At 59.0% G+C, this 55,370-nt stretch carries 57 protein-coding genes (1 of these 57 running past the window's edge); 17 read left to right on the top strand and 40 right to left on the bottom strand.

Annotated elements, in window-relative coordinates:
• From ACJ8PE_RS13120 to purM, 17 genes are all read right to left on the bottom strand, one after another.
• Positions 1-278, bottom strand: the 5' portion of a protein-coding gene (locus ACJ8PE_RS13120) for a non-ribosomal peptide synthetase (RefSeq protein WP_197793411.1). The gene continues 3,724 nt to the left of window position 1, outside the view; only the first 278 of its 4,002 coding nucleotides appear in the window; it begins with the start codon at positions 276-278; its stop codon lies off the left edge, out of view.
• A gap of 354 nt (positions 279-632) precedes the next feature.
• Positions 633-1,802: an ABC transporter permease gene (locus tag ACJ8PE_RS13115; RefSeq protein ID WP_197793412.1), complete on the bottom strand. Its 1,170-nt coding sequence runs from the start codon at positions 1,800-1,802 to the stop codon at positions 633-635.
• A complete protein-coding gene (locus ACJ8PE_RS13110; RefSeq protein WP_197793413.1) occupies positions 1,799-2,893 on the bottom strand; it encodes an ABC transporter permease in 1,095 nt (364 codons plus the stop codon). The genes ACJ8PE_RS13115 and ACJ8PE_RS13110 overlap by 4 nt, the downstream gene beginning before the upstream one ends.
• Positions 2,894-2,952: 59 nt before the next feature.
• Entirely contained in the window at positions 2,953-3,663 is a 711-nt protein-coding gene (locus ACJ8PE_RS13105) for an ABC transporter ATP-binding protein (protein ID WP_273873521.1), read from the bottom strand.
• On the bottom strand, positions 3,656-4,690 hold the full coding sequence (locus tag ACJ8PE_RS13100) for an efflux RND transporter periplasmic adaptor subunit (protein ID WP_197760219.1): 1,035 nt from the start codon (positions 4,688-4,690) through the stop codon (positions 3,656-3,658). Before ACJ8PE_RS13100 ends, ACJ8PE_RS13105 begins: the two co-directional genes overlap by 8 nt.
• A 6-nt stretch (positions 4,691-4,696) precedes the next feature.
• Positions 4,697-4,912, bottom strand: a complete 216-nt coding sequence (locus ACJ8PE_RS13095; RefSeq protein WP_033644030.1) for a hypothetical protein — start codon at positions 4,910-4,912, stop codon at positions 4,697-4,699.
• The gene (locus tag ACJ8PE_RS13090) at positions 4,905-7,442 is read right to left on the bottom strand and encodes a lantibiotic dehydratase (protein ID WP_069101082.1); all 2,538 of its coding nucleotides are present in this window, start codon (positions 7,440-7,442) and stop codon (positions 4,905-4,907) included. The genes ACJ8PE_RS13095 and ACJ8PE_RS13090 overlap by 8 nt, the downstream gene beginning before the upstream one ends.
• On the bottom strand, positions 7,439-8,470 hold the full coding sequence (locus ACJ8PE_RS13085; RefSeq protein WP_193160457.1) for a PqqD family peptide modification chaperone: 1,032 nt from the start codon (positions 8,468-8,470) through the stop codon (positions 7,439-7,441). Before ACJ8PE_RS13085 ends, ACJ8PE_RS13090 begins: the two co-directional genes overlap by 4 nt.
• A 1-nt stretch (position 8,471) precedes the next feature.
• Positions 8,472-10,874 (bottom strand): nitroreductase family protein, encoded by a 2,403-nt coding sequence (locus tag ACJ8PE_RS13080; RefSeq protein WP_197793415.1) that lies wholly within the window; start codon positions 10,872-10,874, stop codon positions 8,472-8,474.
• Entirely contained in the window at positions 10,874-11,491 is a 618-nt protein-coding gene (locus ACJ8PE_RS13075) for a hypothetical protein (RefSeq protein ID WP_021504405.1), read from the bottom strand. The genes ACJ8PE_RS13080 and ACJ8PE_RS13075 overlap by 1 nt, the downstream gene beginning before the upstream one ends.
• 12 nt (positions 11,492-11,503) lie before the next feature.
• On the bottom strand, positions 11,504-12,850 hold the full coding sequence (locus ACJ8PE_RS13070) for a YcaO-like family protein (protein WP_050594440.1): 1,347 nt from the start codon (positions 12,848-12,850) through the stop codon (positions 11,504-11,506).
• Complete coding sequence (locus ACJ8PE_RS13065; RefSeq protein WP_197793416.1) at positions 12,837-13,745, bottom strand: thiopeptide-type bacteriocin biosynthesis protein; 909 nt, start codon at positions 13,743-13,745, stop codon at positions 12,837-12,839. The genes ACJ8PE_RS13070 and ACJ8PE_RS13065 overlap by 14 nt, the downstream gene beginning before the upstream one ends.
• A gap of 19 nt (positions 13,746-13,764) precedes the next feature.
• Positions 13,765-14,820, bottom strand: coding sequence for an ABC transporter permease (locus ACJ8PE_RS13060; protein ID WP_099782439.1), 1,056 nt, complete (start codon positions 14,818-14,820; stop codon positions 13,765-13,767).
• 1 nt (position 14,821) lies between these two features.
• Positions 14,822-15,832, bottom strand: coding sequence for an ABC transporter ATP-binding protein (locus tag ACJ8PE_RS13055; protein WP_050594439.1), 1,011 nt, complete (start codon positions 15,830-15,832; stop codon positions 14,822-14,824).
• 72 nt (positions 15,833-15,904) lie between these two features.
• Positions 15,905-16,147, bottom strand: coding sequence for a hypothetical protein (locus tag ACJ8PE_RS13050; protein WP_127897176.1), 243 nt, complete (start codon positions 16,145-16,147; stop codon positions 15,905-15,907).
• 728 nt (positions 16,148-16,875) lie between these two features.
• Positions 16,876-17,514: a phosphoribosylglycinamide formyltransferase gene (purN, locus tag ACJ8PE_RS13045; RefSeq protein WP_197793417.1), complete on the bottom strand. Its 639-nt coding sequence runs from the start codon at positions 17,512-17,514 to the stop codon at positions 16,876-16,878.
• Positions 17,514-18,551 (bottom strand): phosphoribosylformylglycinamidine cyclo-ligase, encoded by a 1,038-nt coding sequence (gene purM, locus ACJ8PE_RS13040; protein ID WP_197793418.1) that lies wholly within the window; start codon positions 18,549-18,551, stop codon positions 17,514-17,516. The genes purN and purM overlap by 1 nt, the downstream gene beginning before the upstream one ends.
• Before the next feature lie 255 nt (positions 18,552-18,806).
• Here purM and upp point away from each other — a divergent pair, with 255 nt between their 5' ends.
• Together upp and uraA are read left to right on the top strand one after the other, a co-directional pair.
• Positions 18,807-19,433 carry a uracil phosphoribosyltransferase gene (gene upp / locus ACJ8PE_RS13035; protein WP_004941642.1) on the top strand — a complete coding sequence of 209 codons (627 nt, stop codon included), beginning with the start codon at positions 18,807-18,809 and terminating at the stop codon, positions 19,431-19,433.
• 76 nt (positions 19,434-19,509) lie between these two features.
• Entirely contained in the window at positions 19,510-20,799 is a 1,290-nt protein-coding gene (uraA, locus tag ACJ8PE_RS13030) for a uracil permease (RefSeq protein WP_033651534.1), read from the top strand.
• Between the two features lie 47 nt (positions 20,800-20,846).
• Here the strand turns inward: uraA and ACJ8PE_RS13025 are convergent, their stop codons facing one another.
• Positions 20,847-21,095 (bottom strand): GlsB/YeaQ/YmgE family stress response membrane protein, encoded by a 249-nt coding sequence (locus ACJ8PE_RS13025; RefSeq protein ID WP_016926728.1) that lies wholly within the window; start codon positions 21,093-21,095, stop codon positions 20,847-20,849.
• A gap of 33 nt (positions 21,096-21,128) precedes the next feature.
• Complete coding sequence (locus ACJ8PE_RS13020) at positions 21,129-21,644, bottom strand: hypothetical protein (RefSeq protein WP_016926729.1); 516 nt, start codon at positions 21,642-21,644, stop codon at positions 21,129-21,131.
• A gap of 272 nt (positions 21,645-21,916) precedes the next feature.
• Here ACJ8PE_RS13020 and hda point away from each other — a divergent pair, with 272 nt between their 5' ends.
• Positions 21,917-22,618, top strand: a complete 702-nt coding sequence (hda, locus tag ACJ8PE_RS13015) for a DnaA inactivator Hda (RefSeq protein ID WP_025159568.1) — start codon at positions 21,917-21,919, stop codon at positions 22,616-22,618.
• A 13-nt stretch (positions 22,619-22,631) separates the two neighbouring features.
• On the opposite strand, the gene ACJ8PE_RS13010 is transcribed toward hda, so the two are convergent.
• The 4 genes from ACJ8PE_RS13010 to ACJ8PE_RS12995 all read right to left on the bottom strand — a co-directional run bounded on the left by ACJ8PE_RS13010 (position 22,632) and on the right by ACJ8PE_RS12995 (position 25,459).
• Positions 22,632-23,171: a helix-turn-helix transcriptional regulator gene (locus tag ACJ8PE_RS13010; protein WP_033644020.1), complete on the bottom strand. Its 540-nt coding sequence runs from the start codon at positions 23,169-23,171 to the stop codon at positions 22,632-22,634.
• A gap of 13 nt (positions 23,172-23,184) precedes the next feature.
• Positions 23,185-23,415, bottom strand: coding sequence for a hypothetical protein (locus tag ACJ8PE_RS13005; protein ID WP_197793419.1), 231 nt, complete (start codon positions 23,413-23,415; stop codon positions 23,185-23,187).
• 200 nt (positions 23,416-23,615) lie between these two features.
• Positions 23,616-23,969, bottom strand: a complete 354-nt coding sequence (gene arsC / locus ACJ8PE_RS13000; protein ID WP_047025632.1) for an arsenate reductase (glutaredoxin) — start codon at positions 23,967-23,969, stop codon at positions 23,616-23,618.
• Positions 23,970-23,989: 20 nt separating this feature from the next.
• Positions 23,990-25,459 carry a beta-barrel assembly-enhancing protease gene (locus tag ACJ8PE_RS12995; protein WP_033651532.1) on the bottom strand — a complete coding sequence of 490 codons (1,470 nt, stop codon included), beginning with the start codon at positions 25,457-25,459 and terminating at the stop codon, positions 23,990-23,992.
• Positions 25,460-25,799: 340 nt separating this feature from the next.
• On the opposite strand from ACJ8PE_RS12995, the gene ACJ8PE_RS12990 reads away from it, so the two are divergent.
• Both ACJ8PE_RS12990 and ACJ8PE_RS12985 read left to right on the top strand, forming a co-directional pair.
• Positions 25,800-26,339 (top strand): RrF2 family transcriptional regulator, encoded by a 540-nt coding sequence (locus tag ACJ8PE_RS12990; RefSeq protein WP_033644016.1) that lies wholly within the window; start codon positions 25,800-25,802, stop codon positions 26,337-26,339.
• Positions 26,340-26,498: 159 nt separating this feature from the next.
• Positions 26,499-27,707, top strand: coding sequence for an NAD(P)/FAD-dependent oxidoreductase (locus ACJ8PE_RS12985; protein ID WP_404769108.1), 1,209 nt, complete (start codon positions 26,499-26,501; stop codon positions 27,705-27,707).
• A gap of 34 nt (positions 27,708-27,741) precedes the next feature.
• On the opposite strand, the gene ACJ8PE_RS12980 is transcribed toward ACJ8PE_RS12985, so the two are convergent.
• On the bottom strand, positions 27,742-28,203 hold the full coding sequence (locus ACJ8PE_RS12980) for an Lrp/AsnC family transcriptional regulator (protein ID WP_021504394.1): 462 nt from the start codon (positions 28,201-28,203) through the stop codon (positions 27,742-27,744).
• A 192-nt stretch (positions 28,204-28,395) separates the two neighbouring features.
• Here ACJ8PE_RS12980 and ACJ8PE_RS12975 point away from each other — a divergent pair, with 192 nt between their 5' ends.
• Positions 28,396-29,013: a LysE family translocator gene (locus ACJ8PE_RS12975; protein WP_197760278.1), complete on the top strand. Its 618-nt coding sequence runs from the start codon at positions 28,396-28,398 to the stop codon at positions 29,011-29,013.
• Between the two features lie 2 nt (positions 29,014-29,015).
• On the opposite strand, the gene ACJ8PE_RS12970 is transcribed toward ACJ8PE_RS12975, so the two are convergent.
• On the bottom strand, positions 29,016-29,468 hold the full coding sequence (locus ACJ8PE_RS12970; protein WP_089192118.1) for a GNAT family N-acetyltransferase: 453 nt from the start codon (positions 29,466-29,468) through the stop codon (positions 29,016-29,018).
• Positions 29,469-29,511: 43 nt separating this feature from the next.
• Positions 29,512-30,114, bottom strand: coding sequence for an XRE family transcriptional regulator (locus ACJ8PE_RS12965; RefSeq protein WP_046687611.1), 603 nt, complete (start codon positions 30,112-30,114; stop codon positions 29,512-29,514).
• 43 nt (positions 30,115-30,157) lie between these two features.
• Here ACJ8PE_RS12965 and ACJ8PE_RS12960 point away from each other — a divergent pair, with 43 nt between their 5' ends.
• On the top strand, positions 30,158-30,850 hold the full coding sequence (locus tag ACJ8PE_RS12960; RefSeq protein WP_046687610.1) for a B3/B4 domain-containing protein: 693 nt from the start codon (positions 30,158-30,160) through the stop codon (positions 30,848-30,850).
• A gap of 6 nt (positions 30,851-30,856) precedes the next feature.
• On the opposite strand, the gene ACJ8PE_RS12955 is transcribed toward ACJ8PE_RS12960, so the two are convergent.
• A complete protein-coding gene (locus tag ACJ8PE_RS12955) occupies positions 30,857-31,168 on the bottom strand; it encodes a hypothetical protein (protein ID WP_232098651.1) in 312 nt (103 codons plus the stop codon).
• Positions 31,169-31,932: 764 nt separating this feature from the next.
• Between ACJ8PE_RS12955 and ACJ8PE_RS12950 the strand changes: the two genes are divergently transcribed.
• Positions 31,933-33,009, top strand: coding sequence for an AI-2E family transporter (locus tag ACJ8PE_RS12950; protein WP_033644006.1), 1,077 nt, complete (start codon positions 31,933-31,935; stop codon positions 33,007-33,009).
• Positions 33,010-33,052: 43 nt separating this feature from the next.
• Here the strand turns inward: ACJ8PE_RS12950 and bcp are convergent, their stop codons facing one another.
• Positions 33,053-33,517, bottom strand: coding sequence for a thioredoxin-dependent thiol peroxidase (gene bcp / locus ACJ8PE_RS12945; RefSeq protein ID WP_197793422.1), 465 nt, complete (start codon positions 33,515-33,517; stop codon positions 33,053-33,055).
• A 2-nt stretch (positions 33,518-33,519) separates the two neighbouring features.
• Positions 33,520-34,125: a glycine cleavage system transcriptional repressor gene (locus ACJ8PE_RS12940; RefSeq protein WP_369795937.1), complete on the bottom strand. Its 606-nt coding sequence runs from the start codon at positions 34,123-34,125 to the stop codon at positions 33,520-33,522.
• A gap of 110 nt (positions 34,126-34,235) precedes the next feature.
• Here ACJ8PE_RS12940 and dapA point away from each other — a divergent pair, with 110 nt between their 5' ends.
• The 6 genes from dapA to ypfH all read left to right on the top strand — a co-directional run bounded on the left by dapA (position 34,236) and on the right by ypfH (position 41,028).
• On the top strand, positions 34,236-35,117 hold the full coding sequence (gene dapA, locus ACJ8PE_RS12935) for a 4-hydroxy-tetrahydrodipicolinate synthase (RefSeq protein ID WP_442536765.1): 882 nt from the start codon (positions 34,236-34,238) through the stop codon (positions 35,115-35,117).
• Positions 35,118-35,133: 16 nt separating this feature from the next.
• Positions 35,134-36,186 (top strand): outer membrane protein assembly factor BamC, encoded by a 1,053-nt coding sequence (bamC, locus tag ACJ8PE_RS12930; protein ID WP_033644004.1) that lies wholly within the window; start codon positions 35,134-35,136, stop codon positions 36,184-36,186.
• 170 nt (positions 36,187-36,356) lie between these two features.
• Positions 36,357-37,070 carry a phosphoribosylaminoimidazolesuccinocarboxamide synthase gene (gene purC / locus ACJ8PE_RS12925; protein WP_033644003.1) on the top strand — a complete coding sequence of 238 codons (714 nt, stop codon included), beginning with the start codon at positions 36,357-36,359 and terminating at the stop codon, positions 37,068-37,070.
• A gap of 209 nt (positions 37,071-37,279) precedes the next feature.
• On the top strand, positions 37,280-38,149 hold the full coding sequence (ypfJ, locus tag ACJ8PE_RS12920; RefSeq protein ID WP_033644002.1) for a KPN_02809 family neutral zinc metallopeptidase: 870 nt from the start codon (positions 37,280-37,282) through the stop codon (positions 38,147-38,149).
• A gap of 56 nt (positions 38,150-38,205) precedes the next feature.
• Positions 38,206-40,218, top strand: coding sequence for a tRNA(Met) cytidine acetyltransferase TmcA (locus ACJ8PE_RS12915; RefSeq protein ID WP_197760209.1), 2,013 nt, complete (start codon positions 38,206-38,208; stop codon positions 40,216-40,218).
• Positions 40,219-40,338: 120 nt separating this feature from the next.
• Positions 40,339-41,028, top strand: coding sequence for an esterase (gene ypfH / locus ACJ8PE_RS12910; RefSeq protein WP_099785460.1), 690 nt, complete (start codon positions 40,339-40,341; stop codon positions 41,026-41,028).
• A 30-nt stretch (positions 41,029-41,058) separates the two neighbouring features.
• Here the strand turns inward: ypfH and ACJ8PE_RS12905 are convergent, their stop codons facing one another.
• The 7 genes from ACJ8PE_RS12905 to ACJ8PE_RS12875 form a co-directional block, all read right to left on the bottom strand.
• Complete coding sequence (locus tag ACJ8PE_RS12905) at positions 41,059-41,244, bottom strand: YpfN family protein (protein WP_004941720.1); 186 nt, start codon at positions 41,242-41,244, stop codon at positions 41,059-41,061.
• A gap of 2 nt (positions 41,245-41,246) precedes the next feature.
• Complete coding sequence (locus tag ACJ8PE_RS12900; protein WP_042785171.1) at positions 41,247-41,921, bottom strand: M15 family metallopeptidase; 675 nt, start codon at positions 41,919-41,921, stop codon at positions 41,247-41,249.
• Positions 41,918-43,045 (bottom strand): succinyl-diaminopimelate desuccinylase, encoded by a 1,128-nt coding sequence (dapE, locus tag ACJ8PE_RS12895; RefSeq protein WP_033651525.1) that lies wholly within the window; start codon positions 43,043-43,045, stop codon positions 41,918-41,920. Before dapE ends, ACJ8PE_RS12900 begins: the two co-directional genes overlap by 4 nt.
• Positions 43,042-43,428, bottom strand: coding sequence for an ArsC family reductase (locus ACJ8PE_RS12890; RefSeq protein WP_197793424.1), 387 nt, complete (start codon positions 43,426-43,428; stop codon positions 43,042-43,044). Before ACJ8PE_RS12890 ends, dapE begins: the two co-directional genes overlap by 4 nt.
• 256 nt (positions 43,429-43,684) lie before the next feature.
• Complete coding sequence (locus ACJ8PE_RS12885; RefSeq protein WP_123061883.1) at positions 43,685-44,236, bottom strand: LuxR C-terminal-related transcriptional regulator; 552 nt, start codon at positions 44,234-44,236, stop codon at positions 43,685-43,687.
• Between the two features lie 729 nt (positions 44,237-44,965).
• A complete protein-coding gene (locus ACJ8PE_RS12880) occupies positions 44,966-45,397 on the bottom strand; it encodes a GNAT family N-acetyltransferase (protein ID WP_197760206.1) in 432 nt (143 codons plus the stop codon).
• Positions 45,398-45,406: 9 nt separating this feature from the next.
• Positions 45,407-45,886 carry a tetratricopeptide repeat protein gene (locus ACJ8PE_RS12875; protein ID WP_164120431.1) on the bottom strand — a complete coding sequence of 160 codons (480 nt, stop codon included), beginning with the start codon at positions 45,884-45,886 and terminating at the stop codon, positions 45,407-45,409.
• A 216-nt stretch (positions 45,887-46,102) separates the two neighbouring features.
• Here ACJ8PE_RS12875 and ypfM point away from each other — a divergent pair, with 216 nt between their 5' ends.
• Positions 46,103-46,162: a protein YpfM gene (ypfM, locus tag ACJ8PE_RS12870; protein WP_100396732.1), complete on the top strand. Its 60-nt coding sequence runs from the start codon at positions 46,103-46,105 to the stop codon at positions 46,160-46,162.
• A 124-nt stretch (positions 46,163-46,286) separates the two neighbouring features.
• On the opposite strand, the gene acrD is transcribed toward ypfM, so the two are convergent.
• A complete protein-coding gene (acrD, locus tag ACJ8PE_RS12865) occupies positions 46,287-49,421 on the bottom strand; it encodes a multidrug efflux RND transporter permease AcrD (RefSeq protein ID WP_042785168.1) in 3,135 nt (1,044 codons plus the stop codon).
• Positions 49,422-49,713: 292 nt separating this feature from the next.
• Here acrD and ACJ8PE_RS12860 point away from each other — a divergent pair, with 292 nt between their 5' ends.
• A complete protein-coding gene (locus ACJ8PE_RS12860) occupies positions 49,714-49,992 on the top strand; it encodes a winged helix-turn-helix domain-containing protein (RefSeq protein ID WP_004941750.1) in 279 nt (92 codons plus the stop codon).
• Positions 49,993-50,023: 31 nt separating this feature from the next.
• Here the strand turns inward: ACJ8PE_RS12860 and ACJ8PE_RS12855 are convergent, their stop codons facing one another.
• Positions 50,024-50,656, bottom strand: a complete 633-nt coding sequence (locus ACJ8PE_RS12855; protein ID WP_033643992.1) for a response regulator — start codon at positions 50,654-50,656, stop codon at positions 50,024-50,026.
• Between the two features lie 161 nt (positions 50,657-50,817).
• Positions 50,818-52,494, bottom strand: a complete 1,677-nt coding sequence (gene narQ / locus ACJ8PE_RS12850) for a nitrate/nitrite two-component system sensor histidine kinase NarQ (RefSeq protein ID WP_149542739.1) — start codon at positions 52,492-52,494, stop codon at positions 50,818-50,820.
• 387 nt (positions 52,495-52,881) lie between these two features.
• Here narQ and nudK point away from each other — a divergent pair, with 387 nt between their 5' ends.
• Positions 52,882-53,457, top strand: coding sequence for a GDP-mannose pyrophosphatase NudK (nudK, locus tag ACJ8PE_RS12845; protein ID WP_033643990.1), 576 nt, complete (start codon positions 52,882-52,884; stop codon positions 53,455-53,457).
• 749 nt (positions 53,458-54,206) lie between these two features.
• Here the strand turns inward: nudK and ACJ8PE_RS12840 are convergent.
• Positions 54,207-55,370 (bottom strand): transketolase-like TK C-terminal-containing protein (locus ACJ8PE_RS12840; RefSeq protein ID WP_275430070.1); only part of this gene is annotated, 1,164 nt, incomplete at its 5' end.

The raw sequence follows: 55,370 nt of genomic DNA, 5'->3' as shown, positions 1-55,370 counted from the left end.
GCGTGATGGCTGAGATCGCAGACGGTCACGCGGCCAGCAGGCTGGCGGATGCCGAAAGACGGGGTGCCACCGATATCGAGGAAACAGTGGTTGAGCACCTCAATATCCTGCAGAGCCAGTTCGATGGCGTTGAGCAATAATGTCCGATTAATTTCACCGTGCAGGCGCAGGGCTTGCGCCGTCGCATAGAGTTTGGAAGAGTGGCTCGCTTGCGATGCATACCATACGCCCTGCTGGGTGTCCGCCAGGGGGGTATTATTAAGGGATGAATCATTCATTTTTTCTCTGGCTCCTGTTCTGGAGTGGTACTCAAGTGCCTTGTTACCAGGCTTTCCATTTTTCTTTTGGCCTGCAAAATCAAATCAATATCTCTGTGTAATTGATATTCAGTGCTTTGGGTTTTTCACCTTGCGCGATTTCATTCAATGAATGCCCTGCGCTCTTCGTTGGCGACAATGACCGGCGGGGAAATTGCCTTGCCCTTATCGCCAAGGTCATCGCAAAATCTTCTGCCGCGTTTCGCCGGGCATACCGCAATAAATTAAGTAGCTATCATTTTTTAATCGCTATTGGGCCGCCCCCCGGCGGCGACGCGCGGCTTGCTTTTCGCCGGCTCTCTGTTGCGCCCGGCATTATTTTCCCTTTGTCGCTGCGCGAATGGCCGGCAGCACAAACAGTGAGGCGATAAAGCTGATGAATACGCCATAAGCGATACTGATCATCTGCATTTTTCCGCTGACCATCATGGGGAACACCAGCTCATGCGCGTGGCCAAACGTGGTGAACGTGATGCCGTTGAACAGCAACATGCTCAACAAGGCGCCAATGGAAGAGCCTGCCAGGCCCAGCAAGAGGGTTTGGCAGAGATAAGACACATCAATAACCCTGCCGAATCCCAGCAACAGCGTTATTGCCAGCTGGTCTTGTTGGTTGGCGATGAGCGATTCACACAGCGCGATGATGCCCGCAGTCACCGACACCCCCGCCAGCAATGAAAATAACAGGCCGAACCACAGCAGCACCTGGCCCAACCCTTCGCTGCTGCCGGCATAGTAGGTTCGGCTGTCGCTAATGGCGACTCGGTCATTGAGCGTCCCCTGGATGGCTTGTTGCAGTTGCTCGACAGAGGTGACATTACTGGTCAATGCCACCAGGTTGTAATCCAGCCCCGCGCCCCAGCTGGTGCGGATATGTTCCAGATCGGCCATGAACTCGGACTGCCGCGGCGAACCGCCGGTGGTAAATTCACCGACGATTTTCCAATCGCGGTCGTGCAGGCGTATGGTCTCGCCCACGTGGAACGCCGGATAATGCCGCGCCAATGACGCGCCGACGACGAGCTCATTTTGCCCCGGCTGAAATGCTCTGCCGCGGGTGAGGGTGACCAGCGGTTGCCCGTTGTTCGCGTTCATCAGCGTGAATGCCGCCGGCGTTACGCCGCGCACCAGATACTCTTTCTCCACGTTGCCTGGGCGGAGCCGCACCAGGACAACCCACTCCGGCGAAGCCGCAACAAGGCCGGGCAAGCGCGAAAGTTGCGCCGCCTGCGTTCGCGTTATCGTGCTGGTCAGTTCGGAAGAGGAGTCTTTGCTTTGCGCAAAATACAGGCCGGGTTCCGCACTCGACTCCAGCGCGCCGATCAGCCCTGCGCGCAGTGAAAATAACGATGTCACAATGACCGCGAGAAAAATGAAGCTGGATAGAATCGCGGTGAAATAAAGCGGCCGCCGCCACAGGTTGCGTAATCCAATGCCCAGCAATATCCCGAGCTGGTGGATTTTCGAGGATGAACGCGGGTTCATTTTCTCTCCTCCTGCAGGCGAGCGATTTGCAAGAGGGAGGGCAATGCGCAGACCAGGGATAAAATAAAGACCAGCAGGAGGCCGATGGCATAATCCTGGAAATGCGGCTCAACGGCGTTTAATACGGCGGGGAACAGCGTCGGCAACAGCAGAATAAAAATAACCGACAACACTATGCCCACGATGGCACCCGCCAAGGTGATGGCGCCGAGTTGCACGGCAACCGCTTTAATCAACTGTGATTTGCGAAAACCCAGATAATTAAGGGTGCGGTAGTCGCTCAAGGCTTTATGCGTCATGACATAGAAGTTGGTGCTGAGCAGCAGCGCCAATAACAGGCACAGCGCCAGATTGACCCAAAAAATCACGCGATGGAAATCGAACAATTTACTCATAAACAATTTTATATGCATGCGTACGGGGGCTGTCTGCGTGGTGCCGCGCAACCGCTCCGCGCCAAACAGGGCATCAATCTGCCGGGAGAGGTTCTCGGCAGACATGCCGGGTTTAGGGGTCGCCATGAAAAAACTCACCAGCCGCTTGCCATTTTGTCTCACGCTGTCGAGGTAGTCATAATGCATCCAGACCGCGGGAGGGGTATCGGTTTGGGTTTCTTCAACGATGCCAGTAATGTAAAGATCGAGAATGGGGTTAGGCGCGAGCTTCCAAATCGCGGATGAAAGCGGCAGCCGATCGCCCGCTTTTAAGCGGTATTGCGCCGCAAAACGGCTGTCGACCAGCACGCCTTGCCGGTCATTCTGCCAACGCTCCAGTAAGCCCGGCGCTATTTTTAAAGAGGGGATCATGGCGAAGTAGTGTTGGTCTTCTACCGCGATAGCGGGCACGAACCATCCGGGGTGGCGATAGTAAGCACCGACCCAAACTCCCCAGCTCAGCCGATCCAACGCCGGCAGTTGACTCATTTTCTGATGATAAAACTGCGGCAGCAGCATCTGGGAACTGAGGGCATTCAGCACCAGTAGCCGGTTGTCTGCGCCGGGCGGATCGTTTGCCTTTAAGCTGAAGGCGCGATCAAAGGTCAGCATGAGCAGCAGCAACATGACGCCGCTGGCGATAAACAGCAAGATCATGATAAATCTTCTCGACTGCTCAGTGGCGGAGCGCCACAACCAGAGGTAAAACACGGCTCTCATGGCATATCCCTACGGATCAGCTTGCCGTCCCTGAGTTGGAATTGGCGCTGTGCCCGCGCGGCGACCTGAATATCATGCGTCACGACGATGATAGCCTTGCCCTGCTCCCGGCTCAGTAGCGTCATAATATCCATAATTTCCTCCCCCGCCTCCTGGCTGAGATCGCCGGTAGGCTCATCGCACAGCAGCAGATCCGGATTAGTGGCTATCGCACGCGCAATGGCCACGCGTTGGCGCTCTCCTCCGGAGAGTTCATCCGGCAAGTGGCGGCGCCGGTGTTCCATCTGAACCAGCTCCAGCGCGGCGTCGACGCGTTGCCGGCGCTGTTTGGCGTCCATATGCCAAAGGTGCAGGGGGAGGGCGACATTCTCCTCGGCGCTGAGCACGGGCAACAGGTTATAAAACTGAAAGACGAAGCCAATATGGCGGGCTCGCAGCGAGGTGCGTTCTTCAGGTCGCAGCCGATGCAGCGAATGCCCTTGCAAAAATACCTCGCCCCGATCGCAGACATTAACGCCGGAGACCAGATTGAGCAGCGTCGATTTCCCTGAGCCGGATGGCCCCATGATGCTGACCATCTCGCCGCCGTGCAGGCTAAAATCAAGATCGTGCAATACCGTGATGTGCTCGCGCCCTTTTTTATAGTCTTTGCCGGCCTGTTGCAGTTGCACGACCGGATCGCTCGGCGCGGTTGCCGTTTTATTCATAAAAATCTACCTGAATTGACATATTATGTTTCAGCCAGGGCTGTTGCTGAGCGAGCTTGATAATGACTAAAACCGCCGCGCGTTGCTCATCCACCACCGAAGAGATAAGGCTGACGGTGCCTGAGATCTGTCGATCGGGGAGGCCATCCGGCTTGATTGTCACTCGTTGTTGGGGCGCGACTTTCGCCAGCTGGCTTTCGGGCAGCCAAACTTCGGCATCAAAATCATCCAAACCGACAATGGTGGCGATCCCCGTGCGGGTGAAACCGCCGCCGGCGGAAATGGGCGAGACCGTTTCCCCCGGGGAGGCGTCTAACGACACCACCTGGCCGTCGAAGGGCGCGCGGATAATCGTACGCAACAGGTCGATTTCACTGGCTTTTATCTGCCAGCCCACTTGTTGTAATTCTGCCTGATATTGGCGGCGCTGCGCCTCGAACGAATCCAACTCCGCTTTGGCGCTGTCGACATCATCCTGGCTCACATAGTTGAGCGGCAACAAACGGTTCAATCGCTGCAGCTGATTGCGCGCGCGCGGCAGGCGGGACTCTGTCTGCGCGAGTTTGCCCGCCGCGATTTGCTGGCTGGCCTGGAGCGACGCAAGCTGCGCTTTTAGCGAGCGCCCGTCGAGTGATGCCAATCGCTCGCCTTTTTTTACCTTGTCCCCGCGTTGCACATAAATCTCTTGCACCGTTCCCGTAATCTCTGCCGAAACGGTGGAGAGGCGCGAGGCCTTGATGAATCCTGCGGCCGTGACTGCAGATGCGGCCGCCGCAGGGGGCGCTGGCTCGACAGGTGCTGCGGTGTTGGCCTGAGGCTCGGCGGCGCTGGCGCGCTCGGCCGCTGCTGGCTGGGTAAACCATGCCCTGCCGGCAACGAGACCTAAGGCTAACGCCAGCGCAATCGCTCCGACGAGCGCCGCTTTGCGCCATGGCTGCCCGCGCGGCGGAGTATGAGGCGAGTTCAGCAGGTGCAACGCCTGCTGGCGGGCGGCGTTGCGCGGTGCCTCTGAAGATGGGGAACGCATAGGTGCTTAACGATCCCCTACTGTCAGACGCAAGATCACACCAATGAAGAGCAGAGCGGCTCCCGAAGCGTAAAGTGGGAACCAGCGCGCCCACCAGTTGGTGGAGAACAATGACGCACCGTTGGCGTTGCTCGCCGTGTAGCTACTGTAGATATTGAGGGCCAGGGCGACAGCGAACATGACGAGGCCGATAATAAGCAGCAAGCCTGATACTTTATGCATGGGATTTCTCCTTCAGAGGGGACATAAGAGAGGCGTCGAGGTAATCGCCAGGGATGACCATCTCAGTGTGAATTTCAGTGAGATAGGTTTCATTCTTCACTTCCATCCAACTGTTTTCCGGTGACGGGAGAGCTTCTCGGAAGACTAACCAGTCAACTTTTCGCGCCAGTAGCAGCAATTGGTCAAGGCAATGTGAATTGCCCAGCCTGCACCACATCGGCTTGCGAATCTTGTCGTTGTTAAATGACTGCCAGCTAAGATGATCGTTGAATTGCCCGTTCACATAGCTGTCTGTCGGAATGCCGTTCTTCAGTAACAATGCCAACAGGCGCGCCGGATGCTCCGCCGCCTGATGCCCGGACAGCTCATGGAAAATGCGGGAAGAGCGGACCCACCAGGTTTCACGGATCAGGACACAGTCTTCCTCCTCCATGCGCGGGGCATGGCGGAAGTCATGATCCAGCTCATTGGCCATCAATCGCTTGTAGGCGGGGCGGCCAATCTGCACCGGTTCGGCCAGTACGGTAAGCAGGTATTTGGTTCCCCAGGCCACCATCGGCGTCGCCGCGCCGAGGTAACATAATTGGAACGCTTGTCCCTGGTTGTCCGTCAGCTTCAGCAGGCCGCTCTGCGTATCATGATGCAGTTGGAGCCGGTCGAGCGTCAGGTCGCCGGCAACCTGAGGCGGCTCATCCAGGCACAGATGATGAGCCGCCAGGCGGGCCTGAGCCTGGAGATTGCTGGACTCGCCGCTGACGCTGAAGGTTAATGGCAGCGCCGGCGCGGCGAACTGGCGCAGCCAGTTTTGCAGCTGATGGCGCCTGTCGTCGGCCTGGCTGTCGTTGGTCAATGTGGTGCGTGCCAACTGCCAGCCGATACGCGAATACGCATTGTTGATGACCACTTTGCCCCGGGGATGCGCTAGCTGCCCCACATGACGGGCATCCAATTGCAGGAAGAGCGTTACCGGCAGCTTCAGGGCGGCGGGGTTGATATTGTGCTGCCGCCAGCGGGCCGTTGTGGCGGCGGACTGCGAGATACGTTGTTGGGTGAATTGAATAAATCCCTGCCAGCTCTGCTGCAAAAACAATGAGACATCGGTGCAGTGGCCACCTGCGCCGTATTTGTCGATAAAGTTCTGCAGCAACCAGAGGTACTCCTGCGACAACGTGGCGCGTTTGGCCACCGCTTTCGCTACGCGGGCAAGTACATTGGGAATGAAAGCGTCAGGCAATGTCATCCTGATCCCTTCCCGCCAGGCGTCTTCATATAAAATATTGCGAATTTCGGGCATCTGATGGCGGGTCAGCCGCTCCCAGCTCTGTTGAATCGTCTGTTGAGCCTGCTCAAGCAGCGCAACGCGCTCCGCGTTTTCTGCCGCACCAAAGCGTTCGGGCAGTTCGGGCAGGTTGCGCAGAGCGTCGCTGGAGAGCTCCGCCGGCATCAGCGCCAAAACATCGGCCAGAGGGGCAGGATGATGCGTTCCCCACTGTAATGTTGGGCGCAAGACGTCCTTGCGCACCAGCTTTCTCAGCAGTCTTTCCGCTTCGGGCGGGGCCATCCCGGCCAGTTCGAAATGCGCTCGCCACTCGCTCCAGCTTTGCTGGTGGCTGGCGCTCAGAACGGCGTCGATTTCCGCTGCCTCCAGGCCCAGGACAAATTGCTGCTCTTCGTTCCATAACAAACCGTGGCGTTTCTCATAGCGATAGAAATGGCCGCGCATCTGGCTGGCGGAAATGCGTTGCAAGGAGGGGTTACGGCACAGCGGCAGATCATGTTTCGCCAACCAGAGCTGCGTATACAGCGCGTCACGCAAGGCTAATGCGATGGAGCGGTTGAGGTGTACGGTCGAGGTCACCTTGCCTTCACCGGTTTGCAGAGTGGCTTCGCCGGCCGAGCTTTCAAACGGGACCAGGCTAAAAGAGGAAAAGGTGCTGAATGGGCTGACTTTGCCCGCCGCTCGAATCATGTAGGCAAACAAGGAGCGCTCTACGCGCCGGCGCCGTTTGGCCGGCCAACTCTGCCAATTTTGTTCCAGATCGCAAAGCAACTGCGGGGAGGCAAGGCAGAGCGCCCGGCGCAGAGCCGGTTCGTTGGCGGCTTTGAGCAACAAGGCCTGCGTCTGTTCGTTGACACGCTGCCAGCGTTGGTTAAAGGTTGCCGCCAACTGCCGGCGCTCATTCGCTATCGCCAACCATTCGGTCAGTTGCTCCAGAGCGGCTGAGTCGTAATGCGCCAACCAGGCGCGCACTTCGGCAGACAGGTTGAAATAGCGATCGTTGAAGATATGGCGGCGACAGCGAATCATATCCTGGCGAACGCTGTCCGCCGAGGGTAATGCGATATTCGCATGCAGCCTGGCGATAAGCGCCTGCCCGAGTTGCCGCCAGGCCGGCTCCTGCAAGTGGTGTTGCCGGATAATCGCGGATAAATCATCCGGAAGTTGGCTGACATAGTGCGCCGGCAGGCCTGCGGTGCGCAGCATGATAAAAGGGGCGACGAGCAACAAAGGCTGCGCGGGTAACGTCATGATAATACTCCAGATGCCAACCAGTTATTCACCTTCTGCCAACTCACGAAGCTTAACCAACCCATCGCCACCGCCATGCAGAGGCTGTAAAGCAGGCAATAACTGCGGAATAGGCGGCGGCCTCGGGCAGACCACTCGCGGGTTTTCTTATTGGCGCCGGGTTGGGCAAAGGCGCGAAATGCCCGCGTGGCATCCGAAAGCCGAAAAGGGGTGAGATTGAAAAGCAGGCCGAACAGTATCAACAGCAGTAACGGCCGTATCGCGGTGGCGGCGGCGCTTTCACTCAGCGCCGCGAGCGCTCCCAGACACAAGAGATCCATCAATGGCCCTGCCATCGCCACCCAGGCCTTCATGCCGCGCAGTGGGAATAGCGCGATGGCGCTGGTGTTGACAAACACGGAGGGCAGCCACCAGCCGCGAAATTGCAGACCTGCCCCCAGAACCGGGCAGCCGTAAAGACGGCAAACGACGGCATGCGCCATTTCATGCAAAAACAGCCATAACGGTATGCCGACAAGCATCACCATCAGTTGGACGCTGGCCCATTCGCCCTGCAGCAGCCAGGCGTTTAGCCCTGGCAAACATGCGATGAAACGCCACAAGGCAGCGGCAATCGCGAGGCTCAGCAGGCCGTAACCTAACCCGCGCGGGACAACCCGCAGCACGGTGGCGATTTTATGTGCGGCGCGATCGGGGTTAGGCAGCTGATATCGCCCGGCCACTTTCGCCGCCGCAGGTGGCTTTTGCGCGCCATCAACGATCATATTCGCCTGTTTCAACCGCAGCAGAAACGCGGACAGCGCCTGTTGGCACTGTTCGGGCGTTGCGTTAGGGTGGTGTTCTGCCAGCTCCGCCAGGAGGGCCGCCATGGAGCTGCCCCCTTGCAACTGTTGGGCAAGCCGGGCAGAAAACCCACTCAGCTTTAACGGCGCATTACTGTTTTCTTGCAGCAACAGCGCCACATTCGCCTGCGGAGAGATCAGTTTCACATCCTCGTTTAAACGCAACAGGGGGGATGCAGGCGGCATGTTAAACACCCTCTGCCGGCGGAGGGGACGCCAGCACTAGACAGAACAGCGGCGCCTCGCGATAGCCGTCGGCGCCCGCGTGGCGAATGAGCCCTTCTTCGATCACGCCTCCCGCCAGCGTTCCGGTCAAGCCGCAGTCCAGCGCCGCCAACCAGCACTGCATCGCGCTTGCCGCGGCGTTTTGCAGCTGCATGCGGTATCCCGCCGCGCCATGGTCATGCAGGGTCTTTTCAAGATCGGCAACCCACATCAGCAACGCGCCGGCTTTATGGAACGCTAATTGATTGATGCAATCAGCCAAATGTGCGCGGCCAAACCCGCTATCCCGTTTCCGCCAGTAACGGCGATCTGCCTGACTGCACTGATAAATGCCCGCGGCAAGTTCGCCGCTGGCTTCCGGCAGCAATATCCAGGGTTCCATTGGCAACGCCGGCATCCCGCGCAGGCGGCTTTGTTCAAGGCCGGCATGCGCGACGGCGATCAGGGTATTCAGCCAGGTTTCCGGGAACGGGCTATCGGCATAGTCATACGTCGCCCTGCGGCGCTCCAGCAACGCGGAGAGCGGCTCATCGCGGTGCACAGTCGCCAGTGATGAAAGAGCAGCGGGCGTGGGCGACGCTGGCGCGGCGGCCGGCCGTGGGCGGTGGCTAACGGCGACCAGGCTGCTCGCCGTTTCATAAAGTGGAGCAGGGCACGGCTCACCCTGTGACGGGGGCGCTTGCACATGCAAGACCTGGCAGAGGATATGGGGGTTATCCTGTTGCGTGAAGAAGATCAATGACGCCAACCATTGCAGGTCGACGCCATGATCTTCTCTCAGCGTCCAGCCCGCCGCGCGCGCGGAAAGCGCGCAATATTGATTAACCACTCCAGCGTCAAGGTTAACGATGTTATAGCTGAAGTCGTTATATTTGCCGCGCACGCGGTTCAGGTTGCCGCTGGTAATGAGTGAAATCGGCTCTTCGGGATGCTGGAGCAAGTGTTCCAATTGCTGGCAGTCAATGCCGTCAATCCTGACGAGCTGGTGCTTTTCACCGAGATAGAACCAGGCCCCGCAAGGTATCTCCGGCAGCGGCCGGCGGACGACCACAAACATATCGCACGAGAGCAGTTGCCCACCGCTGGGCGCGATGCGGCGTAATGTGCCGTCTTCACCTTTTTGATAACCCGTGGCGTGGCGCAGCAACCAGCCCAGATTGGCCAGCGTCAACGGTTGTGACGGCATTGCCGACATTCGCCAGGGCGGCGGACAGCGCTCCGCCAATGCGCTGTCGGGCAGGTTGATATGCTGCTGCCCATGCAGCCTGACCGGCCTTGAGGCGTGGCGGTTGAGGTTATCCAGCGTGAAGTGCATCTGATGCGAACGCGGTGGCAACAAGCCCTGCGGCGGCAAGCGTGTGCCGATATGGTGCTGCCAGGCAGTAAATGCCTCTTCCCCCGGCGGCAGATAGGCGGCATGGCCTAAACCGCTTAGCGCGGTACCGGGAATGCGGGCGACCTTATAGGCTAAGGTGTACTCCCCCTCGCCCCGATGGCTATGGGAAACGACCTTGTTGAGGTAGCTTTCAGAGGACAGCCCGAGCAGAATTTGCCCCAGCTCATGGGCGGCATAGACGGCGCGGAACGCCACCTCTTGCCGATCGTTGGCGGGCGATGGCTGCTCACATTGCGTGCGTGCGCATTGATAACTGGCGCTGATGTTCGGGAGGGTATAAGGGCCCACCAGCGTGCGATCCGCGCCAATGATGCAGCTCAGATAACGCACGCCGGCCTGGTGCAACCCATCGGCGCATGCCTGGCGGAAAACGTCGGACTCGCTGCCGTCAAAAATGATCAGTGCATCATCCCAGGGGAGGGCGCTGGACGTTGGGCGCTCGGTCAGAACGTCAATGCTGGCGGCCATAGGCGCCAACGCGTGTTGCAGTAGCGATGACACATCTTCCGGGCAAACCAGGGCGAGCCTGCGGCGGCGGGCGGACTGCAGCGCCGCAGTGCGGTTGGCGTGCAGGCGGGTATTGTCGACAAAGCGGCCGCAATAGCTTGCCAAATGGCTTGGGGCGCCGTCATCCAGGCCTTCACCTTCTTCAAGGAAGCCATAGCGAAACAGTAAGGACAGCATGCCCAGGGCATTCTCGCGGCTCATGGTCGCGTCGTCGGTCAGCACGCTTTCCAGCACGTTGACGCCATCGAGGCGCTCGAGGAAGGCCGCCAGCGTGTTTATCCCCTGAACGCAGGTCAGGATGCGCGGCTGATAGGCGCCATACACGGCTACGCGGGTATCGCTTTCAGGAATGAAAATCAGTTCCGGAATTAATTTGGGGCGCTTGGGCAGCAAAGCGTAAAGATCGTTATGGTGGCTAAACTGTGCGCCCGACAAGACGGTCGACATATGAGTGGCTTTCATTAGCGTAAGGCTCCTTCCAGGTGTTCGGCCAACAAGGCCGTGCCCTGAGCCTGCGAAATATGCCGGTTTTCACGGCAGCTGCAGCCGTGTAACGCCACCACGGAACTGCTCGCGGTGCGATTGCTGCCAAAGCTCACGGCGGTCAGTTTGCCGAATTGGTCTTCGGGGAGCTGCGCATACTGCTTTAACCGTAATCCAGCCATCAGCACCAGCGCCGGCGTATATCCGCGCAATGCGTTCTGCGGCTGCTGTTCATGATATCGCTGCAGGTTCAAATCCATCATTGCCGTACGCGGCGTTTCGGCGAGGCTGAGCAGGCGCTTCGCCGCACAGGCATAACAGGCGGTTCGGCCTGGGATGACTAGGGGGCCGCAAAACAGCATATGGTCGTTCAACACGGTGCAAGCGTGAGGGATCCCGGCGCGAAACAGCTGCGTGGTGAGCTGTTCAAGCTTAAGCGGCGCGCCGCCGGATAGTGCGATCCCGACGAACGAAGCCTTGCTGTCGGCCCAGGAATAGTTCAGTGCGGTTGCCAATGTCAGTTGAGAGATCCCTTCCTGGCAGTGCATATAATCGGCCACGTCATTGCCGAACGCGGTGTCACTGACGATAATCATTACCACTCTCCTTCAGGCAAAAGGTTGCGGCCACGGATTTATCGTGGCGGCTTTGCCTAATTGTTCACTCAACCGTTGCTGCTGTTCCCGTAGGCGCGGATGCCCGAGATAGCGGGCGCGATAGCATGCCGTCATGGGCAAAAGGGCGGGGATGACAGCGCGCACCACATGTAAACCGGCATCGCGCAGTTCATCCGTCGTCATGTCCGCTATCACGACGTCCATCTTGAGTTGACGAAAACGCGCCACCAATTTTTTCAGCTGTGCTGCCGGCGTTTGCGGTTGCCCGGCCTGCAGGCGGCTAATCGGCATCTGCCGCTCGCTGGCGGTGAGAAAATCGAATGCGGAACGCTGTTCGGCTCGCCCCATGAAGATGGCGCCATGTTCGAGAGCGATAAAATCGCGTATATCGTCCGGCACCGGCAGTTGATGTTCGAGTACCGAACGCCCCATGGCGCTTTCTCGGATAATCTTGCCGCAGCTGCCCCAGGGATCGAACCCCGTAGAGCAGTTGACGAACTGGGCCGAGGTCGGATGCCCGTCGCGCAGCTGCAATCCGTAGATTGTCGGGCAGCCGATGTCGGTAGTGGCATCGAAGAACAGCTGTTCCAGCCCACTGGCCGCCAGGCGTGAAAACTTGTCTTGTAATCTATCCGGTACCGGTTCATCGAAGCGGATGCGCGCTAAAGGCATTTGCAATAGCCAGGTAAGGGCAATCGCATCGCGTTCGATGACTTCATTGATCGCGGTTACCGTGGCGGTGGTGAGGTCGGTGTGCGCCGCGACGCCTGTCGATATCGGCAACCAGAAACGCTCGCTTTCCCAGGGCCGCACATACAGATGCGACATGATCAACGGGATCTTGCGCGGGCGGGAGTCCGTCAACGAGTAACCTTCCACCCAGCGCAACGGCTGGGCGTCATCAATGGGTTTGACCGGGCAGAGCGGATCGGCGAGCTCCTCCTCGCTGCAACGGGGCAGGCTGTCGGCCGCCAAACCGTCAGCCCCGAGTTCGCGGAAGCTGGCGACCGAAACATCGCGAGGATGGTAGACGCAGGTGGCGTATCGCTCTGCCGCTTCGGCGACAGCGCGGACGATCGCCATATCGACGTGTTCATCGGCGCCGCAGCCGGCAAGCGCGATTTTTTGCAGGTCGTTGCCTTTATTGTCAATGATATGGGGATATGGCATTGACAGATTGCCCAGGCTGGCCAGAACCGACGAAAAGCGGGGGATATGCATCTCCTGCGGTTCCAACGGGTAGACGCTGCCGACAACGCCCGTCAGCGGCGAGAGCAGCGACATGAACGGATATTTCTGGCGCATGGACGCGGAAACGGCAAAGTTATGATGATGCATGAATAACTCCGCTTTCCAGGCTTTTGCTCAGCAACACGGCCAGCCAGGCTTCATCCAGCGTGCTTAAGCCAAGGCGATTGTTCATTAGGTGCATGAATTGGAATGCCAGATTTTTCGCGAGGCCGTCACTGTATCGTTCGCAATGGCGTTCATAGTTACGCCGGGTCTGGTCTAGCGCAGACTGCCAGCGATCCACCAGTTCGGCGCTTTGCGCGTCTTGCCGTATCTGCGGCGACAGAAGAACCGAGTTTTCATCAATCAGTTCCCATGCGCGATCGGTAAAGCTGTTTTTGATCATTCCGATATCCGCAGAGCCCGCCAGCCAGAAAGTCGAGAAGCTTTCAAGGAAGGCGGAACGCCGGGCAACAGGAATGAACGTTTCCAACATGGCCAGCATCAGGGGCAACGCAAACTCTTTGCGCGTCATGCCGCCGCCTGCCTCGGCCAGCAATATGGCACGGGCAATGTCACTGGATTGGTGAAACAGCGCTTCGGCGATGCCAATGCCCGTTTCGCCCCCGTAGACGTCCGTTTCCGGCTCATATTCCGCGCGTTCGCAATGGACCGGGAGTTCATGCGTGGGAAACGGCGTGTTGCCACGGAAGCTGACCAATGGCGTCCACAGGTTGGCCGGGCGCAACGGCAGGCTATTCAGCGCATCATGCAGCGCAGCGTAAATGGCGGTTTCCAGGTGCTGGCTGTCCTTTTCCTGCAGCAGAAAACGAACGCGTAAATGTAATCCTTTTTCATCGATATAACGTAAGAAGAACCAAGGAGAATCAGGAGCGTACGCCAGTGCTTGGGTCAATCCCTGGGTGATCAGAAAGTCCATTCCATCATGATGGCTACCGATATACAGCTTGTAAAAATGCCAAGATGCCGATCTGTTTTTCATCTTTGCGTACCTGTTTTTTTTAAGATTGTTTTGGCTGGAAAAGGAACCACTTAACGCCGACAAACAGCGTGATCACACCCCATATCGCCATGCCGATACAGTTAATGAAGAAGGGGAATACGCCTTCGCTGCCATTCATGGCGTATCGCAGTGCATCGGCGACAAAACCGACCGGCGTCGTCAAAATTAACCATTTGAGTGGCGGGAATGCGCTCAGATCGAGGAACAATTGCCCGAAACACATGCACCAAAAGTTGAGTAAGGTCAGGGCGATTGTCGCGACGGTATTCGTGCGGAATAAGCCGGCCAGCGCATACCCAAAGCTCACCAGCAACAGTGCGCCGGCGACGAGCAGCACGATAAACAGCAGGGGATGCTCAAGGGTAAAGCCAAAGACCAGACTACTAATGAGCATTAACAGGGCGATCTGAACCAGTGATATCACCAGGCGGACGCTGACCTGTGATGCGAGCAGAATCCAGCGCGGCAACGGAATGACGCCGTAATAGCGGTAAGTGCCTTTTTCTCGCGCGGCGATCAGCGGCGTCGCCGTGCCAAATAAGGCGACTTGCAACAGGGCCAGCGTCAGCAAGGACGGGAAGATAAAACTAAAATAGTTGAAACGCTCAGTTTTCAGCGTAATGAAGCGTATCGGCTGCTGGGCGTCGGCCGGTTGCTGATTGAGTGCGGCGGAAACCAGTTGAGCGACGGAGCTCATGGATTCCGTCGTGGTGATCGCAGGGCGTTGTTGTACTGCATCCCAACTCACCGCCGCGTTCACTTCATTCGCGCGCACCAGCGCTTCCGGATCGCTTCGAAGCTGGCGCTGGACGGCCAGGCCAGGATAATTGTTCAATTTAAGCCAGAGAGCCTCTGTTTCCGGCGTGTCTCCGACAACGCTCACCTGCATGGAGAACGGTTGATGATTGCCATTAATAATTTTTGCCGTTATGCCAAAGGTAAAGATGAAAAATAACGGCAATACAAGAGAAAATAAGGTTGATAGCGGATCGCGTAAATATTCTTTGGTGTTGGCGCCGAAGAAGCGCCGATAAATCTGCCAGCTATGGCTCATGTTAATCCCTTAATGCTTCGCCTGTCAGATGAATGAACACATCCTCGAGGGTGTTTTTGCTTACCTGCATTTGTTCGGGTTCACAACCCAATCGTTGTGATAACGCAATCACTTGCGGTAACACCTGTGCCAATTCTTGGGTGGGAATATGTAGGCGGCGGAAGGTTTGATCATGTTCATCGCTTTCCTGCGTCGCCTCAGGGAAGAGCGCGAGGAACTCGTCAACCGACGTCAACGGCACTGAGAATCGGATATGATGCCCAGGACAATAACGCTCAATAAGCTGTTGTGGGCTGGCATTCTCCAGCAACCGGCCGTGGTTGATGATCATCACCCGGTCGCATAAATTCTCCGCCTCATCCATTTGGTGAGTGGCGATCAATACGCCCGTGCCAGATTGACGAGAATTCGCAATAATGTGCCGCCAAATATAGCGTCGGCTTTGCGGGTCAAGATCGCTGGTGGGTTCATCCAGCAAAAGAAGCTTGGGTTTGCCGGCTAATGCCAGCGCCAACACCAAACGTCTTTTTTGCCCCCCTGAAAGCCGCGAGAAACGCATTTTACGCTGCGCTTTTAGCGCCACAATGTCCAATAACTGCTTAACCGACAACGCATCCGTATAAAGTACCTGATAGAGCGAAATGATCTCTTCAACGCGCAGCAGCGAAGGCAAACTAAAGGATTGCGGAACGACGCCTAACTGTTGCTTGATGACGTGATTAAGCCCTTGTCGAACGTCTTCGCCAAATAAACGCACCAAGCCGGCTTCAAAGGGCTGTCCTCCGTACAAGGTTTCCATGAGCGTCGTTTTGCCGGCACCGTTAGGTCCGACCAATCCAATGATTTCTCCCGGCTTGATTTGCAGCGAGATGTCATGAAGAACTTGCGTGTCACCATAAAACTTATTCAGTGACTCGACCTCTAATAGCGGCCGTTTGCGATCCCAGGATATATCCAGGGTTGGCTTATGACTGCTGTCGAAATCTAAAGTGGCGTCAGTGTACGTGCTCATTGTTTAAAGCCAGTGAGTAGAGTTTCAGATAACTAACTGGCACAGTATCTTGTACCGGTTGTGGGTAATGATTTAGCTGCCGCTACTGGTAACGCTGCCCATTGTGCCGATGCAGCTCGCCGTTGCAATGCAGCCGCAGCCCGCTGTAGAGGCGGTGCTGACGCTGCTGCCGGTTGAGGCGCAATCGCTGGCAAAGTGCAGCGTTTCAGGCAGTTCTTCGACTAATAAATCAATGCCGTCAGAGGGCATGGAAGGCGAGTCGAGAACAATATCGAAACGGTGGGATTGACGAGTCAGAGAGGTATGATTAAGCATAAATATCCTTATTAATCAGTTTATTGATGAGTTAGCTATAACATGATTCGAGCTGCTGCATATCGTTGAAATATATTCAAACGAATTCATCTCAATGGGATATTCCCCATTAAATATTTATCTGAAAAATAAAAATCAATTTTAATATCGTGCTAATTATATAAAAATAAGCAGCGGCGATACTGAATTCTTTCATATTGAATTATTTGCATTTGAAGGCGTCATATATGACTGGCGCTTGCGAATATGAAAGGAATCCTATGTACGTAATGTTAAGTTATCGTGTTAGACACACTCTTACATACTTGTAATAGAACGGCAACACATCATTACAATTGACAGGGGTGTTTTCTGTTATTGCAACGAAGCTCACAATAATCATGGGGTTGACGTTAGTTTATTTAATTTAAAACTATGTATAAGGGATAAATATATTCTTTTTTGAAAAATTTCACCTAATATTGTTTATGGTGGAAAGTATTATAATGGTTTTATTTTTTGACAAGGATTATTGCGCGCGGAACCACAGTTGGCTTGGTGCCCGTGATGCGTTCGGTTCCGGGCGGGGCATTGATGCGACATACTGGGACGCGCTCAACGAGACGGGGTTGGCCCTAAAGCGGGCAGTTTGGCCACGGCGCAGCGAGCCTTTTGGAACCATCGCGGCGGGCAGCGAAAAAAAACGGCGCCGCGTGGGCGCCGTTTAGGCAAGGTTCAGGCTGCGCGCATCAGTCGGCGGCGTGACCCTGTTCAGGCAGGCGTTCGCCGTCCAGCCAGGCGGCGCCGTCGCGCATCGCCAGGCGGCCGTCGACGAACCAGCTCACCACCAGCGGATAGATCGTGTGTTCCTGGGTTTGCACCCGTTCAACCACGTCATCCTCTTCGTCGTCAGCGAAAATTGGCACCTTGGCCTGCAAGATCACCGGGCCGCCGTCGAGCTGTTCGGTCACGAAGTGCACCGAGGTGCCGTGTTCGCTGTCTCCGTTGTCGATGGCCTGACGGTGGGTATGCAGCCCCGGGTATTTCGGCAGCAGGGAAGGGTGGATGTTCAGCATGCGGCCGGCATAGCGCTGCACGAACTGCGGGCTGAGGATGCGCATGTAGCCGGCCAGCACCACCAGATCGGGCTGGTACTGGTCGATGGCGTCCGCCAACGCGGCGTCGAACGCCGTGCGATCGGCGTAGGCCTTGGCATCTAGCGCTTGGGCGGCGATGCCCGCGGCCTCGGCGCGCTGCAGGCCGTAAGCCAGCGCCTTGTTGCTGAACACCGCCACGATCTCGGCGGCGATGCGGCCCTGCTGGCAGGCGTCAATCAGCGCCTGGAGATTGCTCCCCTGGCCGGAGACCAACACCACGATCTTTTTCATCAGTTGATGACCACTTGTTGTTCGTCGGAAGAGGCGGTCAGTTTACCGATTTTCCACGCTTTTTCACCTGCCGCGGTCAGCAGCGCGATGGCCGCTTCCACTTCGGCTTCCGGCAGGGCGATGACCATGCCTACGCCGCAGTTGAAGGTGCGGTACATTTCATGACGGCTGACGTTGCCGGCCTGCTGCAGCCAGGTGAACACCGCCGGCCACTGCCAGCTGGCTTCGTCGATCACCGCCTGCATGCCTTCCGGCAGCACGCGTGGAATGTTTTCCCAGAAGCCGCCGCCGGTGAGGTGAGCGATGGCGTGGACGTCCACTTTCTCGATCAGCTCCAGCACGGACTTCACGTAAATCTTGGTCGGCGCCAGCAGGTGGTCGGCCAGCGGTTTGCCTTCCAGCTGGGTAGCGGTCGGATCGGTGTTGCTCACTTCCAGGATTTTGCGCACCAGCGAGTAGCCGTTGGAGTGCGGGCCGGAAGCGCTCAGGGCGATCAGCGCGTCGCCGGACTGCACTTTGCTGCCGTCGATGATCTCGGATTTTTCGACCACGCCGACGCAGAAACCGGCCACGTCGTAGTCTTCGCCGTGGTACATGCCCGGCATTTCAGCGGTTTCGCCGCCCACCAGCGCACAGCCGGACTGTTTGCAGCCCTCGGCGATGCCGGTGATCACGCTGGCCGCGGTGTCCACATCCAGCTTGCCGGTCGCGTAGTAGTCGAGGAAGAACAGCGGCTCGGCGCCCTGAACCACCAGATCGTTGACGCACATCGCCACCAGATCGATGCCGATGGTGTCGTGGCGTTTCAGATCCATCGCCAGACGCAGCTTGGTGCCCACGCCGTCGGTACCGGAAACCAGCACCGGCTCGCGGTATTTCTGCGGCAACGCACACAGGGCGCCAAACCCGCCCAGACCGCCCATCACTTCCGGGCGACGGGTCTGTTTAACTACACCTTTGATGCGATCTACCAATGCGTTGCCTGCATCGATATCGACACCTGCGTCTTTATAGCTGAGAGAGGTTTTGTCGGTCACTGCGCGATTCCCCACGACGATTTGCGGTTTGAAAACTGTGCTTCCGATGTTGATTCCGGAATAAGGCGCGGCAATTCTAACAGCGCAGGCAAACGTTTGCGAGCGGCTTGTGAACCGGCTCCGCTTTTTCGTCATCTATACTGATATTCAAACTTTTGTTGATCCCGATCGGGCTATTGTGGGTGGCGCGGCGAAAAAAAGGAGGTATAATCCCGCGATTTTTTTGGCCGCAACCACCTTAATAGGAGAAAAATGATGAAGATCGTTGAGGTGAAACACCCGCTGGTAAAACACAAGCTTGGCCTGATGCGCGAAAATGACATCAGCACCAAACGCTTCCGTGAGCTGGCCTCAGAAGTGGGTAGTTTACTGACCTATGAAGCGACCGCCGATCTGGAGACGGAAAAAGTCACCATCGAAGGCTGGTGCGGGCCAGTTGAAGTGGATCAGATCAAAGGGAAAAAGATTACCGTAGTGCCAATCCTGCGCGCAGGCCTGGGCATGATGGAAGGGGTGCTGGAGCACGTGCCGAGCGCGCGCATCAGCGTAGTGGGCGTATACCGCGACGAAGAAACCCTGGAGCCGGTGCCGTACTTCCAGAAACTGGTTTCCAACATCGAAGAGCGCATGGCGCTGGTCGTCGACCCGATGCTGGCCACCGGCGGTTCGATGATCGCCACTATCGATCTGCTGAAGAAAGCCGGCTGCCACAGCATCAAGGTGCTGGTTCTAGTCGCGGCGCCGGAAGGCATCGCCGCGCTGGAGAAAGCGCACCCGGACGTTGAGCTGTACACTGCCTCCATCGATCAGTGTCTGAACGACAAGGGCTACATCGTGCCTGGCCTGGGCGATGCGGGCGACAAGATATTTGGTACTAAGTAAACATTTGAGCCGACTTAACGAGTCGGCTTTTTTTTGACTAAAACCTATAAAACCAATAAACCGAGGAAAAGCACACATGACCCGTCGCGCCATCGGCGTCAGCGAGCGCCCGCCGCTGCTCCAGACCATTCCGCTCAGCTTCCAGCACCTGTTCGCCATGTTTGGCGCCACCGTGCTGGTGCCTATCCTGTTCAAGATCAACCCGGCGACCGTGCTGTTGTTCAACGGCATCGGCACGCTGCTGTATCTGTTCATCTGTAAAGGCAAGATCCCGGCCTACCTCGGTTCCAGCTTCGCGTTTATCTCGCCGGTGCTGCTGCTGTTGCCGCTCGGTTACGAAGTGGCGTTGGGCGGTTTCATCATGTGCGGCGTGCTGTTCTGCCTGGTGGCGCTGATCGTGAAAAAGGCCGGCACCGGCTGGCTGGACGTGATGTTCCCGCCGGCGGCGATGGGGGCGATCGTCGCCGTCATCGGTCTGGAGTTGGCGGGCGTGGCGGCCAATATGGCGGGGCTGCTGCCGGCGGAAGGCGCCAGCGCCGACTCGACCACCATCACCATTTCGCTGGTGACGCTGGCGGTCACGGTGCTCGGTTCAGTACTGTTCCGCGGCTTCCTGGCGATTATCCCGATCCTGATCGGCGTGCTGGTGGGCTATGCGCTGTCGTTCTTCATGGGCGTGGTGGATTTGACCCCGATCCGCGAGGCGCACTGGTTCGCGCTGCCGACCTTCTACACCCCGCGCTTTGAGTGGTTCGCCATCTTCACCATTCTGCCGGCGGCGCTGGTGGTGATCGCCGAGCACGTCGGCCACCTGGTGGTGACTGCCAACATCGTTAAAAAAGACCTGATCCGCGATCCTGGCCTGCACCGCTCGATGTTCGCCAACGGCATCTCGACGGTATTCTCCGGCTTCTTCGGCTCCACGCCGAACACCACCTACGGCGAGAACATCGGCGTGATGGCCATCACCAAGGTCTACAGCACCTGGGTGATCGGCGGCGCGGCGGTGCTGGCGATCCTGTTGTCCTGCATCGGTAAGCTGGCGGCGGCGATCCAGGCGGTGCCGGTGCCGGTGATGGGCGGCGTTTCACTGCTGCTGTACGGTGTGATCGGCGCTTCGGGCATTCGCGTGCTGATCGAATCCAAAGTGGATTACAACAAAGCGCAGAACCTGATTTTGACCTCGGTGATCCTGATCATCGGCGTGAGCGGTGCCAAGGTGCACATCGGCGCGGCGGAGCTGAAAGGCATGGCGCTGGCGACCATCGTGGGGATCGGCCTGAGCCTGCTGTTCAAGGTCATCAGCCTGTTCCGCAAGGAAGAAGAGGTGCTTGACGCGCCGGACGAATCGGCGGAGCAGAAGTAACGAAAAGGGCAGCCCGGGGGCTGCCCTTTTGACTTATGGCATTCGCCTTAGCTGCGAATTTTGCGGTACACGAACAGCACCACGATGGCGCCGATAACCGCCACCACGAAGCTGCCGAAGTTGAAGCCGTCAACCTTGCCGTAGCCGAAGAAGGTGCTGATATAGCCGCCGACCACGGCGCCGATGATCCCCAACACGACGGTCAGAATAAAGCCGCCGCCGTCTTTGCCTGGCATGATCCACTTAGCCAAAATACCGGCGATCAGGCCGAAGATAATCCAGGAAATAATCCCCATTTACTGCTCCTTTCTTTGGTGGCTGAGAATAGCTTACTGCTGGGTGGCCGGCTGAGTATTGCCGTTCACCGCCGCATCGGTCTCTTGTTTCAACTCTTGCGCTTTGTTTTCGGCGCTGTTCTTGATGGCTTCGGTCTTCGCCTTGGCCTGCTCGGTCAGATCGTTAGCGCCGTTGATGGCGTCGTTTTTGATGGCCTTGGCCTGATCCACCAACTGCTGGCTCTGTTTGCCTGCGTCGTCTTTGATCGCGGCGGCTTTGGCCTTGGCATCGTTGGTGATGGCGTCCGCCTGCTTGGCGGCATCTTCTTTAATCGCCGAAGCTTTGTCTTTCAGCTGATCCGCCTGAGTGGCGGCCTCTTTTTTGATTTCATCCGCCGTCGCTTTCGCTTTGTCCGTCAGATCGTCCGCTTTTTTCTGGGCGGCGTCTTTCATCTGCTCGGCGCTGTCTTTGGCTTTATCCAGGTTGGCGTCAACCTTGGAGGAGTCATCACAGCCGGCAACCAACAACCCGATAAAGGAGGCCAACAGCACTTTATTCCATACTTTCATCGTCTATATCCTTGCAGAAACCTTGTTGATGGTGATTGCATTTAGCCTACCTATACTAGGTCAGATTTTACTTAAATTACAAATTTAACCTGCGCAGGCATGGAGTTAGGGAATGATATAGGATAATTCTTGCCTCGGCGGGCGCCGCCGCCGATCAAGCGGCGCTTAGGCATTGTTCACTATTGCGGCATAAGATCCTGCCGGTTCAACAGCGCCCGTTTTCTGTGTTAAACTGCCCACGTTTTTCTGCCAGTTTTGGTTGAGGTGCTTCTCTGAATACGCCGGCACAGCTTTCACTGCCACTTTATCTTCCCGATGATGAAACTTTCGCCAGTTTTTATCCGGGCGAGAACCCATCCCTATTAGCCGCGATCCAATCCGCCGTCCGTCAGGAACATGGCAGCTATATCTATTTCTGGTCGCGCGAAGGCGGCGGGCGCAGCCATCTGCTGCATGCGGCCTGCGCCGAGCTTTCGCAGAAAGGCGAAGCGGTGGGCTATGTGCCGCTCGACAAGCGCGCCTACTTCGTGCCTGAAGTGTTGGACGGCATGGAGCAGCTGGCGCTGGTCTGCATCGACAATATCGAATGCATCGCCGGCGACGAAGAGTGGGAGATGGCGATCTTCAATCTCTACAACCGCATCCTGGAAACCGGCCGCACCCGTTTGTTTATCACCGGGGATCGTCCGCCGCGTCAGCTGAACCTGCGTTTACCGGATCTGGCTTCGCGCCTGGACTGGGGGCAGATCTACAAGCTGCAGCCGCTGTCGGACGAAGAGAAACTGCTGGCGCTGCAGCTGCGCGGCAAACTGCGCGGCTTCGAGCTGCCGGAAGACGTGGGCCGCTTCCTGTTGAAACGGCTGGATCGCGAGATGCGCACGCTGTTTATGACCCTCGATCAACTCGATCGTGCCTCGATCACCGCCCAACGCAAGCTCACCATCCCGTTCGTTAAAGAGATCCTGGGGCTGTAACGGGCTAATCTGCCTATTTTTCCGCGTGTTCCAGCAGGGAGCAGTAGTGCTCAACCTGCTGGCGTTGCCGATCGTTTCGCAGTTGCAAAGCGAGATTGATATGTTCCAGACACTGCGCATTGTCTGCAAGCCGTGGGTCGATTTTCCCCTGCTGTGCCAACCAGGCCGCCACGTCAGCCCAGCGCCACAGCGGTGAGGCGCCGCCGAGCCGTTGAATGGGGGAAGGGAAGCCGCCGGGGCCGCGAGTCCCGTCTTTTAGCATGGCGATCGCCTGACGCGACAGTTCGGTGAGCTCGGCAATATCGCTTAATCCCACCAGACTGGAGTCCACCGATATCACCTTGGCGCCGATATTTGCGGATTCAATATCGCTGATGGCGCTGCAAATCGCGTGCGCAAAGTTATCGCTTTCTCGATCGAACTCCAGGTAAACGGCTTTACCGTAGAAACAGATCAGCGCGTCATCGCATCCCGCCGCATACAGCGCATCTTCCAGCCCGGCGGTATCGGCGGTGACCCCATCCAGCGTCAATGAGAAATGATAGAGCGTCATGGTGATTCTCCGGTTATTTTTTCTGCGACAGCGCCAGGCAGTGATCGACTTTGCGCCGAATCTGTTTGGCATGTACCTCTGGGTTTTTTGGCGAGCTCCAGATGCTCATCATATGTTCTTGATGCCCGGCAAAGGCGCAATGTAGTCGGCCAAATGCGTGCCCCTTGCTGGGCCGAAAATGCCAACCCTGAGAAAGGGCGTAAGCTAATGCCGCCTGAATGTGCTTGTCTGGGTGTTTTTTCATCGCTCGTCCAGTGATGCGATCAGGGTAGGTGGAGTGTTGACGATTGTCAACGGCTGTTTCACCGAGAGATTTGGCGTTTGCGCAGCATAGCAGCGAAAGAAGACTGTGGTGATGAAAAGTATTTATATAACAATTAATTAAAAATAGCCCTGTTCAGGGCTATTGGTATTTTGCGGTTCAATAAGAGATTTGCCGGACGATTACAAAATCTCCAGCACCTGCTCCGGTGGCCGGCCGATGCGCGCCTTGCTGCCTTTCACCACGATGGGGCGTTCGATCAGTTTCGGGTTCGCCGTCATCGCCGCCAGCAGTTGCTCTTCGCTCAGGCTGTCGTCCGCCAGCTTCAATTCCTTGTACAGATCTTCTTTTTTGCGCATCAGATCGCGCGCCGATGTGAAGCCCAGTTCCTTCAACAGCTTTTTCAGCTCATCGACCGTAGGGGGCGTTTCGAGGTACAGCACCACCTTGGGATCGACGCCGTGCTGTTCCAGCAGCGCCAGGGTTTCACGGCTCTTGGAGCAGCGCGGGTTGTGGTAAATCGTGACGTTTTTCATAGCGTTCATTCCTTGTTGAATCAGCTGCGCTGGTATTGGCGGAAGCGCTGTTGCAGTTGGCGCAGCTGGTCGATGCGCGCATCGTAGCGCGCCTGTTTCAGGCTGCCGAGTTTCTGCAGCGAGCTGGCATTGCTGAGCAGGCCGATAGCCTGATCGAGCCGGCCGTTCAGCGCCAGGCTTTCGGCGCGGGCCGACAGCTCTTCATCGCGCAGCCCCTGAGCGGCGCTGGCCTGCGCCAGCAGATCCCAGCCGTTCGGATCGTCCGGATGGGCAAAGGTGTAGCGGTTCAGGATCTTCGACGCCTGCGCCGGCTGGTTGCCTTCGACATAGGCGTTGGCCAGGTTGAGTTGCAGCACCGGGTTGTTGTTCTGGGCGGCGTTGGCCGCCTGCAGGCGGGCGATGGCCTGCGGCGCGCGTTTCTGGCCGAGATCGATATCGGTCATCAGGTCAATCAGCCAGACGTTTTTCGCATCCTGCGCCAGCATCGGTTGAATGATGTTGCGCGCGTCGTCGTATTTTTTCGCTTCATAGAACAGGATGGCGCGGCCGTATTTGGCGGCCGCCTGTTCGCGCACGTTCCCCTTGCTGAGCGAGCCGAGCAGCTCTTCATTCAGGCCATAGCCTTCCGAGCTGTACATGCCCAGTGCGCGCACCTTGGCCATCAGGTAATCCTGCGAAGACTGCACGATGTGTTTCTGCATCTGGTTGGCGCGGTTGCGCGCGTCGGAGAGACGGCTGTCCGGCAGCGGGTGCGTCAGCAGCATTTCCGGCGGCTTGGAGGCGTAACGCGACTGATCCGAGAGTTTCTGCAGGAAGTCGGGCATCGCTTCCGGATCGAAACCGGCGCGCTGCAGCACCTGAATGCCGATGCGATCGGCTTCCTGTTCGTTCGATTGGGTAAAGCTGATCATGCCCTGCTGGGTGCCGGCCATGGTGCCGCTCAGCGCCGCCATGCCCATGGTCGGGTTGGCCATCGCCAGCAGGATGGAACCAAGCGCGCCCACCCAGGTCAACGGGGCGTTGCGTTGCTGATCTTCCATTGCGCGCGCCAGGTGGCGCTGGGTGACGTGCGAGATTTCGTGCGCCAGCACCGAGGCCAGCTGGCTTTCGTTGTCGCTGACGCGGAACAGGGCGGAATGCAGCACCACGTTGCCGCCGAAGAAGGCGAAGGCGTTGATTTCGTCGTTGCGCACCAGATAGAAATGGAACGGCGTGCGCACCGAATAGGCGCTGGCCACCAGCCGGTTGCCCAGTTGGTTGATGTATTGACTCAGCAGCGGATCGTTGATCAGCGGGGCGCTGGCGCGCAGTTGGCGCACGTAGAAGTCGCCCATCGCCAGCTCTTGTCCGATGCTCAGGGTGCCGCCGGCGGAGGTGCCCATATCCGGCAACTGGTCCTGGCTTTCCGCCTGTGCTGGCGCCAGGGCGGTGGCGTTCAACGTGCCGAGCAACAGCACCGCTAACGCGGTTTTGGTCAACCGGTTGGTCATAGTCAGGCGTTTCCCTTAAATAATCATTTCTAAGACGTCAGCAGCAGACAAGAGTTCTTTATTCCCACGGCGCGATCCGCGTGAAAGTGCGGCGGATCACAAACCGCCGCGACGGCAATCATCACATCATAGTCAGCGGCAGGCGACAAGGAAACGTTAGCCGGGGGCGAATCGGGCAAAAAAGTTTTATTTTTCATTTCGAAGGGCATTTTCTCCGTCGGGAGCGAGACGGAACTTCAATAAAACACGGATAAAGTTAGTCCGTGTTTTATTGACAAGATAAACGCAGACTCATATAGTCTGCGTTATTGAAGGTTTACTGACGGTCAAAAACGGACATATGGCGTACATCACAACCAGCGTTGAATATGGCATCCACTGCCTGCTGTGGCTGGTCGGCGATAACCAGCGCGCGCTCAGCAGCCGCGAACTTGCCGAACTGCAAGGGATCTCCCCCAGCTTTCTGGCCAAGATTTTCCCCAAGCTGGAAAAGGCGGGCATCGTCGCCGCCAGTGAAGGGGTGCGCGGCGGTTACCGGCTGGCCCGTCCGGCGAAAGAGATCAGCTTTCTGGAGATTATCGACGCCATCGAGGGGCACAAGCCGCTGTTCGATTGCCAGGAGGTGCGCGGGCGCTGTGCGGTGTTCGATGATTCCCCGCCGGAATGGGCGGTCTCCGGCAAATGCGCTATCCATGCGGTGATGCTGCAGGCGGAGAAGGCGATGCGCGATGCGCTGGCGGCGCAGACCCTCGGCGACGTCGCTGCCCGTTTTGGCCGCAAGGCGCCACAGGGTTTCTTCGGCGAGGTCAACATCTGGCTCGACGAGCGCATGACGGAACGCACCGCGCGCAGCGGCAAAACGGCTCGCGCCAAGACCTAAACTCCGCCTTTCCTTAAAACAAAACACATTTTTCCCGCCTCTTCGGAAGGGGCGGGCGGTCCTTCTGCACCCTGCGACGGGAGCGGAACGGCGCCGTTCATCCGAAAAAACTGCGGGCAGCCTCGTCGCCCGGTCAACCCTGTATGAAGGAGTCATCCCATGACGCAGAAAATAGTGATTGCCGGTTCCGGTTTTGCCGGTTTTTGGGCCGCCGTGTCCGCCATGCGCGCCATTACCCTTGCCGGTAAGCATGACGACATCGAGGTGCTGATGGTTTCGCCGACGCCAACGGTCACCATCCGGCCACGCCTGTATGAAGCGGTGCTGGACAACATGAACCCCGACATTTCCGCGCAGCTCACCGCCGTCGGTGCACGGCACCTGGCCGGGACGGTGGAACGTATCGACGCCGCCGCCAAAACGCTCAGGGTGGCGCCGGCGGTGGGGGAACCCCTTGAGTTGGCCTACGATCGTTTGGTGTGGGCCACCGGCAGTCGGCTTTCCGTGCCTGCGGTGCCGGGCTTTGCCGAATACGGTTTCAACGTCGATACGCTGGAAAGCGCACAGCGCTTGGGCGCTCATATCAAAGCGCTGGCGGCCAAACCGTCAACGCCGGCGCGCAACACTGCCGTGGTGGTGGGAGCGGGGCTGACCGGGCTGGAGAGCGCCGCGGAGATGCCGCAGCGGCTGCGCGATGCGCTGGGGAAAAACGAGAATGTGCGCGTGGTGATCGTCGATAGCGCCCCGGAAGTGGGCGCAGGAATGGGCGCGGAGCCGGGGGCGGTGATTCGCCAGGCGCTGGCGGAGTGCGGCGTGGAAGCGCGAGCCGGCCTGCGCGTTTCGGCTATCGATGCCGAGGGGGTGATGCTGTCGAACGGTGAGCGCATCGCCGCCAACACGGTGATCCTGGCGGCAGGCGTGCGTGCGCACCCGCTGACCGAGCAAATCCCCGGCGAACGTGACGCTAATGGCCGAGTGATCGGGGACGCCTTCCTGCGCGCGCCGGCGGCGGCGGGCATTTTCGTGACCGGCGATACGGTGAAAGCGGCGACCGACGATCTCGGTAACCACAATCTGATGACCTGCCAGCATGCGATGAGCCTCGGCCGCGTCGCCGGTCACAATGCGGCGGCGGAGTTGGTGGGGTTGCCGACGCACCCGTATAGCCAGCCGAAGTATGTGACCTGTCTGGATCTGGGCCCCTGGGGCGCGCTGTATACCGAAGGCTGGCAGCGCCAGGTGCGCTTTACCCGTCAGGAAGGCAAAAAGATTAAACAGGAGATTAACACGCAGTGGATTTACCCACCGGCGGCGGACCGCGAGGCGTTGTTCGCCGTCGCCAATCCGGATTTCGTGATTGTGCCTTAAAAAGATAAAAACGGGAGCGGCAACGCTCCCGTCGTCATTTCCCCAGCGGCAGGAAAGAGCGTTCCGGCACCACGGTTTTCATCACCAGCGTGGAGCTCAGGCGCTGCACGCCCGGCAGGGCGGAGAGCTTCTCGTCGTAAAGCTGCTGGAAGGCGGGCAGATCGCGGGCGATAACGTGCAGCAGATAATCGGGATCGCCAAACAAACGCTGCGCTTGCACCACCTGCGGAATGTCCACCATGGCATTTTCGAAGGTTTCGACGGCGCGGCGATCGCCTTCGCGCATGGTGACGAACACCAGAGCGGAGAAGTTGTAGCCCAGGCTGCCGGGATCGAGCTGGGCGCGGTAGCCCCTGATCACCCCGGATTCTTCTAATGCGCGCACCCGGCGGTGGCAGGGGGATACGCTCAATCCGATCCGCTCGGCCAGCTCGGTCACCGACAAACGCCCGTCGGTTTGCAGTTCCGCAAGAATTTTGCGATCAATCTTGTCCATTTGGAAAAATTTCCCCGCTTATGCCGATTTCAGGCAAGTAATTGAAAGCACATTTTAACGCCTTGAGGATATTCTTGCCATCTGTTGAACGGTTTTGACGGCCGCCGCCAGGCGGGGGCCGTGCTTATTCTACGAGGAAAACGCGATGGTTCTCTGTTCGGTGCGGCGCTGTGCGTTTGGGAGGGCGCCGGCATGACACTCGCTCTGTTCGCCGCTTTTTGGGCGGTGTCGATTCTGTTGGTGATCACGCCGGGTATGGATTGGGCTTATGTGATCTCGGCGGGCATTCGCGGCCGGGTGGTGGTGCCCGCCGTCGCCGGTTTGTTGTTCGGTCACCTGCTGATGATTGCGATCGTGGTGGCGGGCGTCGGCGCGTTGCTGGTCGGCAATCCGCTGGCGCTGACGGCGCTCACCTTGCTGGGGGCGGCTTACCTGCTGTGGATCGGTTTCAATATGCTGCTGCATCCGCCGGTGCCCGGCGCCGGTGAAGATCAGCGTTCCGATTCCTGGCTGCGCTGGGCCGGCAAGGGCGTGTGCGTCAGCGGGCTGAACCCCAAGGTGTTTCTGCTGTTTCTGGCGCTGCTGCCGCAGTTTACCGACGCCCGGGCCGAATGGTCGGTGCCGATGCAGATGCTGGCGTTGGGCGTGGTGCATTTGATCAGCTGCGGCCTGGTGTACCTGCTGGTGGGATTCGGTTCGCAGTCGGTGCTGCGCACGCGCCCGCAGGCAGCGAAGGGGGTGGGACGCATCTCCGGTGCGGCGATGATCGTCATCGCGCTCGGGCTGCTGGCCGAGCAGGCGCTGAAATAGCATTACCGTCGGTAGATGTCCGGCCGGGCGATCTGCCAGACAAAGTCGGGGTGGTTGATGGCCGAATAGCCCACTTTCTCATAGAGCCAGGGGGCGGTGCTGGTGACCAGCATGACTCGCCTCAGCTTCGCCATCAGCGGATGGGCCTGGCAGCATTCCGCCAGCCACAGACCCAGCCCGCTTTTTTGATGCGTCTCCAGCACGTACACGTCGCACAGATAGCCGAAAGTGGCGTAATCGGTGACCAGCCGGGCGAAACCGATCTGCCTGGCCTCGTGATATAAACCGAAGCACAGGCTGTGGGTGAGGGACTGGCGGACGGTTTCTTTATCGATTCCCTCCGCCCATGAGGAACGGGTCAGAAAAGCGTGGATGGCATCGAGATCCAGCAGGGCGGGATCGGTGCTGACGAGATAGTCAGCACGCCGCCACTCCCGTGGGGCAGGGATTGTCATGAGGGTTCTTCTCCTGTGCAAGCGTTAAGATCTGGGCCACCGTTCAGGCGTGCAGTTCGGCGACCGTCATGGTGAAAATCAGCGTGTCTTCGCCCTCGTTGGCGTAACGGTGCGGGCCGTCCGTTCTGGCGACCGCCGAACAGCCTGGCGTAATCCTGAGCTCGGTTTGTTCGACGGCAAGGCTCAAGACGCCTTGTTCAACGTGCAGCAGCTCGAAGGTGCCCGCCGGATGGCCGCCCGATGCATAGGCTTCCCCCGGCGCCATTTCCCAGCGCCACAGTTCTATCATGTTCGGGCCGCGGGTGCCTGCCAGCAAGCGGGCCGAGCCACCGCGATCGCCGTGCCACAGCGTGGGAATGTCTTGGCTTTCAATCAGGTAGGCGGCGGGGGCGCGGGTCACGTTGACGATGTCCGCCACCGACAGGCCCAGCGCTGCCGCGAGTTTGCACAGGATGGCGATGCTGGGATTGGCGCTGCCTTTCTCGATCTCCACCAGCATGCCCTTGCTGACGCCCGCCCGGCGCGACAGTTCGTCCAGCGACAGCTTTTGGCTTTTTCGCTGCTGTTTGATGCGGTGCGACACCGCTTCGCTGACGGTTTGCACGTCGGCGCCGAACTCGGTCGGTCTGTTGACTTTTTCGCTCATCGGTCAATATCATGGAATAAAATGGTCAATATAGGATTATTCAATGATTTTAGTCGATCCGTCAATCGATCCGGCCGTCGCTGCGCTGGCGCCCGGATTCCGGGCGTTAAGCATTACCGTGGCCGCGGCTCCCATAACCAACCCGGACGTGGGGGCGCTGGCGTTGGCGCAGGCCTGTCGCGCCCTCGGCGAGGAGGACGCGCCCTGGGCTGAGGCGCATCTCTCGGCCTGGCGCGATGTCTTCATGCGGTTTGGCGCCAAACCCAAGCGTACGCCCTGTTCCGCCGATGCCTTGCGCAAGCGCGCGCTGCGCGACGGCACGATGCCGAGCATCGATCCGGTGGTCGATCTCTACAACGCCGTCAGCATTCGTTATGCGGTCCCGGTGGGGGGCGAGAATATCGCGGCTTATGTCGGCGAGCCGCGGCTGATCGTCGCGGAAGGCAGCGAGCTGTTCGATACCGTCAAGGAGGGTGCGGTGATCCATGAATCGCCGGAGGCGGGGGAGGTGGTCTGGCGCGACGATCGCGGCGTGACCTGCCGCCGCTGGAACTGGCGTCAGGGCGTCAGAACCCGGCTGAGCGCCGAGGCCGAACGGATGTGGTTCATCCTGGAGAGCCTGCCGGCAATGCCGTTGGCGGCGCTGCATGCGGCGGGCGACGAATTGATTGCCGGTTTACGGCAAATGATGCCCGGCGTTGCGATAGAGCAACGGCTCATCGGCTGCACCTCGTAACCGGCCTCAGCACTGGCGGCGGACCAAACCGGTGATCAAATCCAGCGCGTCGTCCGCCGCCGCGACTTCACTTTCGCTGAGCGCCTGCCGCTCGATGAAGCTTTCGATAGCTTCCAGCAGAGAGAAGACGCTGATTTCATCCCCTATTTTCACGACTTCGCACACGCCGCGCCCAATTGCCTGGCAGATTGCCTCATCAAATTCAAATGGCTTGTTGTTCATCTCTCCCCCGACGGCATTTGGGATTATGGCGACCATGTTACCTGTTTTTACACGGCGGCGGTCTGACGAAAATCCCATTTCTTTTCGTTGCTGCACAATGGCTCACGATCGCGTGCGTTGGCGAAATTCTGATTTCCTTACGGCGGTCAGATTTCCCTTGAGACCGCCTGAGCGGCGCGGTATTGTCGCCAAATGACGACAATACCGCCTCATTGTCCGCATAAAAAATTTATGACGTTATCATCCCTTCATCCCGCTGCCGTGCGGGATTTTTTTATGAGGTTTTTCTCAAAGTGCGGAGAACCTCGACGCGATCGCTTGCCATGCTCTGGGAATAATCCTAGCTTGAAATAGTCATTTAGGGTTAGCAATCCCTCATGACCTCCTTGTAATACTTGATGCACCAGAACGTTTTCTCCCCCCGCTTAGGCGGGGGTTTTTAATGGTGTGCATCGGCAGAGTCCTTCAACGTAAAGAACCGACAGAGTTCGTGGCGATAATCGGTTTACGCATCATCAAGGGACAGGACAATGAAAAATGATCTGGCGGCGGCGATCGCCATCGGCTGTGTGTTGTTGTTCGCATTGGCGGTCGGTTCGCCGCTCTCCATCAGTGCCTCGCTGTAATCTTCTGCGGCCCCGCCCGGGGCCGTTCACCGACTCTGACGCGGCGTCTGCGGATTTTTGCGCCGATCGCCCACCGGCGCGATAAATTCAGCCAAATCGCTGTTGATGTATGGCGAACTTTGAGTACTCTGAGTGCTTTGCACACCCCCACGTGCGCCGTTCTATCTATGCTTTAATCAGGCCCATCACAGGAATCGCCATGCCCGCCCGTCAAATCTCGAGGAGCCCGCTCTGATGCTGGAGATGCTATTACAGTGGTACCGCCGCCGTTTCACCGATCCACAGGCTATCGCGTTGCTGGTGATCCTGGTCGCCGGCTTCCTCATTCTCTATTTTCTGCACGGCATTCTGACCCCGTTGCTGGTCGCCATCGTGCTGGCGTATCTGCTGGAGTGGCCGACCGCGCGCCTGCAGCGCATCGGCTGTTCGCGCACCTGGGCGGCGAGCATCATGCTGCTGGTGTTCGCGGGCGTCGCCATGCTGCTGGTGTTCGTCGTCGCGCCGACCGCCTGGCAGCAGGGCATCAATCTGATGAGCGATCTGCCGGGCATGCTCAACCAGTTCTATAACTTTGCCGCGACGCTGCCGAAGCGTTATCCGGCGCTGGTGGATGCCGGCATCATCGACATGATGGCGGAAAATCTGCGCAGCCGGCTGTCCGGCATGGGCGAGTCGGTGGTGAAATTCTCGCTGGCGTCGCTGGTCGGCCTGTTGACGCTGGCTATCTACCTGATCCTGGTGCCGATGATGATGTTCTTCCTGTTGAAAGACAAAGAGCAGCTGCTGAACGCGGTGCGCCGCGTGTTGCCGCGCAATCGCGGTCTGGCGGGGCAGGTCTGGAACGAGATGAATCAGCAGATCACCAACTATATTCGCGGCAAGGTGCTGGAGATGGTGATTGTCGGCGTGGCGACCTACCTGGTGTTCGCCGTACTGGACATGCGCTACTCGCTGCTGCTGGCGGTGCTGGTGGGCTTTTCGGTGCTGATCCCCTATATCGGCGCGGTGCTGGTCACCATACCGGTGGTGGTGGTGGCGCTGTTCCAGTGGGGCGTCGGCGCCGATTTCTGGACGCTGATCGTCGCCTATCTGGTGGTGCAGGGGCTGGACGGCAACCTGCTGGTGCCGATCCTGTTCTCCGAGGCGGTCAACCTGCATCCGCTGGTGATTATCCTGTCGGTGATCGTGTTCGGCGGAATGTGGGGCTTCTGGGGCGTGTTTTTCGCCATACCGCTGGCGACGCTGGTGAAGGCGGTGATTCACGCCTGGCCGGATGAACTGCGGGTCGAGGTGGAAGACAAGGCCGGCTGACGGAGGGAGACGAAGCGCAGCTGGCCGCTGCGCTTCGTGAGAATTACTGCTGCAGGTAGTTCAGAACGATGTCGTGGTGATTGGTGGTTTTGAAATCATCAAACACTTTTTCAATCTTGCCTTTGGCGTCGATCAGGAAGCTGATGCGGTGAATGCCGTCATAGGTCTTGCCCATGAAGGTTTTCTCGCCCCACACGCCAAACTGTTGCGATACCTGATGGTCTTCATCAGACAACAGCGTGAAGTTGAGCAGCTCCTTTTCGGCGAAGCGCGACAGTTTTTCCGGTTTGTCGGTGCTGATGCCCAGCACTTCGACGCCGGCCCTTTTCAATTCGTCCATGTTGTCCCGCAGGCCGCAGGCTTGCACGGTGCAGCCCGGCGTCATCGCCTTCGGATAGAAATAAACCAATACTCGCTGTCCCTGGAAGTCGGCCAAATTAATTTCCTCACCGTCCTGGTCAGGCAAACTAAATTTCGGCGCTGTGTCACCGGCTTTCAATGGGCTCATCACTACTCTCCATCTTTCTCATCATGCTGTGGATAGTTCACCACGCTAATACTGCCTTGCGCGTTCAATTCTGTACATAGGCGATGGAAGGCTTGCTCAATATTTGAGGCGTCCCGATCGCCGGAACTGTGGGCGGTGATTTGAATATACAGCTGCGGCGGCAGGTCGCCGTCCGCCGGCTGCGTGCGTGAGACCAGCTCGGCGATATTCATCTGGCTGGAGTCGAACAGATCGGTAAAACGTTCGATGATGTGCGGCGAGTCCTTTACCTCGACCTGAACCCACACGGTGGCCGGCATCGGCGGCCTTTCATGCGAGTTTGTGCGCTTCATCACGATCAGCAGCTCCAGCTCCGCGCCTTTTTGCGGCAGGGTGGATTCGATCAGGGTGATGGCGTTCCAGCTGCCGGACAGCAGCATGATGAACGTGAACTCCTCTCCCAGCATGGCCAGACGGCTATCTTCGATATTGCATCCGCAACTGCTGACGTGGCGGGTGATGGTATTGACGATTCCGGGGCGGTCGGCGCCGAGCGCGGTAATCACGAGATAGTGTTCGTCTGACTGAGGCAAAATGGCGCTTCCTGTCGTGCTTAATGGGGTTACCATGGTAAACATAAAAAAAACCGCCTGCCAAGCGCTTACAACGCGGTTGTGCGCTTGCTTTTGGATAGGCAGCAAAAGTACCATGAGTGACTTGTTTGTGGAGGGGACGGCCAATGTTTACGGGAAGTATTGTTGCACTGGTTACGCCGATGGACGACAAAGGTGCTGTCGATCGCGCGAGCCTGAAAAAATTGATCGATTATCATGTAGCCAGTGGCACCGCGGCGATCGTTTCCGTAGGGACCACCGGCGAGTCCGCAACGCTTGCCCATGACGAGCACGTTGACGTGGTGCTGCAGACGCTGGAGCTGGCCGATGGCCGCATTCCGGTGATCGCCGGCACCGGCGCCAACGCTACCGCCGAAGCCATCGCGCTCACCACCCGCTTCGCCAACACTGGCGTGGTAGGTTGTTTGACGGTGACGCCGTACTACAATAAGCCGACGCAGGAAGGGCTGTATCAGCACTTCAAGGCGATCGCCGAGAGCACCGAGCTGCCGCAGATCCTGTATAACGTGCCTTCGCGCACCGGCTGCGACATGCTGCCGCCGACCATCGCTCGGCTGGCGAAAATCAAGAATATTGTTGCTGTAAAAGAAGCGACGGGGAACTTAAGTCGCGTTAGTCAGATCCAAGTACTGGTTGACGATGAAGACTTCATTTTGCTGAGCGGCGACGACGCCAGCGGGCTGGACTTCATGCAACTGGGCGGCAAAGGGGTGATTTCCGTGACGGCCAACGTGGCTGCGCGCGAGATGGCGGAACTTTGTGCGCTGGCGGCGCAGGGCAAATTCGCCGAAGCGCGCCGCTTAAATCAGCGCTTGATGCCGTTGCATCAGGATCTATTTGTAGAAGCAAACCCAATTCCGGTGAAGTGGGCCTGTAAGGCGTTGGGATTGATGGCAACCGATACGCTGCGTCTGCCGATGACGCCGTTGAGCGAAACCGCCCGCCCGGTGGTGGAGTGCGCGCTGAAAAGCGTCGGTTTGCTGTAACTCTAAAGGAAATTTGATGGCTTATTCATTGCAAAAGTCGACGGTAGCAAAAGTAGTGGGCATCTCTTTGGTGATGATGCTGGCGGCCTGCAGCAGCGATCAGCGCTACAAGCGCCAGGTCAGCGGCGACGAGGCTTACCTCGACGCGGCTCCGCTCAAGGCGCTGAACGCGCCGTCCGGCATGATCCTGCCGGTGCAGAGCGGCAACTATGACGTGCCCGCCACGACGCTGCAAGGCAACGTCGGCAAGCAACTGGACATTCGTCCGCCGGTGCAGCCGTTGGCGCTGCTGAGCGGTTCTCGCGCGCAATACGCCGGCGACAGCGGCACGCTGCTGCTGGAAAACAGCCCGCAGAACCAAAACCTGTGGTCGCGCGTGGTCAGCCTGCTGCAGGCGAAGAACATCGCGATCGCTTCCCGCCAGGACGCCGGTCAGACCCTGACCACCGACTGGGTGAAGTGGAACCGTCTGGACGAAGACAACCAGTACGAAGGCCGTTATCAGATCAGCGTGCAGCAACAAGGCTACCAGCAGGCGCTGGTGGTGAAAAGCGTTGGCCTGCAGCAGCAGGGCAAGACCGAACAGGTCACCGATCAATCTGAGATCCAGCGTTACAACGGCATGATGATCAACACCCTGATCGAAGGTCTGGACAAGCAGGACAACCTGGCGAGCAGCCAGACCGCCAGCCGCTTCGGCGCGCTGGACGTGCAGAGCGGCGCCGATGATACCGGCCTGCCGATGCTGGTCGTGCGCGGCCCGTACACCGTGGTGTGGGATCGCCTGCCGCCGGCGCTCGAAAAACTGGGGATGAAAGTGGGTGACCGCAGCCGTCCGCAGGGCACCGTCGCCGTGACCTACAAGTCCCTGAGCAGCAGCGATTGGGATGCGTTGGGCGTCAAGGATCCTGAGCTGGCGGAAGGGGATTACAAGCTGCAGGTCGGCGATCTCAACAACCGCACCAGCCTGCAATTCATCGATCCGAAAGGCAAACCGCTCACCCAGTCGAAAAACGACGCACTGGTGGCGGCATTCCAGTCTGCCTTCAGTAAAACCAGCGTTAAATAACCAAAAAGGGGCTTCGGCCCCTTTTTGTTTTGTCTATACGGTATCGTTTGCGTCGCAGGTTTGGCACAATAGTGCCCGGCACGCCAAAGAATTCATTAGGTCAATTCTATACCCCCTAATTCCGGGCCGCGCTCGGGAGACAACGGGGATACATCACTGGAGTAAGTAAGATGCAAAAGCTAGCTGAACTGTATCGCGGAAAGGCAAAAACCGTTTACACCACCGAGAATCCCGATCTGTTGGTGTTGGAGTTCCGCAACGATACGTCAGCACTGGATGGTCAGCGCATTGAGCAGTTCGATCGCAAAGGCATGGTGAACAACAAGTTCAACCATTTCATCATGAGCAAACTGGAAGAAGCCGGCATCCCGACCCAGATGGAGCGTCTGCTGTCCGACAACGAAGTGCTGGTGAAGAAGCTGGACATGGTGCCGGTGGAATGCGTGATCCGCAACCGCGCCGCCGGTTCGCTGGTGAAGCGTCTGGGCATCGAAGAAGGTCTGGTGCTGAACCCGCCGCTGTTCGATCTGTTCCTGAAAAACGACGCCATGCACGATCCGATGGTCAACGAATCCTACTGCGAAACCTTCGGCTGGGTGAGCAAAGAGCATCTGGCGCGCATGCGTGAGCTGAGCTACCGCGCCAACGAAGTATTGACCAAGCTGTTCGACGACGCCGGCCTGATCCTGGTCGATTTCAAGCTGGAATTCGGCCTGTTCAACGGCGAAGTGGTGCTGGGCGATGAATTCTCGCCGGACGGCAGCCGTCTGTGGGACAAAAACACCCTGGACAAGATGGACAAAGACCGCTTCCGTCAAAGCCTGGGCGGCCTGATCGAAGCCTACGAAGAAGTGGCGCGCCGCATCGGCGTGAAGCTCGACTAAGCGTTGGCACCGCCATTCGGGGCGATCCGGCCGGATCGTCCCGCTGTTCTGCATTTTTCCAGAAAATTTCTACATTTCCTCCGCGGCAGACCATTTATAATGATGGATGCGAGATGACTAAAACCTATCCCACTCAGGCTTGAAACTGCCTTTGCGCTTACCAACGCGCGGCATCTTCAACGAGCAGGGGAAATATCTGGAGTGTATTTATGCGTTGGCAAGGGCGTCGGGAAAGTGACAATGTTGAGGATCGTCGCGGGCAGTCTTCAGGTTTGGGCGGCGGTGGCGGCGGTTTCCGCGTGCCGGTGCGCGGCAAGGGCGGCATCGTCATTCTGGTGGTGGTGCTGGTGGCCGGCTATTACGGCATCGATCTGTCGCCGCTGTTGAACGGCGGTAATGTCGCTCCTCAGGGTCAACAACAGAGCGCCAGCATCAGTCCGAAAGACGATGAGCTGGCCAAATTTACCTCGGTGGTGCTGGCCTCGACCGAAGATAACTGGAAAGAGATTTTCCAGCGCATGGGCAAAACCTACCAACCGCCGAAGCTGGTGATGTATCGCGGCGTGACGCGCACCAGCTGCGGCACCGGTCAGGCGGCGATGGGGCCGTTCTACTGCCCGGGCGACAGAACGGTGTATATCGATCTGTCTTTCTATCAGGACATGAAGACCAAGCTGGGCGCCGGCGGTGATTTCGCTCAGGCCTATGTGGTGGCGCACGAAGTCGGCCACCATGTGCAGAACCTGCTGGGCATCGAGCCGAAGGTCCGCCAGATGCAGCAGGGCGCCAGCCAGGCGGAAGTGAACCGCCTGTCGGTGAAAATGGAGCTGCAGGCGGACTGCTTTGCCGGCGTATGGGGCAAATACGCCGAGAAGCAGCAGATGCTGGAAGAGGGCGACCTGCAGGCGGCGCTGAATGCCGCACAGGCGATTGGCGACGATCGGTTGCAGCAACAGAGCCAGGGCCGCGTCGTGCCGGACAGCTTTACCCACGGCACTTCGCAGCAGCGCTACACCTGGTTTAAACAGGGCTTCGACAGCGGCGATCCCAATACCTGCAACACCTTCGCATCCCGTTAACACCTCACGTGCCGGAGCCTGACTCCGGCATTTTTTTCGAATTGAGATACAGCCTTATGCTACAGGCAGCGCAACAACTCATGCGGCGGCAGGGCATCCGGCGCCTGCTGGTGCTCAGCGGCGAACCCGAGTGGTGCCGCGAACAGGCGCAGCGGCTGGCGGCGACGTTGCCCGGCGACTGGCCTTGGGTCGGGGAGAATCCGCCACCCGGCCAAGCGGCGTTGGCGAGCGGCGCGGTGCGTCAATTGCTGGGGCAGGAGCGGCTGCACGCAGTGTTCGATGCCGGTCATTCGCTGGACGTAGAGGCGCTGGCGGCGTTGAGTGGCGCCCTGCGCGCCGGCAGCTGGCTGCTGCTGTTGACGCCGCCCTGGCGGCAATGGGCTCAGTTGCCGGACGGCGACAGCCTGCGCTGGAGCGATTGCCCGCAGCCGATCACCACGCCGCATTTCATTCATCATCTGCAGCAGCATCTGACCGACGACAGCGAAGTGACGATCTGGCGGCAGGATGAGCCCCTGACGCTGGCCGCGCTGCCGGCGCGTGAAGGGTGGCAGCCGCCGGATGGCCGCCCGACCGAGGAACAACAGGCGATCTTGACGGCGCTGCTGCAGGCCGAGTCCGGCGTGTGGGTGCTGACCGCCGCTCGCGGCCGCGGCAAATCGACGCTGGCGGGCATGCTGGTGGCGCAGTCGCCGCTGATCTGCTGGATCACCGGGCCGAGCCGCGCCGCCACGGCGGTGGCCGGAGAATGGGCGCAGGGGCGCGCGCAGTTTTGGGCGCCCGATGCCTTGTTGGCGCAGTGCCGGGAAGGCGACGTCAGCGCCGTGGGGTGGCTGCTGGTGGATGAGGCGGCGGCGATCCCCGCGCCGCTGTTGCAGCAGTTGATCGGCTATTTCCCGCGCGTGTTGCTGACCACCACGGTGCAGGGCTATGAAGGCACTGGCCGCGGTTTTCTGCTGAAGTTTTGCGCCGGGCTGCCGGCCTATCAGGCGCTGAGCCTGCATCAGCCGATGCGTTGGGCGCAGGGGGATGCGCTGGAACGGATAACGGACAATGCGCTGTTGTTCAACGAGCTGCCCGCCTGGCCGGCGGATGGCCAGGCGATCGATTACAGCCAGGCGGAACAAGGCGAGCTGTGCGCCGATCCGCAGCGGCTGGCGCGTTTCTACGCCCTGCTGAGCAGCGCGCATTACCGCACCTCACCGCTGGATTTGCGCAGGTTGATGGATGCGCCCGGCATGCATTTTGGGCTGGCGCAGGCCGGTTTGGAGGTGGTCGGCGCCGTGTGGCTGGTGGAAGAGGGCGGATTGAGCGCCGAGTTGGCGCACGACGTGTGGGCCGGCCGCCGTCGGCCGCGCGGCAATCTGGTGGCGCAGTCGTTGGCGGCGCATGGCGGCCAATGGTGGGCGCCGACGCTGCGTTCACGGCGCATTACCCGCATTGCGACGCTGCCGGCATTGCGGCGGCGGGGTATCGCGCGCCAGTTGATCGAGCGGCAACGCCGCCAGGCGCAGGGGCTGGACTTTCTGTCGGTCAGCTTCGGCTATACCGAGCCGCTGTGGCGCTTTTGGCAATCCTGCGGTTTCGAGCTGGTGCGCATCGGCAGCAAGCCGGAGGCCAGCAGCGGCTGCTATACCGCGATGGCGATCTTGCCCCTGAGCGAGCAAGGAGAGGCGCTGCGGCACGCGGCACACAAGCATCTGGCACGCGACTGGCCCTGGCTGCGGCAGCGTATCGAGCTTACGCTGGCGATCCCGGGAGACGACGGCGATACGTCGCTCGGCGAAGAGGACTGGCGCGAGCTGGCCGGGTTCGCTTTTGCCCATCGGCCGCTGGAGGCCAGCCTGGGGGCGTTGCAGCGGTTACTGTTGGCCAGCAGTCTGCCGCTGCCCGCACTGCGCGGCCATCTGCAGCGGCGGCACTCTCCCGCGGAGTGCTCAGAGCGGGCGGGCGTCAGCGGCCAGAAAGCCTTGCTGCGCCATTGGCGGCATGAAACGGCGCAGGCGCTGGAACAGCTGAATGCGCAGCACTGCCGCTACTGGCGCGACTGGGCGCAGTCATTGCAATAAATTGAAGAACTTGCTCAATAAAACCCGATTTTCCCGATTTCTCAGCGGCGTATAGTGGCTGTCAGCGGTGTGGCGACGACAGTCGCTGCGTCAGGTTTGGTTACTATTAAGGAGTCATCGATGAAACATGAGCATTTCGTTGTCCAAAGCCCGGCGACCCCGGCGGCGCAGCTGATCTTGCTGTTTCACGGTGTCGGCGACAACCCGGTGGCGATGGGGGAGATCGGCAGTTACTTCGCCAAGGAGTTTCCCCAGGCGCAGGTGGTAAGCATCGGTGGCCCCGCAGCGTTTGGCAACGGCGTCGGCCGCCAGTGGTTTTCGGTGCAGGACGTGACCGAAGAGAACCGCGTGGCCCGCATCGCAGACGTAATGCCGCAGTTTGTGGCCGTGGTGCGCCATTGGCAGCAGCTGAGCGGCGTTGGCTATGCCGGCACTGCCCTGGTGGGGTTCTCGCAGGGAGCGATCATGGCGCTGGAGGCGTTGAAGGCGGAAACCCGCCTCGCCGGGCGAGTGGTCGCATTCAGCGGGCGTTTCGCCCAGTTGCCTGAGCAGGCGTTCGGCGACAGCGTGGTGCATTTGATCCACGGCGAAGAGGACGCGGTGATCGCGGTGCAGCACGCTCACGCGGCGGCGGAGGCGTTGCGGACCAACGGCGCCGATTTCACGCTGGACGTGGAACAGGACGTTGGGCATGCGATCAACCAGGGCATGATGAACGCCGCGCTGGAAAGGTTGCATTACTATGTGCCGCAGCGCTACTGGGACGAGGCCTTGTCCGGCAAGCGCGGCGAGCTGATCGCCTTCCGCTAAAAATTCAGGGCGCCGATGAGCGCCCTGATATCACTTCTTCTTCGGCCAGTCGTCTTCGTCATCCCACTGGGCGTTGTTGTCGCGGTGCGGCGGAATCTCCGGCTTGTTGGCCAGATAGCTTTTGACGTCAACGCGGCGCAGTTCCTTGATGCCGCTGACGACCATCCCCACCAGAACCAGCAGGATAATCCACCAGTAATCAGCTAACCATTGCATAGCTACTCCTTTCCTTTACTGCGTATAAAACGCGAAAAAATCGATGGCAGATGGCGTTCGAGCCATTCGGCACCGGCGACCTCCTTGTCTTGCCAGGCCGCCAGCAACAGCGCCGGCGTCAGCAAGTGTTCGGCTTCTTGCGCCAGCGGCCGGTAGCTCAGATGCCACGGCTCCACCGCCACGCCGCCGCAGTCTTCGGTGAAGGGGCGGTAGAAACCGAATTCGGCCATATGCGCCGTCAGCCACTGGTTAAGGGGCGCAAAGTAGCCGCCTTCCTCATATTCCCACGGTTCCAGCTGCAGCTTTTGCCCTTCCGGCAACAGCGACGGATCGTACACGTCCAGATCGCTGCCCCAGTGGTGGCGGCTGGCGCCCGGCAGAGCCGACCAGCGCAGGATCGCCTCACAGCGCTCGGCGGCGGACAGCGGCGCGACGTCGATCGGTTGACTGTCCTTATCTAATACTGGCCGCTGGCCGCAGAATTTGCCATTCCAGATGGCCAACTGCCGGTCAAAATCGCGGAAGGTGCTGGCGGGCTGGAGATCGAATCCCGCCGCACGCGCCGCCTGCTGCATCGCCAGGAACGCGTTGACGGCATCCGGCTGCAGCCGATGGTTGCCGCTCAGCGGCGCCAGGTGCTCGGTCGAGCGGCCGGTGAGCATTTCTGCGTTGATCATGCGATCAATTGCTCCATGATGCGTTGATACATGCGGCTCAGCAGCTGCAGATCCGCGGCGTTGACGCATTCGTTGACCTTGTGGATGGTGGCGTTGACCGGCCCCAGCTCCACCACCTGCGCACCCATCTGCGCGATGAAGCGGCCGTCGGAGGTGCCGCCGGTGGTCAACAGCTGCGGCGTCAATTCAGAATAGTGCTCGACGGCGTTGACCACCGCATCCACCAGCGCGCCGCGCGAGGTGAGGAACGGCTGGCCGGACAGACGCCACTCGATGCTGTAATTCAGCTGATGGCGTTCCAGCAGCTCTTCCACGCGCTGCTTGATCATCGCGTCGGTCAGTTCGGTGCTGAAACGGAAGTTGAACTGCACGTAGAAATCGCCTGGGATCACGTTATTGCTGCCGGTGCCGGCCTGCACGTTGGCGATCTGCATGCTGGTCGGCGGGAAGAACTCGTTGCCGCGATCCCATTCGATCGCCACCAGTTCATTCAGCGCCGGCATGGCGCGGTGCACCGGATTGTCCGCCAGATGCGGATAGGCGACGTGCCCTTGTACGCCGTGGATATGCAGGTTGGCGGTGATCGAGCCGCGACGGCCATTTTTCACCACGTCGCCGACGCGCTCGGTGCTGGACGGCTCGCCGACCAGGCAGTAATCCAGCCGTTCGTTGCGCGCCATCAGCGCTTCAACCACTTTAACCGTGCCGTGAGTGGCGCTGGCCTCTTCATCCGAAGTGATCAGAAAAGCGAGGCGGCCCCGGTGATTCGGGTTGGCGGCGACAAAGCGTTCCGCCGCCACCACCATCGCGGCCAATGACCCTTTCATGTCCGCCGCGCCGCGGCCGTATAGCATGCCGTCGCGGATCGCCGGTTCAAACGGCGGGTTGTCCCAGCGCTTTTCATCGCCGGTCGGCACCACGTCGGTGTGCCCGGCAAACGCCAGGGTTTGCCCTTCGCCGCGCCAGGCCCAGAAGTTTTGGGTGTCTTCGAAGTCCATTGCTTCGACGGTGAAACCGATCGCCTGCAGGCGATCGATCATCAGCTGCTGGCAGCCTTCATCATTTGGGCTGAGGGAAGGGCGTTTGATCAGCTGCTGAGCCAGTTCGATAACCGGGCAAGTCATACGGCGACCTCGGCGATAAATTGCTGGTAAGCGTCGGCGTTGAAACCGAGCAGGGCACGCCCGTTGCCGGCGTTCAGCAATGGGCGTTTGATGATCGCCGGCTGCGCCAGCATCAGCGCGATGGCGGCGTCGGCGTTATCGCAGGCGTTGCGCTGCGCTTCATCCAGCTTGCGCCAGGTGGTGCCGCGGGTATTGAGCAGCGGCTCCCACCCCAGTTGCGCGACGAAACCGCGCAGCCGCTGCTCGTCCAGGCCGTCGGCGCGATAGTCGTGAAAATGATAGGCCACGCCCTGATCTTCCAGCCAGCGGCGGGCTTTTTTGATGGTGTCGCAGTTTTTGATGCCGTACATCGTCAGCGTTGTCTGTTGCGGTTTGTTTGCCATGGCGTAAAGCTACCTGTCTCGTCGAGTCGATACTGAGCGGCGTGGGCGATCTTTGGCCCGCTCGCCGCCCGGCGATAGCAGAGATAATGCCAGTAAAGCGGCGGCGAGATCCAGACAACGATGCGTGCGAGGTGCGATTGCGCGCCAGGGATAAGAGGTCGGCAACGTGGTTGAACGGCTGCCTTCGCCGACCGTGCTGGTGAAAAGGCGCCGGCGAAAGCGTTCTGCCGCCAATGCAGAGCAGGCGGAGAGAGAGCTACTCTTTATTGATCCTTATGTTTAAACGATCGGTCAAACACCGTACGCGGGTAATATGCAAGAGCGGTTTTATCCGGCTGGCGCCGAGTTTTTTCATTATTCGCGACTTGTAATGATTGGCGGTTTTATTTCTGATATTCATGGCATTGCTGATGTCGGCCAGCGATTTTCCCGTCGACCATTCCGAGAGAAAATGCGATTCGCGCTGAGAGAGTTGCGGCGGCTCGGTATAGTGGCTGTAGCGCTTATATAAGTCGCCGATCAGGTGGCTGAAGCGGCTCAATGATATAAGATTTGATAATATAATGGTCTTATTGTCGACAATCACCATGTCATGCAGGCAGTCGGTGATAATGACTATTTTGTAGGTATTGGGGTTGGCATATTCATCGCGGTAGCGCGCTTCAAAATTGGCGATGGTGACATCGATAAAGCAGACCCTTTTGCGGCTAAAGCCGGCCGGCGCGCGTTTCTCCGCCCAGGTTTGATTGATGAGCTGCCGGATGCCGATAGCGGTATAGGCACACGCGCTGAAAATATCAATTTTCATTTTATTATAATCCCTTAATTTCTATTTCCCGGTGAGGATTGATATCTTAAAACATAAAAAAAGAAACAATCTAAATAATTTCATGTTGAACTTATTGGGCGCCGCAGGGAAAGAACGCTATCCTGCGGTGGACAATCAGGAAAGCCCCATATACTAGCATGATTTATAAAGAGTAAATTTGGTTTTTAATCGAGTTGCCCAGTGAAAAAAGAGGGATAGAATAGAAATCCTCTATTAATACTCCGGTTATTAAAAGGAATTAACATAGAAAGTGGCTATCAAAATAAAATATTCGATCGTTAATATCGATCGTTTTTGTGAGGGAGGGGATGCTAATGAATTAATAATTAAGATATTTCTTGCTTTTTAGTGAGGGGCGTCGCTTATTTTTGGCTCAGTTCAAAGAGTGTGCTGGGACAATCTCATGGCCCGCGCCAAATTAATGGCAAAGATAAATCTTAATCAAAAAAATGCGATGTTTTAAGCTGCGAGCGTTGTGCAAGTGGGGAGGATTTATACGGGGGAACGGCATGAAAGAATGCCGGATCGAAATTTCCGATAAGATCACGTCGGAAATAGCGTCTTGTCTTGTGGACGGATTGGATCGCGTTAACGATGAATATATCGGCTACGACAATCGTCGGCCGCGGTGAAAGATCGTGACAGCGGCAGCAATTCTGCGGGGCATTTGCCGCCCTATTTTTATCAGCCGAATGTTGTAATGCGCGATTAACGCACGTAGCCCCCCTGTTGCAAACGCTGCAGAGCATCCCCTTCTGCGAACACCATGCCGGTGGTCAAATCGTGAAAACCGTACTTTTTATAGAAAGCCAGTTTTTCCGGCACCGAATAGATGAAAATCTTGCCGAGCGGCGCCAGATCTTGCATTACCCGGTCCATCAACCGGCGCCCCAATCCCTGCCCCTGAAAGCGTGGATCGATCGCCACGTCGGCCAGGTAAGCGACCGAAGTCAAATCGCTGATGGCATGCGCGGTGGCGATCAGCTCATCGCCGATAAACCCCCAATAGCAAAACTGGCTGTGTCGATAAACGCGTTGCAGCGTATGCGGATCGCGTTCGCCCAGCCCTGCGGCCTGCAGCAATTCACACAGCCGCCGCCAGTCGATGGCGCGGCGGTTCATATCGGTGATGATTTCCATCGTTGTCTTCTAATCAATATGATTGAGATCGGCGGCATAGTGCCGAATGGCGCGCTGATAGCCGCGGATGTCGGGGTCTGACGAGGTTTCCGCCAGCAACAACAACAGATCGGCCACGGCCCGTTTACCTTCACCCAGGTTGTACAGCGTCATGGCGCGAAACAGCATCAGCTCGTTGGCCTGCGGGAACTCAGCCAGGCCATCGTCGAAAGCGCGCAGCGAAGCCGGGTATTTCCCGAGGGCGCGGTAAGTGCTGCCGAGGCCCAGCCAGGTTTCACGGCGCTGGGCGGGCGGCAAATCGCGATCCAACGCCGCGAGGTAGCAGGGAATCGCCTGTCGCTCCAAACCCTGAACGTCGTACAGGCAGGCCAGCTGAAAATGCAGCATCGCCGCTTCCGGCTCTGCCGCCAGTTGCCGCAACGCCAGCGCAGTGGCTTCCTGATAATGACCTTGCGCTTTCAACTGTGAGACAGACAAAGAGGTGGACATGATCGGCGCTCCATTGGCGTATTGTTATACCTTTTACACGCTATCGTGGAGAAATTGATATCACAAGGGAATAGCCGCACTGAACATTGATCAGATAAATACGAAAATGTGCGCTAACCCCGGTTTCCGGGCCCGGCATCGTTCCCGTTCCCCTTCACATGGTCAAAAAACAGGCGTAGAATCCGCTTCGTCAAATAATTGAGGTTGTAAAGTATTATGGTTGATCGTGAATTAGGAAACTGGAAAGACTTCATTGATGAGATGTTGGGCAACTGACACAGCGATGAAGCCGATGGCAAGGTTGAGTCATTGGAAAATCACTGAAACACCGTGGGAACGAGATATTCGTTCGAAAAAGCAGCATCGGTCATCCGACGCTGCTTTTTTTATGCGTCGCCGATCACTCTTCGGCGGGCGGTGTGGCGGCAGGATGCGCTTTACCGGGGAAGCGGCGGCGAACCAGCACGAAGAACAGCGGCACGAAGAAGATCGCCAGCAGGGTGGCGGAGATCATACCGCCCATCACCCCGGTGCCGACCGCATGCTGGCTGCCGGAACCGGCGCCGCTGCTGGTGGCCATCGGCAGTACGCCGAAGATGAACGCCAGCGAGGTCATCAGGATCGGCCGCAGGCGCATGCGCGACGCGTCGAGCGTCGCCGACATCAGATCCTGCCCTTTCTGGTTCAGCTCATTGGCGAACTCGACGATCAGAATGGCGTTTTTCGCCGACAGCCCAATGATGGTCAGCAGGCCGACCTGGAAATAAACGTCGTTCTCCAGGCCGCGCAACCAGGTGGCGGCGACCGCGCCGATCACCCCCAGCGGCACCACCAGCATCACCGAGAACGGAATTGACCAGCTCTCGTACAACGCCGCCAGACACAGGAACACCACCAGCAGCGAGATGGCGTACAGCGCCGGCGCCTGCGAGCCGGACAGCCGTTCCTGATAGGACATCGCTGTCCATTCCAGACCGAAGCCGTTCGGCAGCTGGCTGACCAGTTTCTCCATTTCCGCCATGGCGGTGCCGGTGCTGACGCCGTTGGCCGCTTCGCCGACGATCTCCAGCGCCGAGCTGCCGTTATAGCGTTCCAGCCGTGGCGAACCATACTCCCAGTGCGAGCTGGCGAAGGCCGAGAACGGCACCATGCCGCCCGTGCTGTTGCGCACATACCATTTGTTGATGTCATCCGGCAGCATGCGGAACGGCGCCGCAGCCTGCACGTAGACTTTTTTCACCCGGCCGCGATCGACGAAGTCATTGACGTAGGTCGAGCCCCAGGCGGTAGAGAGCGTGCTGTTGATGTCGTCGATCGACACGCCCAGCGCCTGAGCCTTGCGTTGATCGATATCGATTTGCAACTGCGGGCTGTCGTCCAGGCCGTTGTGGCGCACGCGCGACAGCAGCGGATTTTGCCCGGCGAGCTGCAGCAATTGATCGCGCGCCGCCATCAGCTTGGCGTGGCCGAGGCCGGCGTGGTCTTCCAACTCCATATCGAAGCCGGAGGAGTTGCCGAGGCCGGTGATCGCCGGCGGACTGCTGGCGATCACCCGGGCTTCGTTAATCTTGCTGAATGCCTGAGTCGCGCGATCGATGATGTCGAATGAGCTGTTGGCGCCCGAGGCGCGCAGGTCCCAGTCTTTCAGCCGGACAAACAGGCGCGCCACGTTTTGGCCGTTGCCCCCCGGCCCGGAGCCGATGATGGCGAACACCGACAACACGTCCTGTTTCTCTTCGGTGAGGAAGTACTGCTCGACCTTCTCCACCACTTTGGACGTTTGCTGCAGGGTCGATCCCGCCGGCAGCTGCACCTGTACGGTGAAGATGCCGCGGTCTTCCTGCGGCAGGAACGAGGTCGGCAGCTTGATGAACAGCAGTGCCATGCCGCCGAGCAGCAGCAGATAAATCACCATATAGCGGCCGCTGGCGTGCAGAATGCGCCCCACGCCGCGCTCATAGCGATCGGCATTGCGGTTGAACATGCGGTTGAACCAGCCGAAGAAGCCGCGCTTGCCGTGATGATGCCCCTTGGCGATCGGTTTAAGCAGCGTCGCGCACAGGGCCGGGGTCAGGATCATCGCCACCAGCACCGACAGCACCATGGCGGAGACGATGGTGATGGAGAACTGGCGATAGATGGCGCCGGTGGTGCCGCCGAAGAACGCCATCGGCACGAACACCGCCGACAGCACAAGAGCGATGCCGACCAGCGCGCTCTGGATCTGCCCCATGGATTTGCGCGTGGCCTCTCGCGGCGGCAAGCCTTCCTCGCTCATCACGCGCTCGACGTTCTCCACTACCACGATAGCGTCGTCCACCAGCAGGCCGATCGCCAGCACCATGGCGAACATGGTGAGGGTGTTGATGCTGAAGCCGCAGGCGGAGAGGATGGCGAAAGTGCCCATCAGCACCACCGGCACGGCGATGGTGGGGATCAGGGTAGCGCGGAAGTTCTGCAGGAACAGGTACATGACCAGGAACACCAGCAGGATGGCTTCCAGCAGCGTTTTCACCACGTCCTTGATCGAGGCTTTGACGAACGGGGTGGTTTCATAGGCCACTTTGGCTTCCAGTCCGTGCGGGAAGTATTGCGACAGCTCGGCGATTTTGTCCTTCACCAACTGGTCGGTCTGCAGTTCGTTGGCGCCGGAAGCCAGCTTGATGTTCATGCCGGCAGCCTGCATGCCGTTGTAGCGGCTGAGGTAGTTGTAGTTCTCGCCGCCCAACTCAACGGTGGCGACGTTGCCCAGCGTCACCAGCGAACCGTCCTGATTGACCCGCAGGGTGATCTGGCGGAACTGCTCCGGCGTCTGGAGCTGCGACTGGGCGTTGATGGTGGCGTTCAGCGCCTGTTTATCGACCGACGGCGTGCCGCCCAACTGGCCGACCGCCACCTGGGCGTTCTGCGACTGAATGGCTTTGACCACGTCCTGGGTCGTGAGCTGATAGCTGTTGAGCTTGTTGGGATCGAGCCAGATGCGCATGGCGTACTGCGAGCCGTAGACGTCCATGCTGCCGACGCCGTTGATGCGGCTGAGCGGATCCTGCAGGTTGGAGACGATGTAATCGGCGATGTCCTGCTTGTCCATGCTGTTGTCGGTGGAGACGAACGCCACCATCATCAGCGTGGTATCGCCGGATTTCGAGACCGTGACCCCCTGATTCTGCACCGCCTGCGGCAGACGTTTGATCGCCGCCTGCAGCTGGTTTTGCACCTGCTGCATCGCTTCGTTGGGGTCGGTGCCGGCTTCGAACGTCAGCGTGACGGTCGCCTGGCCGGTATTGGTGCTCTGCGACGACATATACATCATGTTGTCGAGGCCGGTCATATTCTGTTCAATGATCTGCGTGACGGTGTTTTCCAGCGTTTGCGCCGAAGCGCCTGGATAAGTTGCGCTGATGCGCACGTTCGGCGGCGCCAAATTCGGGTATTGTTCTACCGGTAAAGAAAAAATCGCCAACGCTCCGGTCAGGCAAAGAATTATTGCCAGCACCCAGGCGAAAATCGGGCGATCAATAAAAAAATTGGCCATGCAGCGCGAACCTCGTTATGACTTGTTCTATCTTTAAAACGCATCAGAATTATGCATTTCAGCGGCAGGGAGGGATCCCGGCGCTATTGCACTGTACTCGGGAAAGCCGAGGAAAGCGTGGAGAAAAAAAGGAGATAGTGTAAATAACGGTAGCGTAAAACGGCGTTGGCGCTTGTTTGCCGACAACGAGACGCGATTAAGACATTTTTATGACTGTCGAAGGCCTTGCGCGCCTTTTTCGCGCGCACGGAACCGGAAATAAACAGGACTCACCTTACAGCAGGAGCTTGGCATGGGAATTAACCCGGTATTTGCCCGTCGGCTTTATTTGTGCTGGCTGATCAGCCACAGTGAGCGGCCCAATGTGCCGCGGTTGATGGCGCTGACCGGTTGGCCGCGCCGCACGTTGCAGGATGTGCTGAAGGCGCTGCCCGGCATGGGCGTCGAGCTGCAGTTCGTGCAGCAGGGCGTGCGCAACAACGACGGTTTTTATCAGCTGGAAAGCTGGGGGCCGTTCAACAAGAGCTGGGTGCACCAGCACCATCAGGCGCTGCTCAGCGCCATCGAGTAAGCTGCCCCGGCGCAGCGGCCGGGGCTGACGTTCATTGGCTTTTATGCTCCAGGTACATCACCGTCGCCGCCACGCGAGAACGCACGTCCAATTTGCGCAGTATGTTGCGGATGTGCACCTTCACGGTTTCTTCAGAGATATGCAGCTGCGCCGCTACCTGTTTGTTGGACAGGCCGCGCGCCACCTCTTGCAAGACATCCAGCTCACGTTCGGTCAAGGCGGCAAAGGGATCGCGCTGCTCGCTGCGCGCCAGCAAATAGTCGGCCATGGCGTCGCTGATCACGTTCTGCCCCTCGGCGGCGGCGCCGATGTGCTCCAGCAGCAGTTCCGGCTCGCTGTCTTTCAGCAGGTAGCCGTCGGCGCCGGCGTCGATCAGCGCATACAGATCGCTGCGCGCGTCGGAGACCGTCAGCACGATGATGCGCGCGTCCACGCCTTCGTCGCGCAGGGCCCGCAGCGTGTCCAGCCCGGACATGCCCTTCATGTTCAGATCCAACAAGATCACGTCCGGGGCGTGCTGCAGCGCCAGCGCAACCGCCTCGCTGCCGTTGCCGGCCTCCGCCACCACGCTAAATCGCGCATCCAGTCCCAGCAGTTGTTTGATGCCGCGCCGCATCAACGGATGATCGTCAACGATCATGACTCGGTATTGCTTCATCACCATGAAATATGCTCCCTGTAGCAAGTAAAGCCACTCAAACGCGCCCTGCGGCGTGCTTCACAGTGGGACTGTCTCTTCAAAAATAGCGGCAATCAGCGCCGTAAACCTCCCCGGACGGCCTTCCGCCCGGCGGCAACCGTAACGCAGAATGAACAGCCGCAAGGTCAGGGCGAGAATGTCAGGCAAACCGCCGTGCCGCCGCCGCTTCTGCGCTGAATGTGCAGCGTTCCTCCCAATCGCGCCGCGCGTTCGCTCATGATGGTCAAACCATAATGCCCTTCCGGTTCCTCCAGACTGGCGATGCCGCAACCGTCGTCGGTAATGCTGAAAACGTTGTCGCCTGCGGCGTTGACCTCGCAACACACCGTAATCTCGTTCGCCCCGGCGTGCTTGACGGCATTGAGCACCGCCTCGCGCACGATCTGCAGCGCGTGCACCTGCTGCTGGGCGTTGAGCGCCTGCGAAGACAGCCGACAGTGTAACTGAATCCGCGCGGGGGTTAGCGCTTTTAATGGCTGCAACAGCTGCTCCAGCGCGGCGTTCAGATCCGCCTCCTGAATGTTGAGGCGGAAGGTGGCCAGCAGCTCTCTCAACTGGCGATAGGCATCGGCCAGCGTGCGATCGAAATCGTCGATAATGGTCTGCGCCGCCGGATCGGCGGCGCTGCGCCGCAGCAGCGTCAGCTGGATGCGCAGGAACGACAGCGTCTGCGCCAGCGAATCGTGCAGCTCGCGGGCGATGGTCGCACGCTCTTCCATCAACAGCAGATATTGGTGCTGCTTTTGTGCCCGGTTGAAGTAAACGCCGCGGCCCAACATATTGGCCAGGCTTTGCATCAGGTGAGGATGCGGCGGGTGCGCCTCGGGCTGCCAGCGCAACTCGCCCAGCGGCTTGTCGCCCTGGGTGATCGGCAGCGCGTTCCAGGCCTGCGTCGGCGCCGCTTCCCCTTCGCTCAGCCGCCACTGGCCTTGGCCGTCCGCTACGTGCAGTTGGATGCAGCGCAGCCGTTCGCTTTGGCGCACGATGCGCAGCACATTTTCGAACGCCTGCTGATCGAGCTGGCGCACGCTCAGTGCCTGCGAGCAGCGATACAGCACCTCAAGCGTTTCATTGGCCTGCTGCAGACGTTGGGTTTTTTCCTGTACCTTCAGCTCCAGCGACTGATAGAGCCGGGCCAGTTCGTCCGACATGGCGCTGAAGGTTTGCGACAGCACGCCGAGCTCGTTCGGCAACGTCACGTCCAACTGCGGGTGGCGAAAATCCCCTTGTTGCACGCGCTGGCTGGCGTCGACCAGATGCTGCAGCGGGGTGACCACCTGGCGGCGCATGAAACGAATGCAAAACAGCACCAGACCGATGATGGCGGCGTAACCCAGCACGCTGACGGCGGCCACCAGGGTCAGTTTCAGTTCGGAATAGCGCTGCAGGGCAGACACGAAATGGTCAACGCGATTGACATGGCTGGCGACCTCCGCCCGATAGGCGATCGCCTGCCCGTTGCGGATCTGCCGCTCCATCGTTTGCCACGCCTGTTGCAGCGCCAGATAATGGTTGCGCACCTCGGCCGGTACGTAGAAGCGCGCCAGTTTTTGCAGCGCCGGCGCCTGCAATGACTGCCGGTATTGCTGCAGGTGCAGCTCCAGTTCTGGGCTCTGCTGGTCGAGATCGAAGGCCAGCCGGTAGCTTTGCATGCGCAGCGAACCGGCGATATTGATCGCTTCGGCATCGCTCTGGCTGCCGGCGACGGTGGTCAACGCCAACCCGGTGGCGAGCACCGACAGTATCACGATGCCGAACAGCGCTTTGGCCAGGCTGCCGGTCACGGAACGTTTAACAAGCAATCAAGGATCCTTCTCTCAGGTAGGGCGCGTCGCCAGTTTCATTCGAAAGCAAAACTATAACTTTTGCAACTAAAATGCACCGCGATTTGTATCAAGTTGTCAACAAAACGGGAACAATTGTGGTTGTGTAATCAAATGAATAGCGAAACGCCCGTCGATTTTCAGCGGCGGGCCGGTTTCCTCTGACGATTTGTCTTTGGGGGGCGAATCGCACTGGGTTTTATGCAATCTCATGCGCCTGAGCGCGACTTATTTTTCATTATTTTAAGCAATGTTAAGTCCCGGCTTGTCCGGCGGGGCGCGGTGTGATTTTTGTTGCAAATCGTCTGCCGCGGCGCGGCCTAATCGCGGTATGATCTTCACGTTGTCACGCAAGGGAAAAGGGTTATGTCGTCGAAAATTGAGAATGTGAAGAAAGAGCTGCTGTCGGACAACTGGTATGTGCTGCACAAGTACACGTTCGATCTGAAACGCAAAAACGGCGGTTCGGTGCAACAGGTGCGCGAGGTCTACGATCGCGGCAACGGCGCCACCATTTTGCTGTATAACCGCGCCAAGGGCACGGTGGTGCTGACCAACCAGTTCCGCATGCCGACCTACGTCAACGGCAACGAGAGCGGCATGCTGCTCGAGGCCTGCGCCGGCTTGCTGGACGCCGACTCTCCGGAGCAGTGCGCGCGCCGCGAAGCGGTGGAGGAGACCGGTTTTCAGGTCAGCGAGGTGAAGAAAATCTTCGAAGCCTACATGTCGCCGGGCGGCGTGACCGAGATCGTGCACTTCTTTATCGCCGAATACCATGACGATGAGCGGCGCGCGGCCGGCGGCGGCATTGAAGATGAAGATATTGAGGTGATCGAACTGCCGTTTCGCGACGCGGTGGCGATGATCGCCGATGGCCGGATTAAAGACGGCAAAACCATCATGCTACTGCAGTATTTGCAGATTCATCGGGTGATGGAATAAAAAAAGCCGGTCATGATGACCAAGGCGGCTCAGTTAAGCCTGAGTGGCATTTTTTATCCAGCCTCTGGGCGTTCTGTGCAGGGGAATTGCCGTAAATGTCCCGCATTTCTCTGTGGCCAATATGAACGGCAATTGGAGGGGCCGATGGCGCGGCCCCTCCACCCGCGCCTTTGCTTAACACCGTCTGTCCGCTATGCGGATACCCTCGCCGCGTCTGCGTTGTCGGGCGGGTCGGCTGCGACAAACGTCCCTGTTAGTCTCGCCTCAACCGGCCTTCCCTGGCCGGTTGCCCCTGACAACGCCGTCTTGCTCGGCAGCCGGTGATGCGCGCACAAGGTCAACACCTGAGCTGGCAGCTACCGGGAAATCTTTCGCTTATAAGGTTGTGGTAGAGAAGTTGGAGATGAGCACGGTGTTGGGCGCCCTCGAAGACGCCGAACGCAGGTATAGCGCATTAGGCGAAACCGCCATGGACGGCGGTTTCAGGTGAGACAGGCAGGGACGCCTGTCGCAACCGGCCTCAATGCGGTATGGCGGAGGGAGGGAAGTTGGCAAAGCCAACCGTCTGACAGGGCAAAGGCGCGGGTTGCCAGGGGCCGCGCCTTCGGCCCCTGGCTCGGTCGAGGTGTGGGAGCCACATGGGGCATCTCACTTTTATCGACCGAAAATTTCACGAACGCCTGCACAAAAACGCTAACTGACCAGCATTAGGCGCCAGTGCCCCTTTTTATCGGCTTGCGCCCGGCGGCTTACTTCAGCAGCGCCTGCGCCTTGGCCACCACGTTGTCCACGGTGAAGCCGAACTCGGCGAACAGCTGCTCCGCCGGCGCCGACTCACCGAAGGTGGTCATGCCCACGATGGCGCCGTTCAGCCCCACGTACTTGTACCAGTAGTCCGCGATACCCGCTTCCACCGCCACGCGCGCCGTCACCGCCGCCGGCAGCACCGACTCGCGGTACGCCGCATCCTGCTTGTCGAACGCATCGGTCGACGGCATCGACACCACGCGCACCTTGCGGCCCGCCGCGGTCAGTTTGTCCGCCGCCTCCACCGTGATACCCACTTCGGAGCCGGTGGCAATCAGGATAACGTCCGGCGTGCCCGCACAGTCTTTCAGCACGTAGCCGCCGCGGTACACGTTCGCCAGCTGCTCTGCAGTGCGCGGCTGCTGGGTCAGGTTCTGGCGCGAGAACACCAGCGTGGTCGGGCCGTCGTTGCGCTCGATGCCGTACTGCCACGCCACCGCCGATTCCACCTGGTCACACGGACGCCAGGTGCTCATGTTCGGGGTCACGCGCAGGCTCGCCAGCTGCTCCACCGGCTGGTGGGTCGGGCCGTCTTCGCCCAGACCGATGGAGTCGTGGGTGTAGACGAACACGTTGCGCAGCTTCATCAGCGCCGCCATGCGCACCGCGTTGCGGGCGTATTCCACGAACATCAGGAAGGTCGCCGAGTACGGCAGGAACCCGCCGTGCAGCGCGATGCCGTTGGTGATGGCGGTCATGCCGAACTCGCGCACGCCGTAATGAATGTAGTTGCCCGCCGGGTCAACGTTCAGCGCTTTCGAACCGGACCACATGGTCAGGTTGCTCGGCGCCAGGTCGGCGGAGCCGCCCAGGAACTCCGGCAGCACCTTGCCGAACGCTTCCAGCGCGTTCTGCGACGCCTTGCGGCTGGCGATGTTGGCCGGGTTGGCCTGCAGTTTTTCCACGAACGCCTTGGCGTCCGCTTTCCAGTCCGCCGGCAGCTCGCCGTTCATGCGGCGCTTGAACTCGGCGGCCAGTTCCGGGAAGGCCCTGGCGTAGGCGGCGAACTTGTCGTTCCAGGCCGCTTCTTTGGCCTGACCGGCTTCCTTGGCGTCCCACTGGGCGTAGATGTCCTGCGGGATTTCAAAGGCGGCGTATTTCCAGCC

Source organism: Serratia sp. CY74737 (assembly GCF_052166775.1).
In the GTDB taxonomy this organism is placed as follows: Bacteria; Pseudomonadota; Gammaproteobacteria; order Enterobacterales; family Enterobacteriaceae; genus Serratia; species Serratia ureilytica.
The sequence above is the reverse complement of the archived record's forward strand: the minus strand, read 5'-3'. Positions and strand labels throughout refer to the sequence as shown.

Excerpts from the sequence above, each read along its gene's own strand:
- ACJ8PE_RS13020 (WP_016926729.1), bottom strand. The coding sequence starts at position 21,644 with ATGAAAGTATGGAATAAAGTGCTGTTGGCCTCCTTTATCGGGTTGTTG.
- ACJ8PE_RS13005 (WP_197793419.1), bottom strand. The coding sequence starts at position 23,415 with ATGAAAAAACACCCAGACAAGCACATTCAGGCGGCATTAGCTTACGCC.
- ypfJ (WP_033644002.1), top strand. The coding sequence starts at position 37,280 with ATGCGTTGGCAAGGGCGTCGGGAAAGTGACAATGTTGAGGATCGTCGC.
- ACJ8PE_RS13080 (WP_197793415.1), bottom strand. The coding sequence starts at position 10,874 with ATGAAAGCCACTCATATGTCGACCGTCTTGTCGGGCGCACAGTTTAGC.
- ACJ8PE_RS12885 (WP_123061883.1), bottom strand. The coding sequence starts at position 44,236 with ATGAAAATTGATATTTTCAGCGCGTGTGCCTATACCGCTATCGGCATC.
- ACJ8PE_RS13070 (WP_050594440.1), bottom strand. The coding sequence starts at position 12,850 with ATGCATCATCATAACTTTGCCGTTTCCGCGTCCATGCGCCAGAAATAT.
- ACJ8PE_RS13075 (WP_021504405.1), bottom strand. The coding sequence starts at position 11,491 with ATGATTATCGTCAGTGACACCGCGTTCGGCAATGACGTGGCCGATTAT.
- ACJ8PE_RS13050 (WP_127897176.1), bottom strand. The coding sequence starts at position 16,147 with ATGCTTAATCATACCTCTCTGACTCGTCAATCCCACCGTTTCGATATT.
- ACJ8PE_RS13085 (WP_193160457.1), bottom strand. The coding sequence starts at position 8,470 with ATGCCGCCTGCATCCCCCCTGTTGCGTTTAAACGAGGATGTGAAACTG.
- ACJ8PE_RS12855 (WP_033643992.1), bottom strand. The coding sequence starts at position 50,656 with ATGGTGATGAAGCAATACCGAGTCATGATCGTTGACGATCATCCGTTG.
- dapA (WP_442536765.1), top strand. The coding sequence starts at position 34,236 with ATGTTTACGGGAAGTATTGTTGCACTGGTTACGCCGATGGACGACAAA.
- ACJ8PE_RS12890 (WP_197793424.1), bottom strand. The coding sequence starts at position 43,428 with ATGGCAAACAAACCGCAACAGACAACGCTGACGATGTACGGCATCAAA.
- ACJ8PE_RS12950 (WP_033644006.1), top strand. The coding sequence starts at position 31,933 with ATGCTGGAGATGCTATTACAGTGGTACCGCCGCCGTTTCACCGATCCA.
- ACJ8PE_RS12980 (WP_021504394.1), bottom strand. The coding sequence starts at position 28,203 with ATGGACAAGATTGATCGCAAAATTCTTGCGGAACTGCAAACCGACGGG.
- ACJ8PE_RS12985 (WP_404769108.1), top strand. The coding sequence starts at position 26,499 with ATGACGCAGAAAATAGTGATTGCCGGTTCCGGTTTTGCCGGTTTTTGG.
- dapE (WP_033651525.1), bottom strand. The coding sequence starts at position 43,045 with ATGACTTGCCCGGTTATCGAACTGGCTCAGCAGCTGATCAAACGCCCT.
- bamC (WP_033644004.1), top strand. The coding sequence starts at position 35,134 with ATGGCTTATTCATTGCAAAAGTCGACGGTAGCAAAAGTAGTGGGCATC.
- ACJ8PE_RS13065 (WP_197793416.1), bottom strand. The coding sequence starts at position 13,745 with ATGAAAAACAGATCGGCATCTTGGCATTTTTACAAGCTGTATATCGGT.
- ACJ8PE_RS12905 (WP_004941720.1), bottom strand. The coding sequence starts at position 41,244 with ATGCAATGGTTAGCTGATTACTGGTGGATTATCCTGCTGGTTCTGGTG.
- upp (WP_004941642.1), top strand. The coding sequence starts at position 18,807 with ATGAAGATCGTTGAGGTGAAACACCCGCTGGTAAAACACAAGCTTGGC.
- ACJ8PE_RS12860 (WP_004941750.1), top strand. The coding sequence starts at position 49,714 with ATGGGAATTAACCCGGTATTTGCCCGTCGGCTTTATTTGTGCTGGCTG.
- ACJ8PE_RS13110 (WP_197793413.1), bottom strand. The coding sequence starts at position 2,893 with ATGATCTTGCTGTTTATCGCCAGCGGCGTCATGTTGCTGCTGCTCATG.
- ACJ8PE_RS12965 (WP_046687611.1), bottom strand. The coding sequence starts at position 30,114 with ATGAGCGAAAAAGTCAACAGACCGACCGAGTTCGGCGCCGACGTGCAA.
- ACJ8PE_RS12995 (WP_033651532.1), bottom strand. The coding sequence starts at position 25,459 with ATGACCAACCGGTTGACCAAAACCGCGTTAGCGGTGCTGTTGCTCGGC.
- bcp (WP_197793422.1), bottom strand. The coding sequence starts at position 33,517 with ATGAGCCCATTGAAAGCCGGTGACACAGCGCCGAAATTTAGTTTGCCT.
- ACJ8PE_RS13115 (WP_197793412.1), bottom strand. The coding sequence starts at position 1,802 with ATGAACCCGCGTTCATCCTCGAAAATCCACCAGCTCGGGATATTGCTG.
- ACJ8PE_RS12990 (WP_033644016.1), top strand. The coding sequence starts at position 25,800 with ATGGCGTACATCACAACCAGCGTTGAATATGGCATCCACTGCCTGCTG.
- arsC (WP_047025632.1), bottom strand. The coding sequence starts at position 23,969 with ATGAAAAACGTCACGATTTACCACAACCCGCGCTGCTCCAAGAGCCGT.
- ypfH (WP_099785460.1), top strand. The coding sequence starts at position 40,339 with ATGAAACATGAGCATTTCGTTGTCCAAAGCCCGGCGACCCCGGCGGCG.
- ACJ8PE_RS12875 (WP_164120431.1), bottom strand. The coding sequence starts at position 45,886 with ATGTCCACCTCTTTGTCTGTCTCACAGTTGAAAGCGCAAGGTCATTAT.
- ACJ8PE_RS13090 (WP_069101082.1), bottom strand. The coding sequence starts at position 7,442 with ATGACGTTACCCGCGCAGCCTTTGTTGCTCGTCGCCCCTTTTATCATG.
- purC (WP_033644003.1), top strand. The coding sequence starts at position 36,357 with ATGCAAAAGCTAGCTGAACTGTATCGCGGAAAGGCAAAAACCGTTTAC.
- uraA (WP_033651534.1), top strand. The coding sequence starts at position 19,510 with ATGACCCGTCGCGCCATCGGCGTCAGCGAGCGCCCGCCGCTGCTCCAG.
- ACJ8PE_RS13055 (WP_050594439.1), bottom strand. The coding sequence starts at position 15,832 with ATGAGCACGTACACTGACGCCACTTTAGATTTCGACAGCAGTCATAAG.
- ACJ8PE_RS12880 (WP_197760206.1), bottom strand. The coding sequence starts at position 45,397 with ATGGAAATCATCACCGATATGAACCGCCGCGCCATCGACTGGCGGCGG.
- ACJ8PE_RS13060 (WP_099782439.1), bottom strand. The coding sequence starts at position 14,820 with ATGAGCCATAGCTGGCAGATTTATCGGCGCTTCTTCGGCGCCAACACC.
- ACJ8PE_RS13025 (WP_016926728.1), bottom strand. The coding sequence starts at position 21,095 with ATGGGGATTATTTCCTGGATTATCTTCGGCCTGATCGCCGGTATTTTG.
- ACJ8PE_RS12960 (WP_046687610.1), top strand. The coding sequence starts at position 30,158 with ATGATTTTAGTCGATCCGTCAATCGATCCGGCCGTCGCTGCGCTGGCG.
- ACJ8PE_RS12915 (WP_197760209.1), top strand. The coding sequence starts at position 38,206 with ATGCTACAGGCAGCGCAACAACTCATGCGGCGGCAGGGCATCCGGCGC.
- ACJ8PE_RS12970 (WP_089192118.1), bottom strand. The coding sequence starts at position 29,468 with ATGACAATCCCTGCCCCACGGGAGTGGCGGCGTGCTGACTATCTCGTC.
- acrD (WP_042785168.1), bottom strand. The coding sequence starts at position 49,421 with ATGGCCAATTTTTTTATTGATCGCCCGATTTTCGCCTGGGTGCTGGCA.
- nudK (WP_033643990.1), top strand. The coding sequence starts at position 52,882 with ATGTCGTCGAAAATTGAGAATGTGAAGAAAGAGCTGCTGTCGGACAAC.
- ACJ8PE_RS13105 (WP_273873521.1), bottom strand. The coding sequence starts at position 3,663 with ATGAATAAAACGGCAACCGCGCCGAGCGATCCGGTCGTGCAACTGCAA.
- ACJ8PE_RS13010 (WP_033644020.1), bottom strand. The coding sequence starts at position 23,171 with ATGACGCTCTATCATTTCTCATTGACGCTGGATGGGGTCACCGCCGAT.
- ACJ8PE_RS12940 (WP_369795937.1), bottom strand. The coding sequence starts at position 34,125 with ATGGTAACCCCATTAAGCACGACAGGAAGCGCCATTTTGCCTCAGTCA.
- purN (WP_197793417.1), bottom strand. The coding sequence starts at position 17,514 with ATGAAAAAGATCGTGGTGTTGGTCTCCGGCCAGGGGAGCAATCTCCAG.
- ACJ8PE_RS13095 (WP_033644030.1), bottom strand. The coding sequence starts at position 4,912 with ATGCATAAAGTATCAGGCTTGCTGCTTATTATCGGCCTCGTCATGTTC.
- ACJ8PE_RS13100 (WP_197760219.1), bottom strand. The coding sequence starts at position 4,690 with ATGCGTTCCCCATCTTCAGAGGCACCGCGCAACGCCGCCCGCCAGCAG.
- ACJ8PE_RS12900 (WP_042785171.1), bottom strand. The coding sequence starts at position 41,921 with ATGATCAACGCAGAAATGCTCACCGGCCGCTCGACCGAGCACCTGGCG.
- ACJ8PE_RS12975 (WP_197760278.1), top strand. The coding sequence starts at position 28,396 with ATGACACTCGCTCTGTTCGCCGCTTTTTGGGCGGTGTCGATTCTGTTG.